This is a genomic window from Brevibacterium sp. CBA3109, assembly GCF_040256645.1.
GTDB lineage: Bacteria > Actinomycetota > Actinomycetes > Actinomycetales > Brevibacteriaceae > Brevibacterium > Brevibacterium koreense.
This window is the reverse complement of the sequence record NZ_CP158281.1, coordinates 113,032-169,755: the sequence shown is the minus strand read 5'-3', so window position 1 is coordinate 169,755 and position 56,724 is coordinate 113,032. Positions and strand designations below refer to the sequence as shown.

The following is a 56,724-nucleotide window of genomic DNA, read 5'->3' as shown; positions in this document are numbered from 1 at the left end:
GGAGAAGAAGAGCATGTAGAGCAGGAACAGCAGCGGCAGCAGCAGGTGCCCGCGTTCCTTCATCACGTCCATGACCGCCGGCAGATTCTCCCGGCTGATGCCGCGCAGACCCTGACTCGTCGCCCGCAGGTGGACCTGGATGAGGATGCCGAGGTAGTAGAGCACGGCCGGGATGATGGCGACGAGGACGATCTGGGTGTAGGGAACCCCGAGGGTCTCGGCCATGATGAAGGCGGCAGCACCCATGATCGGCGGCATGATCTGACCACCCACCGAGGCGGCCGATTCGACGGCTCCGGCGAAGTTGCGCTGGTAGCCCACCCGCTTCATCATCGGGATCGTGAAAGCACCGGTGGTGACGACGTTGGCGATCGCCGAACCGTTGATCGACCCGAGGAACCCCGAGGCGAGCACCGCGACCTTCGCCGGACCGCCGCGCGCCTGTCCGGCCAGGGCCATGGCGATGTCGTTGAAGAACTGACCCATTCCCGACTTCTGCAGGATGGCGCCGAAGAGGATGAATAGGAAGATGTAGGTCGAGGACACGCCGATGGCCGTGGAGAAGATGCCCTCGGTGGACTCGTACATGAAGGTGACGATCCGGTCGAGGTCATAGCCGCGGTGCCGGAAGAGGCCGGGCATCGACCGTCCGTAGTAGTCGTAGACGATGAAGAGCACGGCCAGGATCGGCAGCACGAGGCCGGTGACTCGCCGGGCCGCCTCGAGGACGAGGACGAGGCAGAGGACGGAGAAGACGACGTCGATGGCCTCGAACCGGCCGCCGCTGACGGTCAGCCGATCGAAGACGAGCGCGAGGTAGACGGCGATGGCCACGGAGCCGGCGATGGCCAGCCAGTCGAACCAGGGCGGGGTCGAACGGGTCTCGCGGAGGCGGAAGCGCTGGACGGCGAAGCAGAGGACGAGGATCGCGCCGACGTGGATGCCGCGGTGGACCAGGGTCGGCGGTCCGCCGAAGAGGGCGTAGTAGATCTGGTAGAGGGAGAGCCCGACGGCGAAGACCGTCAGCGGCAGCGCCCATTTCGTCGACCAGATGTCGCGTGTGCGCGATTCGCGGTCGTACTTCTCGACCGAGTCGATCGACTCCGGGCCCGGAGCCTCGGTGGGCAGTGCGTTCGTCATGGTCTTCAGTCTCCGATCACGATCATCTCGGCGTGGACGTGGTGGCCGATGGCCTGGGTCGGCAGCAGGAGCTCGCCGTTGACGTAGATCCGGTGGTGGACGCGGTGGGAGTGGATCCACCGCACGGCTCCAAAGTGCTCGTCGAGGCCGCAGAGCCTGACCATGTCACCGTCGAGTTCGGTCTGCGGTGCCTCGAACGGGGTGCCCGCTCCCATCAGCGACAGTTCCGTGCAGCCGAGGACGAGTTCGTCGCCGACGGCCCGGTAGTACTCCCACCAGGGGGTCTTGTCGACCGAGTGCATCCACGTCATCGCCACCTCGTCGTCGCCGTCGATCGGCACCGACCGGTACACCCGGTCACCCGGCGCCTGCTGTCGGATGACCAGCCGCCTCGGCGCGGGACCGGACACCGCCGTCGGGACGGCGATGCCCAGCCCCACCGTGGTGGCGAGCGTGAGAGCCGCCCTGCGGGTCAGGCTCGTGATGGCTCAGCCCTGTTCGTCGAAGTACTTCTTCGCTCCGGGGGCGAGTTCGCTCACGGGCACGTCCTGCGCATTGTCGACGGTGATGTCCTTGGCCGCGTTGTGCGAGCTCTGGACCTTGTCGATGTTGTCGAACAGGGTCTTCGTGATGTCGTAGACGGCGTCGTCGCTGAGCGAGGGGCTGACGACCAGCAGGTTGGGAATCGTCAGGGTCTCGGCCGCCTTGCTGTCGCCGTAGGTGCCGGCCGGGATCTCGCCTTCGCCGAAGTAGTCGTGCTCGGACAGCAGCTTCTCCCGTCCGTCCCCGGTGAACGGGACGACCTTGACGTCGTCGCTGGTCGCTAAGTCGGTGACCGCGGAGTTCGGCAGACCGCTGGTGACGAATGCGGCGTCGAGCTGACCGTTGCGCATCTGGTCGATCGCCTCGGCGTAGGGCAGGTAGTCGGCGCTGAAGTCGTCGTAGCTGAGCCCGTAGGCGTCGACGACGGTGCGGGCGTTGAGTTCGACGCCGGAGTTCTGATCGCCGACGGAGACCGATTTGCCCTTGATGTCCTCGATCGAGTCGATGCCCGAGCCTTCGATGGTCACAAGCTGGACGTACTGGTCGTAGAGGTTGGCGACGACGGGCAGGGAGTCGATCTGCTTGCCGTCGAAGGCTCCCTCGCCGGCCAGGGCCTGGTCGACCGCGTCGCCCTGGGTGAAGGCGAGTTCCGCTCCCCCGTCCTGGATGAGGGTGAGGTTCTCCACCGAGGCGCCCGTCGACTGCACGGAGGTGTCGGCGCCCAGTTCGTCGGCGAGGATCTCCGACATCGTGGCTCCGACCTGGTAGTACACGCCCGAGGAGCCGCCGGTGGCGATCGTGATGAAGTCGGCGCTCTGTTCGCCTTCCTCACCACCTCCACCTCCGCCGCCTCCGCCTCCGCAGGCGGTGGCGAGCAGTGTCAGGGCCGCGATTCCGGCGGCTGCGGCGAGGGTGCGGGGTCGGCGAAGAGTGCGCCTCATTGTGTTCTCCTTCGAAACCTGATGATCAGGTGAGTGTTGCGTGAGCAATACCTACGTACTGCATCCTAGAGGAACACCGTGATCATCGCCACAGTCGACCACTGCGCAGGACGGATTGTGATGAATCCGTTTTCCATCGCCGAGGCGGTCCGACGTTCGCTGCCCGACCGCCGGGATCCGCCGGCCGCGACGGATGCCGTCCCCCGCCGAGGCGGTTCCTCGCTCAGTCCCGCGGGATCCGTTTCCGCCACGGCCACCACACTCCGCGCCCGATGTCGTGGACGAGGGCCGGGACGACGAGCGAGCGCACGAGGATGGCGTCGAGCAGCACGCCGAAAGTGACGATGAAGGCGAGCTGGACGAGGAACATGATCGGGATGACCCCGAGTGCCGCGAAGGTCGCCGCAAGCACCACGCCCGCCGAGGTGATCACCCCACCCGTCGCCACGAGCCCCTTGAGCACGCCTGCCCTTGTGCCCACCTTGAGCGACTCCTCGCGCACCCTGGACATGAGGAAGATGTTGTAGTCGATGCCGAGCGCGACGAGGAAGACGAAGGCGTAGAGCGGCACCGAGGGATCGGCGCCCGGGAATCCGATGAGGTGGTTGAACACGAGCGCCGAGACTCCCAGCGCGGTGCCGAAGGACAGCACGGTCAGGACCACGAGCAGCAGCGGCGCGAACAGGGACCGCAACAGCAGGATGAGGATGACTGTGATGACAACCAGGATGATCGGGATCGCCAGGGTCCGGTCCGCCTCGGCGGTGTTGTTCGTGTCCAGGTCGACCGCAGTCTGCCCGCCCACCAGCGCATCGGGGTCGACGTCGTGGACGGCCTCGCGGATCTCCGTCACCGTCGTCTCGGCAGCCAGGGAGTCCGCCGCATCGGAGAGGGTGACTTCAAGGAGGACCTGACCGTCGACCTCGGTGGGATCGATCGCCGCCGAGCCGCCGGCAGCATCCGGTGCTCCGCTGGCCGGGCCACCCTGCGGGGGCTGGAGCTTTCCGTCCTCGTCGATCCCGATGGTTCCGCTCGGGGAATCCTCAGCGGCCACGGTCATCGAACCGACCCCGCCGAGGCGGCCGACCGCCTCGGCGGCAGTGCTCAGTTCGTTCGCGTCGAGCACGACCTGGGTCGGAGTTCCGGACCCACCTGGGAAATGCTCGGCCAGGACGTCCTGGCCGTCACGAGCCTCGGATTCGCCGAGCACGAACTCGCTCTGCGCGACCCCGGACGACTTGAACTGCGGCACCGCAATGAGCGGCAGAGCCAGCAGGATGACGAGTCCGATCCAGATCAGGCGCGGTCGGGCGGCGATCCCACCCGCGATCCGGGCCCACATTCCCTTCTTACGGAGCCCAACCTCGGCGGTCGTCACCTGGGGTCGGAACGGCCAGAACACGGCACGACCGATGATGATGAGCGCGGCGGGCAGGAAGGTCAGCGCCGCGAGCATGGCAACGACGATGCCGATGGCCGCGACCGGGCCGAGGGCGCGCGTCGACGCAAGGTCGGTGAACAGGAGGACCAGGAGGCCGGCGATGACGGTGCCTCCGGAGGCCGCGATCGGTTCGGTGACGCCCTTGAGCGCAGCGAGCCCGGCCCGAACACGATCCGGCTCGGTCTGCAGGGCATCGCGGAACCGGGCCACGACGAGGAGGGAATAGTCCGTGGTGGCGCCGACGACGAGGATGAAGAGGATGCCCTGGACCTGGCCGTTGATGAGCAGGATCCCGGCGTCGGCGAGATGCCAGATGACGAAGATCGACGCGGACAGCGCGGCGACCGAGGTGAAGAGGACGATGATCGGCAGCAGCGGAGAGCGGTAGACGATGACGAGGATGACGAAGACCGCGATGAGGGCGACGAGCAGGAGGATCCCGTCGATGCCGGCGAAGGCCTCGGTGAGGTCGGCGGCGAACCCGGCGGGGCCGGTGACGTAGACATCGGCAACCGTGGCCGGGGTGGCGACGTTGCCGGACTCATCCGGCGTCGCATCGGCGGCATTCGCGGTCGGGAAGGTGTTCGCGATGACGTCTCTGATCTTCTCGACGTCATCGGCGGTGGTGTCGGAGGAGACGGGGAGGATGAGTTGGAGGGCGTCGCCGTCGTCCGCGGGGATGACCGGTGAGGCGTCGGCGGCAAGCAGACCGTCGTCGTCGAGTTCCTTCGCCACGTCGTCGAGGGCCACGGAGTCGTCGTCGGTGAGGCCGTCCGTGTTCTCGAGAACGACGATGGCGGGGACATAGTCGTCGTCACTGAAGCGGTCGATGATCTCCTGTGCTCGGGTCGATTCGGCGGACTCGGGGAGGAATGAGGAACGATCGTTCGTGGCCACCTCGGAGATCTTGCCGAAGTAGGGTCCACCGACTCCGGCGACACCCACCCAGGCGACGAGCAGGATCGCGAAGAGGACGAGCAGTGCCCCGCGGCCTCGTAAGGGGCCCTTCGGGTGCTGTTTGAGCAAGGCAGACGTGTCGGCGCTGTTTACCTCGTCACCGGCGGGACCGCCTCGGGGAGGGTCGGGGGTCGGCGGCGTCGAGGTCAGAAGGTGACGGGGCATGCTCTCAGGTTACGCGTAGTCGGCCGAATCGAGACATTGCAGTGCGAGCACGATTTCGGCGGCGGTGCGAGGGTCGGTGATCCGAGAGCCGAGCGGTTTCTCGATGAGCCCGATCCGGTAGCGCACGGTGTTCTCGTGGACCTGGAGCCGCCGTGCCACCTCGGCGATGTTGCCGCCACAGTCCACATAGGTTCGCAGCGTCGTCTGCGCCTCGGGGCTGCTGATGAGCGGAGCGAGGAAGTGATCGACGAGTCGGCGGTCGAAACGTGAATTCATCCGGGCCTCTGCCCACTCGATCGGGCGCATGCGGTCGACGAAAGCGAACCTCGACTCCCCTGCCGAGGCAAGCGCCACGCCTGCCGTCTGCAGCATCTCCGGTACTTGGCTGAGTGCTGTGAAAAGTCCGGAGACCCCGACTCCGATGAGGCCGGAATCGTCGAGACTGCCCTCGATGTCGAAGTCGGCTGTGCAGAGCGCGGTTTGTTCGACCATCGAACTGACGTGTCCGGAATCCTTGATGACCAGGCCGCTCCCCGGGTTCGGGGTCGGTTTCCCGCGCCCCGGGTCGGAGGCGTCGATGCGGAGGCGCAAAGCCCGGATCGGCTCGTAGGCTGCAAAGCCGAAGGTCTCGAGGACCCGCCAGAGCGCTGGTTCGCGACCGGGAGAGACACCGGCTTCCAAGTCGCGCAGAACCCGCGACGATTCCTCTCGGCGATTGCTGATCGAAAAGGACTCGAATCCCTCGAAGGCGCGCAGGAGTTTGGACAGAACGTCGAGGATCACCTCGGCGGACGAGTGGGTGGTGTTCGTGCCGCTGCCAGCTCTACCCTCCCCAGTTCCACTTCGACGCTTGCTGCCGGCACTACCGGCTTCTTCGTCATCGGCGTGGACGGCGACGACGATGACATGGGCGCGGCTGCGTAGTCGCACGGTTCGAGCGTGCACATTCCAGCGACCGATCGCACCGGACGTCGACTCGGCCCAGCCCGCTGGTGTCGCCGGACCGACGACCTCCTCCTGAGTCCAGCGGGCGATGAGGTGGACTGGGGCGGAACCGACGGACCTGACGACCTCGCCGAATTCGTTGATGACGAGTCCTGCTCCCCTGCTCATCCGCGCCACCCGTGAGAGCGCCGATTCCAGCGGATCTGCAGAATTCATCGCGCTCAGAAGCTCATCGAAGATTCGCTCTCGCGCCAGGGCGTCTCGGTTCGAACTCATTGGATTCCACCTCTGCTCCCACTCGCCGGCTGCATCATTCAACGCCATCGGCACGGCTTTGTGATTCTTACAAATCTAGCCGTCTTTTCCTTCACCTGCTCCATTGACCGGCCCGATCATCGAAGGCCAGGCTATGAGGGAAACCACAATCGAAGGAGATGACCGTGGCAGATCTACGCGTCGCAGTTGACGTCGGCGGAACATTCACCGACATCTGTGTATTCGACGAATCCACCCAGACAATGCGAGTGACGAAAGTCCCGTCCACCCCGGACAACCCCATGGAAGCTGTCCTCAATGGAGTGAAGCGGGCGGACATCGACCTCAGCCAGGTCGAGCTCTTTTCACATGGCACGACGGTTGCCACCAACGCGCTCATCACTCGTAGATTCCCCGAATCAGCGATGGTGACGACCAAGGGCTTCCGCGATGTCATTGAGATCCGCGATGGCACGAAGGACGATCTGTGGGACGCCTATTCCGACGTCTCCGGCCCCTATATCCGTCGCCGTGACCGCTTCGAGGTCACCGAACGCGTCGACTACGCGGGCAACATCATCACCGAACTCGACGAAGACGAGGCCAGGAAGCTCGGTCGCCTGCTCAAGAAGCGCGGCGCCGACACCGTGGCCGTATGCTTCGTCAACTCCTATGCGAACGCCGCGAACGAGATCCGAATGCGCGAGATCCTCTCCGAGGAGCTCCCCGGAGCCAGCATCTCCACCTCGGCCGAGGTGCTTCCGGAGATCTTCGAACACAACCGGTTCAACACGACTGTCGCCAATGCCGTTCTTGGTCCGCTGGTATCCGGCTACGTCGAACAGCTCGACTCCAACCTCACCGAGGACGGCTATGCCGGAGAACTCCTTCTCCTACATTCGGGCGGTGGATCGATGACCTCGGAGATGGTCAAGCGGTTCCCGGTGCGACTCGCGGCCTCAGGAATCGCCGCCGGCGCAATCGCCGCTCAGCACGTGGCCGAGCAGTGCGGTCACGCCAATGCCGTCGGACTCGACATGGGCGGCACTTCGACGGACATCTCACTCATCGCAGACGGCGAACTGCGGGAGACGAACGAATGGGAAGTCGAATACGGCCACCCCATCGTCTTCCCGAGCATCGAAGTACTCACCAGCGGAGCCGGCGGTGGCTCTTTGGCCCACATCGACATCGCCGGCTCCCTGCGCAACGGGCCGCAGTCGGCCGGTGCCGCTCCCGGTCCGGTCTGCTATCGCCGCGGCGGCGACCAACCGACGAACACCGATGCGAACCTCGCCCTCAATCGTCTGGGCACCGACCTCGCCGACGGCGAGATGACGCTGGACCGTGAGAGCGCACGGGCAGCGATCAAAGAGAAGATCGCCGATCCGCTCAGCCTCGATGTCGACTCCGCGGCCGAATCCATCGCCCAGGTGGCCAACGCGAACATGGCCGATGCGGTCCGCCTCGTGTCCATCCGTCGCGGGCTCGACCCCCGGGACTTCGCACTCATCGCCTTCGGCGGTGCCGGTGCATTGCACGGGGCGGACGTCGCTCGCGAACTCAACATCCCCACTGTCATCGTCCCGCCCAGCCCGGGAGTCACCTCGGCGCTGGGGTGCCTCCTCGTCGACATCCAGCACGACCTGTCGCAGATGTTCACCGGCGTCGCGGACTCCGCAGACGCAGAAATGGTCGAACAGCACTTCCGCGAACTCGAACTCGAAGGTCGTGATCGACTGCGGCATGAGAAAGTCGCCGAGGAAGACTCGGTCTTCGAACGTGGCATCTCAATGCGTTACCACGGCCAGTGGCGGTCGCTGCAGGTGAAGATAGGCTCCGGCCCGAACGCGCTGCGCGAGGCCGTCCAACTCTTCCACGAGGAACACGAGAAACAGTACGCGTTCCGGCAGGACGACACCCCGGTCGAGATCTACCAACTCCACCTCAAGGCACTCGGGAAGACACCGAAGCCGACCTTCAAACCAACCCCTGTCAGCAGCAAAGATCCCGGTGAGCCGCTCGAGGTCCGCGACGTCTACTTCGACGGACAGTGGCATTCGACGCCGGTCTACCAGCGGGAGAACTTGCCCTCGGGAGCTGCGTTCATCGGACCGGCGATCCTCAACCAGATCGACTCGACCACCGTCATCCCGCCGAATTCGTCCGCGGTGATCGATGAGTGGTTCAACATCCGCATCACACTGACGGCCGAGACAACAGAGCCTGCGCTGTCAGCTGCGAACAATTCAACACAGAACGGCCTGTGAGGAGAGACCCATGACCACAGCAACGGAACAGTCGACGTCCACGCTCGACCCGGTGACTTTCGAAGTACTCAAGAACGCCTTCGCGACCAGCGTCGACCTCATGAGCGAACAGATCCTGCGGACCTGCTATTCGTTCGTCATCTATTCACGCGACTTCTCGTCGGCACTTTGTGACCGCGACGGCAACACTGTCATGCAAGGAAGTGCAGACATCGCCGTCCACGTCGGCACCCTGCATTTCCAGTGCAAGGCAGTTATGGAGGAGTTCGGCGACGACATCAACCCCGGTGACGTCTTCCTCATCAACGACCCCTATCGAGGCGGTACCCACTTCAACGACGTCAGCTTCATTCGTCCGATCTTCGCTGATGACGAGATCATCGGCTTCGCGCAGAACAAGGGCCACTGGGCCGATATCGGTGGGTCCGTCCCGGGCTCGTTCGATGTCTCTGCTAGTGAGCACTTCGGTGAGGGTCTGCGTATCACCCCGCTTCGGGTCTGGCACAAGGGCCGGTTCCTCCACGATGTGGCTCAGCTGCTCGTGTCGAATACGCGCGCTCCCGATCAGGCCCTCGGCGATCTCAACGCCCAAGCCGAGGCCACAGCCGTATGCGAACGCGAAGTGCTCCGCCTCGTCGACAAATATTCGAAGGACACGGTCCTCGATGCGATGCAGGAGACGCAGGACTATGTCTGCCGCACCGTGCTCGCCAGCCTCGGCGATCTGCCGAAGGGCGAGTGGGAGACGGTCGACTTCCTCGACGGCGATCCGGCCAAGGGTGAGGGCCTGGCTCCGATCCGGGTGAAGCTCACGCTCGATGGGTCGGGAATCCACTACGACCTCACGGGATCCGCCGAGGCGGTCTCAACGTTCCTCAACTCCGGCTACGGGACGACCTTCTCTGCTATCTACGCGGGCACGAAGACGTTCTTCCCCGAGGTTCCGCTCAATTCCGGGTTCTACCAGGCGGTGACCGCAGAGATCGGCGAGGAGGGCACCGTCGTCAACGCCGGCTGGCCGCATGCAGTGACCGGGTTCTGTTCGGGCCCGTACGAGAAGGTCATGAACGCGATCTTCGAACTGTGGTCCCACATCATGCCCGAACGCGCGATGGCGTGTGCATTCAACCTCGAGTATCTGCTTGTCGGTGGGCATGATGCCAGGACCGAGTCGAGCCCGTACTTCATGTGGTACGACTGGATGGCAGGTGGCTGGGGCGGCCGGTCGACGAAGGACGGCTCCTCCGCGACGTCTCCGGTCTTCGGTACTGGGCTTGCGGTCCAACCAGTTGAAGGTCAAGAGCGACTGACTCCCGTTGTCACCACTCAGCACTCGATCAACATCGATTCCGGAGGTCCCGGCAGGTTCCGCGGTGGTTGCGGCGTGAATAAAGGCGGCATCCTCACAGATGCGACCGGTGCGGTGATGAGCTACTGCTGCGACCGCGGGCGGTCGACGACGTGGGGCATCAATGGCGGACTGCCATCGATCCCACACGGAGTCTGGCTCAATCCTTCGTCAGAGAACCCGCGCTACTTGGGTGCCACGTTCTCGAATGTAGCCATCAACCCCGGTGACACGTTCGAACGACCAAGCGCCGGAGGTGGCGGCTTCGGTGACCCGCTGGAGCGTCCAACCGCTGAGGTCCTCGAGGATGTCATCGACGGCTACGTCTCCATCAATCGTGCGGCCAAGGACTACGGTGTCGTCGTCCATGAGATCGATGCGGAACTCGACGAGTACGAGATCGATGAAGGGGCGACAGCACGGGAGCGCGAAAAGATCCGCGCCGAGCGCGATTCCTGGTTGGACGCTGATGCCTCCGAGGTCGCACGTCGCTACCGTGACGGCGAGCTGTCTGTTCACGACGTCGTCCGACAACACGGCGTCGTCCTCGACTGGGGGACCGGTGAGCTGCTCGAAAAGTCGACCGCTCAGTTCCGCGACAGCATGCGATCGCGTTCAGCCTCCTACTGGAACTGACGATTGCGATCAGCGGAGGCGCTCGTCCTTTGACGGCGGGCGTCTCCGCAGTCGTGGGGTTGACCTTTCCCACCTCGCGGTCGAAGGTGAGACCAGGAAGTGTTCGGCAGAGCACATCGGCAGAGCGAGGAAGGTCAGCCATATGCCCACAGCAGCAGTCGTCCAAGCAGGGTCAGTTCCCTTCGACATCGACGCCTCCGTCGACAAGGCGATTCGCCTGATGACCGAGGCTCGCGACAACGGCGCCGAGATCGCCGTCTTCCCCGAGGCGTTCGTCGGCGGCTACCCGAAGGGCAGCACCTTCGGCGCCCCGGTGGGACTGCGCACGGACGACGGGCGCCGACAGTACGAGCGCTACAGCAACGGCGCGGTGACCCTCGACGGGCCGGATGTCGAACGACTGACTGAGGCTGCCGAAGAACTCGGACTCTTCGTCGTCATCGGGATCATCGAACGCCTCGGCAACACGCTCTACTGCACCGCACTCATGCTCGACCCCGAGGTCGGGATCGCCGGGGCGCACCGGAAGCTCATGCCCACCGGTTCGGAACGCCTCATTTGGGGCTTCGGCGACGGGTCGACGCTCGACACCATGGATACTCCGCTCGGACGCGTTGGGTCGGTCATCTGTTGGGAGAACTACATGCCTTTGCTGCGGCAGACGATGTATGCCAAGGGTGTGGAGCTCTACTGCGCTCCGACCGTCGACGACCGGCCGACGTGGGCTGCAACGATGACGCACATCGCGCTCGAGGGGCGCACGCATGTGCTTTCCGCTTGCCAGTTCATCACTACGGACGCGTATCCGGATGATCACCCGTTCGAAGTGGACCTGCCGTATGGCAGCACCGCCATCCGCGGCGGCAGCATCATCGTCGCGCCCACCGGAGAAGTGTTGGCCGGCCCTGTCTATGACGAGGAGACGATCCTCTATGCCGAGATCGATCCGACGGCGAAGACGCGTTCCCATCTCGACTTCGACGTCGTCGGCCACTACTCCCGCCCCGACGTCTTCGAACTCACGGTTCGCACCGAGCCAAGGAACTCGGTGAGCTTCGACTGATCGGCTGATCACCCCAACGGGACCGTGAGACCGACCTTTGCGGCGTCCATGACGACCTGGGTGCTGAAGCAGCGGATGTTGTCATTGCCGAAGAAGAGCTGTCTGGTCAGTTCGGTATATTCGGCCATGTCCTGGACCAGGAGGATGAGCACGAAGTCTCAATCGCCGGCCACGAGTGGCACTGTCGGAAGTGGCATTGTCGGCGGCGGCACGGCCCCGCTGCACAGCCGCGACTTCGACTTCAACGACGCGATCCTCGGCGCCGGAATCGAGTTCTTCACCGCTCTCGTCACCTCACGCCTGCCCGAAGGGAACCGCTCATGACCACGACAACCGCCGCATGGACCGCCAACGACCGTGATCACAATTGGTCGAGTCCCGACCAGGACGATGCAGCCCTGAACTTTCACCGCACACTGAACGGCTACGAGCCCACCGCGCTCACCCCGCTGCCGGAGCTCGCCCGCGAACTCGGGGTCGCCGCGGTCTTCGCCAAGGACGAGTCGACCAGGCTGGGCATGCCCGCGTTCAAGGCACTCGGTGCCTCGTGGGCCGTCCACCGTGCCCTTGAGGCGGCGCAGGCGGACACCGACGCCGAGGTGGTCACCGCCACGGATGGAAACCACGGTCGTGCCGTAGCCAGGTTCGCCCGGGAGGCTGGTCGTCCGGCTCGCATCTTCGTGCCGGCAGGCGGCATCCACCCGAGCGCTGTCGCCGCGATCCGCGGTGAAGGTGCTGAGGTCGTCGAGCTCGACGCCAACTACGACCAGTCCGTCGAAGCGGCCGCCGACTATGTGGCCGAACACGATGCTGTGCTCGTTCAGGACACCGCGTGGGACGGCTACGAGGAGGTTCCCGGTTGGATCGTCGACGGCTATTCGACGCTGTTTCGTGAGATCGACGCTCAGCTGAGCGAGGCCGGCCATCACGCACCGGACCTCATCACCGTGCCGACCGGAGTCGGGTCTCTGCTGCAGGCCGCGCTCGCTCACTACCGGCGGACGAGCGCCGGCGGCGATGCTTCCGGAACGGGAGCGTCCGGCGCCGCCGACACCGCAGTCGTGTCCGTCGAAACGGAAGCGGCGGCGTGCATGGGGCCGAGCCTCGATGCCGGGCATCCGGTGACCGTGGAGACCGGAAATACGATCATGTCCGGGCTCAACTGCGGAACCCCCTCGTCGCTGGCGTGGCCTTTGGTCCGTGACGGCCTCGATGCCGCGGTCACGGTCAGCGACGCTGCCGCGATCGATGCCGCGCATCGGCTCGCCGATCTCGGGGTGGCCGCGGGACCCTGCGGAGCCGCCTCGTTGGCGGGGGTCAGAGAGGCACTCGCCGGTGTGGACGCGGAGTCCCGGCGCCGGCACCTGGGCGTGGACTCAGGCAGCGTCATCGTCCTCACCGTCACCGAGGGCTCCGCAGCGAACCCGGTGCCCGACGCCTGAGGCTGGATGCCTAGGGCACGTCGGGCACCGGGGCTTCGCCGGGATCAGTCCGTCACTCGTTCTCGTCGTCGCGCCAAGACGCCGAGGGCCACATCGATGATGAGGAACACGACCAGGCTGATCCCCACCATCGGCAGGAATATTCCAATGCCGATTCCCGCGACGACGATGACGCCGGTTCCCCACCACGGCGCGTTCAGCAGTGCTCCACGGGGTGGCTTTACCCCACATCGTCTCGTCGGGTCGTGCTTCGGGCGGCGCTGCCACCACATGACGTAGCCCCAGACGACCATCGCCGCGATTCCGATGGCGAGGACGAAGAGCACGAACTGGTTGGCCAGACCGAACAGCGAGCCCATGTGCAGGTCGATGCCCCAGCGGGCGAGCCTCGCCGGAAGACCGTAGTCGGCGAAGTCAACGCGATCGGTGACCTCCATCGTCGTCGGATCGAAGGTGACGGCGTCGACCTTCGTGGGATAGCTGCGCTGGATCTCCTGGGCCACCCACGCCGAGTTCGTGTCCGTAGCCGGCAGAATTTCGACCGCCCCGGTGTCGATGTTGACCCCGTGTGCCATGTCCAGCATCATGTCGAAATCGGCCGGGTCGACGCCGAAGGTATCGGTCGTCGACCCTTGTCCTGTGCCGGCCTCGTCGCCGTTGTGCTCGGCGTGGGCGTCATGGCCTTCGTGTCCCTCGTGGCCTTCGTGTCCTTCGTGTCCTTCGTGTCCTTCGTGGCCGGAGTGGTCGCCGGCACCGCCTGCATCAGCCGACCCCGTGGCCGACTCTCCTGCCAGCTCTGTGGAGATCGCCGGTGTCTCCCAGCTCAGTGCCGCGCGAAGCTTCGTGACGTTCTCGCCGCCGAGCTGGGACCAAGTGCTTCCGGTGGCGGAGAGGAACAGCATCCAGGTGCGCAGCAGCAGGGCTCCCGATGTTCCGTACACGGTGAGGTCACCGACCACCTCGGCGGTGGATGGATCGACGAAGATAGCCCGGGATCCGCTCTCCCCCAGCTTGGGGTCGGAGTACATCACGCGCGTGGTGTCTCCGGGCTCGGGTGCCGGGCGCACTGCCGAGTGCGCGGCGCCGTCCCCGATCGTCGCGTTCGCCGCCTTGATCTGCGCGGCCAGCGGGAGCGGGTGGGCGGTCGGGGGAACGCTCAACTGTTCGGCGTAGACGAACTTTTCCAAAGTCGGACTGATCGCGTAGGCCGCCCCGCTGAGGGCTGCGACGAGGATGAACGGGCCGATGAGGATTCCGGCGTAGAAGTGGAGGCGCCGCAGGAACGGGCCGAACCAATGTCGGCCCGAGTTTTCGGGCACGGTTTCAGAGGAGGTTGTCATAATGATGCTTTCTGTCGGATCTGCGCCGAGGCACGCACAGTCGACCCGGGACAGGCATGGCTCAGCCAGGTCGACCGAGTGCGGTCAGCAGAGATCGCAACGGCTCATGGGAGCCGATGTACGGATGTGATGAGTGTCAGAAAGCTGGCTGTGGCGGTCCTCGCCGCAAGAATGTGACTCTTGAATCATGTAGTGAACCATAGGTACAGTACCAGTATGTCTACACTGCCGCAGATGTCATCGCCCGCCAACGTCCGCACACTCCTGCTCCCCTATGCGCTTGGCCTCATCATCGCCATGACCATTGTCCAGGTCGTCATCGCCGCCACTGGCGGAGAGGTCACCATCCTCGCCGGGATCCTCACCGCCGTCGTGGCTCTGGGCATCGCAGTATGGCTGTGGCGGAACCGGCGCGTACTCAAACGCGTGCGCTTCGGAGTCGTCATCGCTCATGTCATCGCGTTCGTCACGGTGAGCACGTCGTACAACTTGCACGCGATCGTTCGCCTCATGGCCGCGGGCGCTGTCGACAAGAGCGCTTCGGACATTGCTCAGGCCGCCCTCGGTGGCTCGTGGTTCGGGGTGACCATCGTCATGAGTGCCCTCTGGGGCTTCGGCCTGCTCATCCACCTCGTCGGCGCGGTCCTCGGCCGCGGCTGGGAGGACTGAGCGTGGCCGTGTCCCCCTCCCCGGAGGAGCAGGAGTGGATCGACCATCGAGTCGACTCCTGGGTTGAGACGTACAAGAAGTCGATGCTCACCCCGGTCACGCTCTCCCTCGTCGCCGAGCATCAACCGGCCGAGGTCTCAACCATCGCCGAGGCGGTCACCGCCGCCACCGGGTGGCAGATCACCGAGCGCGGCCTCTACCGTACGGTAAAACGTCTGCAGGATTCCGGCCTGCTGCAGAGCGCCGCCGTCGCCGCCCCGCGGACCGGGGCGAAACGCAAACTCCTGACTCTGACCCCGCTGGGGGCGAGCTTTCTCGACGGAATCAGGGGCAACCTCGTCGAGGTGCCGGGCGGCTGACGATTCTGACGAGGCTCACCCCTCCAACAGACCCTTGATGTCCGCGGCCGAGATCACCTCGCTGAATGCACTGCCGTCGTCCATGAGCGCGGTGAAGAGTTCGGCCTTCTTCGTCTGCAGCGCCAGCACCTTCTCCTCGATCGTGTTCTCGGCGACGAGTCGGTAGACCATGACCTGCCGGGTCTGACCGATGCGGTGCGTCCGGTCGACGGCCTGATTCTCTGCCGCAGGATTCCACCACGGGTCGAGCAGGAACACGTAGTCCGCCTCGGTGAGGGTGAGGCCGAATCCCCCAGCCTTGAGGCTGATGAGGAACACGGGAGCGTCGCCCTCCCGAAAGGTTTCGATGACCTTCGTGCGATCCTTGGTCGACCCGTCGAGGTAGACGTAGTCGATCCCGCTGTCCTCGAGTTCGGCCGCCACCGCACGCAGGTAGCTCGTGAACTGGCTGAACACGAGCGCCCGATGACCCTCATCCCGGACCTCGGCGAGGTGACTCATGAGCACACTGAGTTTGCTCGAGGCGATCCCGGAGTCCGCATACTCGGCGACGATCCCCGGATCGAGCGCGAGCATCCGCAGCAGCGTCAGTGACCGGAAGATCGCGAACCGGTTCTTCTCGAACTCCCCGAGGAGGCCGAGCACCTGCTTACGCTCGCGCTGCAGCACCGTGTCGTAGAGGCGCCGGTGCGCTGGCTCCAGCTCGACCCCGAGTATCTGCTCCTGCTTCTCCGGCAGGTCCGCGGCCACGAGATCCTTGGTCCGGCGCAGCATGAATGGCCGCAACCGCGACCTCAGCCGATCCATCCGCTCGGGAGACTCTCCCGATTCGATCGGGCGGACATAGTCCTCCCTGAAGCGCTTCGCGTTCGGAAACAGTCCCGGCGAGGTGATCGCGGCCAGCGACCACACATCGGTGAGCGAATTCTCCATCGGCGTGCCCGTGATCGCCAGCCGGAACGGGGCCTCGAGTCGCCTCGCCGCGCGGTGCGTCTTCGCCTGGTGATTCTTCATGAACTGGGCTTCGTCGTAGATGAGGCCTGCCCAGTCGAGGGCGGCGAATTCGTCGATGTCGAGACGCATCACCGCATACGAGGTGACGACGATGTCGGCACCGGCGACCGCCGCGGCGACGGAGCGCTTGCGCTTCTTCGCGGTCTCTCCCACCGCCGTCACGCTCAGGTGCGGGGTGAATTTGCGGGCTTCGAGCACCCAGTTCGCCACCACCGAGGTGGGGGCGACGACGAGGAATGGGGCCTGAGTCTCGGTCTCGCTTTCGGTGCGGTCGTGGTCGATGAGAGCGAGCGTCTGCAGGGTCTTGCCCAGACCCATATCGTCGGCGAGGATCCCGCCGAGGCGGTGCTGCCGGAGGAACGCCAACCAGCGGAACCCCTCCACCTGGTAGGGCCGCAGCTGCGCGTTCACGGTGTCGGGCACGGCCACCTCGGCGATCGTATCGAGGTCCCTCAGCCCGCCGATGAGTTCGATCCACTTCGGATCGTCGGCGATGTCGTCGGCGAGATCCTCGAGTTCGTCGTACAGGGCGGTCTGGTAGCGGCTGATCTGCGGGTTCTCCGGCGAGAAGCCATCGAGGGCATTCGCTTCGGTCAGCAGTTCACGCAGACGGCCGAAGGCGGGGTTGTCGAGGGAGAAGAACGATCCGTCGTCGAGGATGAGGTGGGTTTGCTCCCTCGCGAGCGCGGTGAAGAGTTCGACGAAGGGGATCTCGTGGTCATCGACCGTGATGTCGATGCCGAGGTCGAACCAGTCCGAGTCATCGGTCTCCTGCGTGCGGAGGCTGACCTGCGGGGTCGCGTCGAGTTCACGGAATTCCGGGGCGTTGTCGCTGTCGGCGAAGGTAACCGTGACGTCATCAAGTTCTTGGATTCGGGGCAGGATCCGGGTGCTGAAGGTGGCGGCGTCGATGCCGGTCAGGATGGTCGATTCCGTTCGGGCGGCGTCGGGGTCGATGGTGCGCAGGCGACGGAGGACGGCGTGCTCAAACTTCTGGTCGCGACCGCGCACCTGGTCGGACAGTTCGCTGCGATGGGGCACCAAGTGGAATGTCCGCTGTGGCGAGTAGTAGGTCCATGACCAGCTCAGACGCATCGTCGGGGTGGATCGGCCCGGGCCGCGGTCGCTCTTGTCTGCGCCGCCTCTGGCGGACCTGCGCTGGTCGGGGTTGTCGTAGCTGATGTGGAGGTTGAGGTGCGGGGACTTCTCGACGGGCAGGTCCACGGATCCGTCGCTGCTGATGACTCGGTCACCGGGACCGCTATTCGTGGCGCCGAGGTCGGACTTCTTCCCGGTCCCGACTCCCCGGATCCCGCCGCGCCTCTCGGGCGACTTCCGCAGCAGCGGGAGGACGCGGTCAACGAAATCTTCGTGCCCTTGTTCGGGGATCCTTGTGGCCGCGGGCCCTTCGAGAAGGGTGCGCTGTGCCTCGGTCATCGGCTCGGTCAGTGGCGCAAGTGTGACCACGGCTTTCGCCGTGCCCACCATGTCCAGGCGGTACACGCCGCCGAGTCCGATAGGACGGACTTCGTGAGCCTGCACCGGCTGATCGTCGATGACGACTGCGGACTTGAGCACGAGGTCGTCGTCGCTGCGCGTGACATCGAGCTGGAATTCGGCCCGTTGCCCCAGCCGGATTGCGATCTGCTTGTCGGCGCTGACAAGTGGAATGTCGAGGTCAGCAGCCTGACCGAGCAGCTCCCACAGGAAAGGGGAGCCGAAGTCGTCGAGCCGGATCGTTGCCGACGACTGTGCATGGCCGAATCGGCCGAGCCCGTCGTCGAGGGTGACCAGTCGGTAGAACCATTCGAATTGGTCGGCATCGAAGCGCGAGGCGTTGAGTCGTGAGGTGAACCAGTGCCAGCCGGCCTGCCCCTTGATCCAGTTGTTCTTCGCTCCAGGGATCAGCGGCCGGACGTGCAGCTGCGGTTCCGCCTCATCAGGGATTTCAGCGGCCTTGAGTCTCGATGGTGACCTATTGAAGTAGCTGCGCTGTGGGGCGCGGTGGAGTTCGAAGCCGAGTGCCACGGTCTCGGGCTGCGCGCTCGGCCGACGCGAGACCTCGATGATGCGGTCAAGCCGCTGTCTCCATTCCGGTACCCGAACCTGTCCGACTGTCGATCGCCCGCCACCGATGATCGCGCCGAAGTCGGAAGGGTCGACACCCCTGACGTGTTCAGTTTCGTCTTCTCCGATCGCGCGACGATAGTCGTCCATGATCGCGGAGGTCCGCTGTTCGAGCATCTGCTGATTGTTGACGATGACCACGGCCACGCAGTGCTTGCAGTCGTAGCCGACCGGACAGGTGCAGACGGTGTCGACGATCTCGCCGGGTCCGCCGTCGTCTAAATCATCAAAGGTGATCGTGGTCTGATACAACCCCGCGGAGCCGGCCACATCGGCGACGAGCTGCCGGTCGGATTCGTGCCAGAGGATCCGCAGCACCTGACCTTTGCGCGCATAATCGGTGCCCCGCGCGAAGGTTCCAGGGTCGACGAAGGCCTTCAGCTCGTCTTTCGGGACGATGGTCATTGCTCGATCCATGCCGCCAGTCTTCCATCTGCAGCTGACATGCGTGGCCAGCCGGCAGCAATGAGGCCCGGCCTCACATCTCTTCGTGCGTCAGGGGATCCCGGTCCTTCATCCGACCGCGCTCGAGCCCGGAGATCGCAGCCACCTCGGCGGGGGTGAGGGCGAAGTCGAAGACGGCGGCGTTGAGGCGCTGGCGTTCGGGGTTCGCCGACTTCGGGATCGGAATGGAACCGACTTCGATATGCCAGCGCAGGACCACCTGGGCGGGGGTGACATCGTGGGCGGCGGCCGCCTCGGCGATGGGGGTTTCGTCGAAGAGCCCCTGGTCACGGTAGAGCGGGGACCAGCTCTCGGTCTGCACGCCGATGGAGCGGTGGAAGGCGATGAGATCGGCCTGCGGGAAGTACGGGTGGAGCTCGACCTGGTTGACGGCGGGGGTGACCCCGGTTTCGTCGAAGAGTTCGGTGAGCATGTCCTCGGTGAAGTTCGAGACGCCGATGGACTTCACGAGCCCGCGCTCGCGCAGTTCGATGAGCCCGCGCCAGGTGTCGACGTACTTGCCCACGCTGGGATTGGGCCAGTGGATGAGGTGGAGGTCGAGGTAGTCGAGGCCGAGCCGGGCCAGGGACTCCTCGGTGCTCGCGATCGCCTCGTCGAAGCCGTGGTGGCGACCGGGGATCTTCGAGGTGACGAATAGGTCCTCGCGTGGGGTGACGGTGTTCGCGATGGCCTCACCGACCTCGCGCTCGTTCTCGTAGTTCACCGCGGTGTCGAGGAGTCGGTAGCCCGCGTTGTCGACGGCGTTCACGATCGCGTCGACGCCTTCCTCGCCTTTCATCGCGTAGATGCCGAGCCCGAGCTGTGGGATGGCGCGTCCGTCGTTGAGGTCGAGGGTGGGCATGATGGCTGGGGTGGTGTCGTCAAAGGAGTTGGCCATGGTTCCACCCTATGACCGCCGAGGTTGCGCTGGCCAGGGTGTTCACCGTGAGTTTGGACAGGGGATCGTGGGTGAACGCTCCCTGTGAGATCCCCCGCGAAGGCACTGCCGCGGGGTTTTCACAAAGCAGCTTGGGCTAGCGTGGTCGCATGGAGACCAATGCGCGAGCTACGGAGCGGAGATTCTTTCGCCGTATTCGCAGGCTTGCGCGCTGGCAGGTGGCCTTTCTGCTGCCGAGCGCCGGATTGGTGGTCGCCGCGCTCCTCCACGCCGCCCAGTGGGTGACCTCGGCGAGCTTCGAGGACTCCGGGGCCACCTCGGCGCTGTTCATGCTCTCATTGGCCATCGGCGCTCTGAGTGTCGCGGTGTTCCTCGGTGTGATGCTCACGTACGTGGCGACTCGGTTGGCCGAACTTTATCGATCGCCGTTCGCCGAACCCGGTCAAGATCGGTGGCCGCTGCGGCTCATCGCGGTCGGAGTCTTCGTACTGCCGCTCATGATGCTCGGCCAGTATTTTCAATGGTACGCGGCGTCTGATGGTTTTGAGATCTGCCCGGAATCCGTCGGCGGTGACGATGTGCTGGGATTCTCCGTCACCGCCGACTATCTCCCGCCGAGCCTGACCTGCTCAGGCGACACCGTCACCGGCCAGGAGTTCTCCGTGACACAGTACGGGTTCCCCTTCTACGGGTTCCTCGCCGGGCTGGTCCTGGCGGCGGTGGGGTTGGCCGTGCTCATCATCGTCAGGGTGCGGTCGCGGAGGCGTAAGTGCGCTGAGGTGTGAGGTCGGATGCGCTCAGACGATGAGCCCGGCCGGGTCTTTTCCGTCGAGCACATCGATGACGGCTTGGGCCGCGGCCAGGCCGGCACGTTCACGGGCCTCGACCGTCTGACCGGCCAGGTGTGAGGTGATCCAGACGTTGTCGAAGTTCCGCAACGGATTGTCTTTCGACATCGGTTCGGTCTCGAGGACGTCGAGGGCGGCACCGGCGATCTGACCGTGGTCGAGCGCGTCGACGAGAGCGGCCTCGTCGATGAGTGACCCGCGGGCGGTGTTGATGAGGTACGCGGTGTCCTTCATCGCCGCGAATCGGTCGGCGCCGATGATCGGGGTGCCGGTCGCTCGGGCGTGGAGGGTGAGGTAGTCGGCGGCCGCGACGACGGTGTCGACTTTGGCGAATTCGATGCTCGGGTCCGCCTTGGTATCCGGGTGGGAAGTGCCGACGATGACTTTCATGCCCAGAGCTGCACCGATTGCGGAGATTGCCTTGCCGCTGGGACCAAAGCCGATGACACCGAGGGTCTTGCCGCGCAGTTCCCTGCCGGCGGTGCGCGGCCATTGCCCGGACTTAGTGCCGGTGATGACGTCGTTGAGACGTTTGGCGCAGCTGAGCATGAGAGCGAGCGCAAGCTCGGCAACGGCGTCGTGGTTGACACCGGGGGTGTTGGCCACGTGAATGCCGAACTCTTCGGCCGCGGCGATGTCGACGGAGTCGTATCCGACTCCGCTGCGCGCGAGGGTCCGGAGGTCGGTCGCCTCGGAGAGCATGTCACGGGTGATCGGTTCGCTCGCAACGATGGCACCGACGGCACCTTTGAGGAGATTGCGCTGTTCATCCTCGGTGCGGGAACCGGCTGCCGGAGAGTAGACGGGGTCGAGTCCGTGATCCCGCAGCAGCCGGTCGACGCTGTCCCCGGGGCCCAGGTAATCGGTGGTGATGACGATGAGACGGCTCATGATGGTGAGCCTATCGCGTGCCTCACTTGAGTGCGCCGAGCACCTCGTTGAGCGCCTCGGTGGCGGAGGGGTGGGTGTAGATCGTGTCGCGCAGCTCGGTCGCGGTGACATTGTGGCGCATGGCGAGCGCGACGGTGTTGATGACCTCCTGCGAGTGCACGTGGACGAGGGCCGCGCCGAGGATGAGGTCCGTCTTCGCGTCGACGACGAACTTGACGATTCCGCGCGGGTCGCCTTCGATCTTCGCCCGCGGTGCCGCGGCGATATCGGCCTGCAGCTTCGCTCCGACCTTGATCTCATAGCCTTCGTCGCGAGCGGCCTTCTCGGTCAGGCCGACGCGGGCGACGGGCGGGGTGAGGAACATCGTGTACGGCACGGACCCGCGGTCCCTCGTCGACCGTTTGCCCTCGCCGAGAAGTTGGTCTGCGAGGATCCGGTTGTCATCGAGGGAGATGTAGGTGAACATCGGTCCGCCGTTGACGTCGCCGAACGCGTACACGCCCTCGGCGGAGCTGCGCAGGTACTCGTCGGTGACGATGAACCCGCGCTCGTCGGTGTCGATGCCGGCCTTCTCGAGGCCGAGGCCGGCTGTGGCGGGTTTGCGTCCGACGGCCAGGAGGACCGCCTCGGCGTCGATGGTCTTCGTTTCTCCGTCGACCTCATAGGTCACGGTCGCGGCGTCGGCGCCGTCGTTGACTGCGGTGACGGAGGCGTCGTTGACGATGGTGACTCCGTCGTCGGCGAGGGCTTGGGCGACCACCTCGGCGACGTCGTCGTCTTCGTTCGCTAGCGGGCGGGGTCCGCGGTCGAGGACGGTGACCTGCGAGCCGAAGTGGGCGAACATCGATCCGAACTCGAGTCCGATGTACCCGCCGCCGACGATGACGAGGCGTTTCGGGAACGGGTCGACGTGCTGCAGCGATTCGGAGTCGTGGATGCGGCCGCCGAGCTGGGCACCGTCGATGGGTGGGATGTTCGCGACGGATCCGGTGTTGACGATGACGGTATCGGCGGTGATCGTCATGGTGTCGGCGCCGCCGGTGACTCGGACTTCGCGTTCGCCGGTGAACTCCGCACGACCGGAGACCAAGAGGACCGAGTCGAGGTCGTCGAGCATGGAGAAGTTCTTCTTCCGCATCGCCCCGGTCAGAGTGTCGCGGCGCTTCACGGCCTTCGCGAAGTACTCGTCCATGTCATCGTCATCGCGCTTGTTCTCCGCGTCGTGGACAAGGATCTTCGTGGGGATGCAGGCGATGTTGATGCAGGATCCGCCGATCATGGCATCGGAGGCCTCGACGACGGCAACGCGCTTGCCGGCGCGGGCCATGGTGCCAGCCAGGGTCTTTCCGCCCTTGCCCCACCCGATGACGAGTAGGTCCACGTGCTCGTGCTGATCAACTGTGTTCTCGGCGATGATCGATGCCTTCCAGCAGATGATTCGGTTCCGCCAGCCTACTCCGGCCCAGTAAACCTCAAAACTCGCCGAGGCGGCTCGACGTCAGCGCCATCGAGCTGGGATTGCCCCGAGTGGAGTTCATCGTGAAGCTGGCCTTCCACGGGAGGTAGCGGTCGTCCGAGGACTCGATCAGCTCGCCGGTGCTCGTGAACGCGCGACGTCGAACCCGCAGCAGCGGAGTGCCGACCGGGACCTCGAGCAGAGCGGCGTCGTCCTCATTGGCTCCGATCGCATCGATGGTCCGTGAAGTTCGGCTGATGTCGACACCTTGGTCGATGAGCTCCTGGTAGATCGACCCGGAGTCGGTGTCGAAGGCGAGCACATGACGCCCGACTTCCAGCGGGTAGTTCAACCGCTCGACCATGGTGGGCACATCATCCATGAGGCGGAGCCTGAAGACTGAGACGATCGGGTCTCCGTCTGAGATCCTCAGGCTCGCGGCCAGTGACTTCTCAGCAGGCCTGCGGGTGACCCACTGGGTGCGCTGGCCTGGAACGATGTCAGCATTGTGGCACCACTGGGAGAAGGAAATGATGTCGTCGAAGGACTGGGTGGGCACATTGTCGAGGACGACCGTCCGACGCCCTCGCCCCGAGGAGATCAGCCCTTCGGTCCGTAGGGTCGACAGCGCTTGGCGAACTGGGCCGCGGGAGCTGGTGAACTTCCGGGTCAGCTCCGCTTCCGAGGGCAGTTCGTCTCCGGGCTGAAAATAGCCCTCACGGATCGCGGTTCGCAGGTAGTGGGCGATTTCGTCGTGCTGCTGTCGCGTGCGCTGCTGTGTCATGTGTACTGGTCTCGTCTGCGTCGGGGATGAGGACACGTGCTTCCAACTGTATTGCTGTGCTTACTTCCTATTCGTCTCGGATGAACCGGGAGTGCCGAATGGGAGGCGCGACGTCACGAGCAGGTGAACAATCGCCAAACTTGTACATACATGTACTCAGCCTACGGCAACAAGCGACCAGGATGGGGGAATGTCGAAAACTGATCTCATCATCGTCGGCTCCGGAATCCTGGGCCTGGCCACCGCATTCCTCGCACACCGACAGGGCCGCCGCGTCCGCGTCATCGACCGCTCCGCACGACCGGTCGGCTCCTCCATCCAGAATTTCGGGCATGCCTGCTTCACCGGGCAGGCCGATGAAATCCAAACCCTGGCCATGACGTCTCGCGCCGGCTGGCAGGAAGCCGCGGCAGCAACCGGGATCTGGGCCGCCGAAACCGGCACGTACGTCCCCGCCATGACCGAGCCCGAACTTCGCATCCTGCAGGAGTTCGCCGCTCACAGAGGCTCGGACCAGGCGCGAATGCTCGAGGCCAAGGAGGTCGCCGCGGCTATCGGCAATCCTGATCTCGGCGCCATAGGCGGAGCCCACCTGCCCCTGGACATGCGCGTGAACCCACGGGAGGCCGCACCGGCACTCGCGAGGTGGCTGGCCGACCAGGGGGTCGCGTTCAACTGGAACACAACCGTCACCGAGGTGGCCGGAGGCGCCGTATCCACCAACCGCGGCGACTTCCACGCCGATCAGATCGTCGCATGCCCGGGTCTTGGCCTGACCGCCCTGTTCCCCGCCATCGCCGATGCCAATCAGGTTCAGATCTGCACCCTGGTCATGTCACTCATCGAACGCCCACAGCACCTGCCCTCCGGGTTCGCGATGTTCACGGGCACCTCACTGGCCCGCTACGACGGCTTCGCAGCGATGCCAGGAGCTGCCGCCCTGCGTGAGGACCTCACCCAGCGCGAGCCGGAGCTCGTCGACGCGATCGCCAACCTCATGGTCACCGACATCCCGAGCGGACTGCTCATCGGGGACTCGCACGCCTATGACCTCAGCCCCGAGCCCTTCATCGACGAAGGCATCGCGAACCTCCTGCTGGACAGGGCCACCACCCTCATGGGCATCGAGGAACCGCTCGTCCTCCAGCGCTGGCTCGGGCAGTACACGAACAGCACCGACACCAACCTCATCCTCGAGCGCCCCGACAGCCAGACAACAGTCGCCGCGGTCACCTCGGGCGTCGGAATGACCCTGTCATTCGGAATCGCAGACCGCATCCTCAACGACTCTGCGCTCGACAGCGGAGCAGCCGCAGAATCCGACCTCTTCGCTGAGACCGGGGCCACATTCGCGACCGGCGCCCCAACCGCCGATGAAGTTGTCATGTCCGATCAATGAACAGGTCAGAATTGTATAGACATGTTGTTTCGGGTTGTCGAAGAATGAAACCAAGCGATCACCCCGACCATTCGAAAGGCAGGCCGCCCATGGCCCTGTTCCCACGCTTCCGTTCCCGTACAGCGCGATCTCACACTGCCCGTTCCCGCACCGTCCGCTCTCTCACCGCAGCTGCACTCGCTCTCCCCCTGCTCGCCGCCTGCGGGTCCTCCGGCAGCGATGACGAGCCCATCACCTTCGCCGCAGTCCCCGCCGAGTCGTCATCGACTCTGGAGTCGACATTCGAAAATGTCACTGCGCTGCTCGAGGAGGAGACCGGCAAGAAGGTCGAGTTCCAGAATGCCTCCGACTACGCCGCTGTGATCGAAGGAATGCGCGCTGGCCAGATCGATGCGGCCTCATTCGGACCCTTCGCCTATGTCATCGCCAAAGACTCCGGCATCGACATGGAACCGGCGGCGGCTCCGACCAGCGATCCGGAGAAGGTCCCGGCCTACACCTCTTTGGCCTACGTCAAGAAGGGCTCGGACATCAAGGGTCTGAAGGACCTCAAGGCAAGAACGTCTGCTTCGTCGACAAGGCCTCCACCTCGGGCTATCTCGTGCCGATGAAGGGGATCATGGACGAGGGTTTCGACATGGACAAGGACATGAAGCAGATTCTGACGGGCGGTCACGACGCCTCACTGCTGTCGCTGGACTCCGGAGAATGCGATGCGGCATTCGCCCACGACACCATGCTGGGAACCCTCGAGGAATCCGAACAGGTGAAGGCGGGCAGCCTGGAACAAGTGTGGGAATCCGATCCCATCACCGAGGACCCGATCGCGGTCAACAACGAGTCCCTGGACCCTGAGCTGGCCAAGAAGATCACGACCGCCCTGCGCGAAAAGGCCAACATCCCAGCCATGGTCGACGCCGGCGTCTGCTCTTCGAAGGACGGCTGTGTCCTGCCCGAAGAAATCGAATACGGATACAAGCCCGTCGACGACTCCGACTTCGACTCCATCCGCGACATCTGCGACGCCACCAAGGCAGACGCCTGCAAGAACGTCGGCTAGAAGAGGAACCCATGAGCATCCATCGAAATACCACCAGCACCACAACCACTGAACTCCAGCGAGAGATCGACGAAATCTACTCCGTTCAGCTCGACCACGTGACAAAGGGCTTCGGCGGCGGAGTCCTCGGACTCGATGACGTCAACATCGGGTTCCGCACCGGCAGGGTCACCGTTCTGCTCGGGCTCTCCGGTTCGGGTAAGTCGACGCTCCTGCGTCACATCAACGGCCTGCACACCCCCACCTCGGGCACGGTGCGCGTCCTGGGTCAGGACGTGAGCTCAGCTGGGAAACGAGAGCTGCGGGAGCTGCGCCGAAACATCGGCGTGATCTTCCAATCCTTCAACCTCGTCGGTCCGATGTCCGTGCTGGAAAACGTCTGCGCAGGGCAGCTCGGCTCGTTGAAGGGACCGCGCATCTCGCTGATGATGTACCCGAAGTCCGTGCGCCGAGAAGCCATCGAGAAGCTCGACCGTGTCGGCCTGGCCGAGCGTGCCTACCAGCGCGCGGACACACTGTCGGGAGGTCAGCAGCAGCGCGTGGCCATCGCCCGGGCGCTCATGCAGCATCCCACGGTGCTGCTGGCCGATGAGCCTGTGGCCTCGCTCGATCCGGTTTCCGCCCTCGACGTGATCAACCTGCTGCGCCAGATCGCCGAGGAGGACAATCTCACGGTCATCGCCTCACTCCACCAGGTTCAGCTCGCCATCGACTTCGCCGATCGGATCATCGGGCTGCGCGGCGGCCAGGCAGTCCTCGACCGCAAGACCGAGGGCCTGAGCGCCGAGGAGGCTTCGACGATCTATTCGAGTGTCTCGGGAATGGACCTCGCCGAGGCTGGGGTCGGCTCCCGAACAGAAGCCGAGTCCTCTTACGCTTCGTCGGACCCGACAATCGCATCACCCAGGGTCAGCGCCTCACGTCATGTCAGCGCATTACGCCCCGCGACCCCGACAGGTGTCACCCGTTGATGTCCACGCTCGTCGAGACCCCGCCCGAGGCTACGGCAGCACCGGCGCGTCCGCGTCCGACCGGGCGCGGCATCGCCGCATTCCTCGTGATGCTCGCCCTGGTCATCGGAGGCGTGTGGTCGATCGGTTCTCTCGGCATCGATCTGGGCACCATCGTCGACTCCGTCGACAATGCGGTGAACTTCTTCGCCCGCATGTTCCCTCTCGACTTCCCACCATTGGCAGAGACTCTCTCGTTGGTGTTCGAGACCTTGGCCATCGTCTTCCTCGCGACTCTGCTTTCAGTTGCCTTGTCCATTCCCGTTGCCCTGGCCGCCGCCCGACCGACTCGGTGGGGAGTTGCCTCACAGTGGGCCGCTCGTGCGCTGACGGTGCTGGCACGTGCGGTACCAGACCTTGTGCTCGCAATCATCTTCCTGCGTATGTTCGGCCTCGGAGCCACCGCCGGAATCATCGCCATGGGCATCCACTCGGTCGGAATGATCGCCAAGCTCTACGCTGACGCGATCGAGGAACTCGACGACGGTCCACGTGAGTCGGTGGAGTCTCTCGGCGGCAGCCGTGCTCAGCAGATCATGGCGGCCATCCCCCAGACTCTGATGCCCCAGCTCATCGCGACAGCACTGCACCGCTTCGATATCAATCTGCGCACCTCGGTGCTGTTGGGTTACGTCGGTGTCGGCGGCATCGGGCTGGCGATCGCCGATTCTCTGCGGACCCTGGATTATCAGCGTGGCATGGCTCTTGCTGTGCTCGTCCTGCTGCTGTGCATCGGCATCGAACTCGTCTCCGGCGCCATCCGCGCTGCGCTGATGAGATCGGCTGGGCAGAGGATCACCGGCGGCACCTGGGTCGATCGCCTGTTCAACCGCAGTCGTGAATCCGGTGTCAACGATCTCCACCTCACGCCACCGTGGAGTTCGGCGCGGTTCAAGCGCTTCCTCTCGATCGCGCTGATCGTGATCTTCACTGTGGCGGCCCTGTGGCGCGTGGATATGTCCTGGTCAGGGCTCATGCAGGGGCTTCTCGACCTGCCGAAGACCCTGGCGCTGTTCTTCCCACCATCGGCCGGTGGATCCATGTCCAACCTCTTCGAACAGCTGCTGGTCACCGTGCAGATCTCACTCGCGGCCACCCTCATCGGCGCAGTCCTCGCGATGCCGATCGGCATCCTCGCTGCCCGCAATGCCGTCGCTAATGCCTATGTGCACCAGACGTTCAGGGTGATCATCGTGATCGTGCGTGGCATCCCCGAGCTGATCCTCGCGATCATCTTCGTCGTCATCTCCGGTCTGGGTGAGGTCGCCGGAACCTTGGCGCTGTCGATCGGCGCAATCGGCCTGCACTCGAAGCTCATCGCCGACTCGCTGGAGGAGACGGACATTCAGGTGCAGGAAGCACTTCGGGCTACTGGGGCCAGTGACGCCCAGGTGTTCTTCTCGGCCACACTGCGCCAGGCGGCCCCGGCCTTCGCGGCCCACACGATGTACTTACTCGACAACAACATCCGCTCGGCCACGCTGCTCGGAGTCGTCGGCGCCGGCGGCATCGGATTCCTGCTGCTCAACGCCTCACGGGTCAACCAGTTCGAGGTGGTCACCATGGTGCTCATCCTCATGGTCGCCGTCGTCCTCGCCGTCGAAGCGCTGTCGATGTGGCTTCGCAGGGCCGTTCGCTGACGCCCACCCCTGTGCTGAAGTCCAACAGTTTTCACACACCTCGTTCCACACGTTCCGATCCCTCACACCCTGTTCCAGATAGAAGGAGAAACACCATGATTGAACTCGCCATCTTCGACATGGCCGGCACCACCATCGACGACCGAGACGAGGTCTACCGTGTTCTGCGCGAAGCCACGGAACGCGAAGGTGCGAATTACACGGACCAGGTGTTCCAGAAGTGGATGGGCACGGAAAAGAAGTGGGCGATCGAAAATCTGCTCCGCCTCGGCGGGGTCGACGTTGACGCTAAGCTCCATGAGAAGACCTGGGAATGGTTCCGACAGGAGCTGCGCCGCACCTATACCGACAATGCGCCGAAACCGCTGCCCGGGGTCGAAGAAGCACTGACGACCCTGCGCGAACAGGGCATCAAGGTGGCCCTGACGACTGGGTTCGCTCGGGAGATCGCCGATCTCATCTTCGCGTCCATGGGATGGGAACAGGGCGAGACCTTCGACGCTTCCTCGTGCGGCGACGAGGTCGCGGCAGGTCGGCCCGCACCCGACATGATCCAGACGGTCATGGCCGAACTCGGTGTCGAGGACAGGGCCGCGGTCGTCAGCGTCGGCGACACCTCGGCGGATGTGCAGTCGGCCCTGCGCGCCGGTGTCACCTCGGTGGGTGTGCTCACCGGCCACCTGAGCCGGAAGGACTTCGAAACCGAAGGTGCCCACCTCGTGCTCGATTCCGCTGCTGGGCTTCCCGATGCTCTGACCGACCTGCCAACTGCAGCCTCAGTTCAGGTGAAGCAGTGACGGCGCAGGTTCAGACGCGGGTTCAGCCACAGTCCCAGGATGAGGCTCCCCCGGCCGATACCTCGGCGGACACGAGAGTCTCGGCGGATGCTGAGCGCCCCGCGGACACGGCCCAGGCCGTCGTCTGGCTCGGTGGGGATCAGTTCGAGACTCAGTCCTTCGCCCTCCCGGAACTGGTCGAGGGTGAGAGCCTCATCCGGTTGACCACCGCTACCGTCTGCGGCTCGGACAGGCACACCGTGCGCGGGCGTCGCCCCGGAGCATGCCCCTCGGTGCTCGGCCACGAGGGTGTCGGCGTGGTCGAGGATTCACGGGGTGGGATCCCGCTCGGCCAGCGCGTGGTCTTCTCGGTCACCTCGGTGTGCGGGGAGTGTAAGAACTGCGGGCGTGGACTCAGCGCGAAATGTCAGTCGGTGGCCAAGGTCGGTCACGAATCCGCCGACAGCGGCTGGGCCTTGTCCGGTACTTACGCCTCACACATCCACCTGCTGGCCGGCGTGGCAATCGTCCCGGTGCCGGATTCGGTGCCCGACGCCGTGGCCGCGACGGCAGGGTGTGCCGTCGCGACCGTCATGGCGATGCTGGAGGCCGCGGGTGACTTGCGGGGTCGTCGAGTCTTCGTTAATGGACTCGGCATGCTGGGGCTCACCGCGGTGGCTGCAGCCCAGTCCCGCGGAGCCGCCGAGGTGCTCGCCTTCGATCCGACGCCACGGCGCCAGGACCTTGCTCTCTTCGCCGGAGCGAGCACGATCGTGGAGGACGAGATGCCTGCGGATGTCGATGTTGCTCTCGAGCTCTCCGGCACTACCTCCGGCGTACAGACCTGCCTGGCCAGCGTAGGCACCGGCGGCACCACCGTGCTGGCCGGCAGCGTCAGCCCGGGACCTGATGTCGCCATCAACCCCGAGCAGATCGTGCGCGGCTGGCGCACCATCACCGGTGTGCACAACTTCGAACCCCACCACCTGCAGGAGGCCGTCGACTTCCTGGCCGCTGACGGCGGAAACATGCCGTGGGAAAACATCCTCGGCGGCCCGATCGGACTGTCTGACCTGGCGCAGGAATTCGCAGAGCCGAGTCCGGGGCTGCGGACCGTGGTGAATATCGAGAGGTGACTAGCCCCGGGCCGCCGCCAAATCCTCTCGGAAAGCACGTCCTGCAGCGCCGATATCCCCCGCCGAGGTGATGAACCGGAACCCTTGTTCCTTGCGGGTCTTGGCTTCCGCACCATTACCGCAGTGGATGCCAGGGATGACGCCGGCTGCGTCAGCTGCCGTGCGGATCCGGGCGACGGCCTCGGCGTGGGCGTCATTGGGCTGACCAGGCAATGCATCGACAGCGAATGCGAGATCAGCAGGACCGACATAAACGCCGTCGATTCCGTGAACTTCGCAGATCTTCTCGACGTTCGCCAGGCCTTCCTTGTTCTCGATCATCACGAAGAGCAGAGGGCGCTCGTCACGGGTGTCCTGGACCGCGTTGTGCATGAGCTCGGCGGTCGGACCCCAGGAGCGGTCGCCGCCGCGGCTCGGGTAGTCGAGGGCGGAAACGGCAGCTTCGGCCTCGGCGACCGTGGAAACGAGCGGCACGATGACGGCTTCGACGCCGGCGTCGGCGAGCATGCCGATTTCGGTGAAGCGGTTCGCAGAGACTCGAGCCGTGACCAGGGCGGATCCGCTGGCCCGGATGGCATCGGTCAGGCGCAGAACGTCAGTCGGGCGGGTAAAGCCGTGTTGCATGTCCAGGCACACGTAGTCGTAGCCGGCGGCCGATCCGATCTTCGCGAGCTCCTGGCTCGTCGACATCATCCACAGCCCGTTGTAGATCTCTCCGGCGGCGAGGCGAGCGCGGTGCGTTTCCAGTGCTTCAGTCATATGTGCATCGAATCACACGCGGCTCACTGATGCCAGGGATGCCCGGCATCCGGATCAGTCCGGGCCACATCAGATTCTCGCCTGGCCCACGAGCTCGTCGAGGGCTTCGAGGATGTGGCGATAGTGCTTTCCAGTTGCCCGGGTCATCCCGATCTCACACGTCCTGTTCGTCGACGCGTGGATCGCTGCGCCGATTGACTCAACTTCGGCGGCCTCGTCCTTCGTCGCCGAGGCGGTGAGTTCGGGATGGAGCATGCCCCGGTCCCCGGCGAAGGCACAGCAGCCCCAGGAATCTGGCACGTTGGCCTCCTCGGCGATGGATCCGGCGAGCGCACTCAGGTCCTCGTTGAGCCCCAGTTGGGTCGACGAGCATGTCGGGTGGAGGGTGATCGACGGCAGACGATGCTCGGTCGAGAGCGCTCCCCGATCCTGCAGTGCAGGGAGCAGCGCCTGCGTGGCGAAGGCCACGGCGTCGATGATCTCGAATTCCTCCGCTGCGTCCTTGTCGGTCGCGTCGCCCCTGTCCGTCGCGTCGCCGAGGAGCACTCGCAGTCCCTCTGTGCAGGAGGACGCATCGCAGACGACGGGGATTCGTCCGCCGTCGGTGGCCGCCCACAACTCTATGCGCACGTACTTGCGCATCGTGGCATATCCCTCGGCCATCCCCTTCGACTTCCACGGGGTGCCGCAGCACAGAGAGGGAATGCCGCGCGGCGTGCGCAGAGAGACCCCGGCTCGTTCGCACAGGCGGCGGAAGGCACCGGCAACCCCGTCACCACTTCCACCATCTTCTAGTCCGAACATCGTGTTTGTGCAGCTGGAGAACCATACGACGTCAGGATTCTGCGCCGAGACAGCCACGCGCCTGGAACCCCCGACTGGAAGATCGTCGGAGTAGCCGGGCACTGTGTCATCACCCAGGATCTTGCGACCGATGGCTGTGGCCGCTGCTGGCAGCTGCGTGGGCATCACCTTCGCCGAGCTCAATGCCACTCCCCCGACCGAGCTGACCAGCCCCCATGCTTTGGCTGCAGTGTTCCAGCCAGTCTCTTCGATCTTGTTCGTGTTCTCCTGACGCAGCCTGCGCACTAGGTCCCCGGTGTTGATGAAGACCGGGCACGCCGTCTGGCACATGCCGTCGACGGCGCAGGTGTCGATGCCGTCGTAGTCGTACTCGCTGCGCAGGGTCCGGGTCAGCTCCTCATCCCCTGCCGCCTCGGCACGGGCGATCTCGCGTCGCAGAACGATGCGTTCTCGCGGAGTCAGGGTGAGGTCGCGGCTCGGACATACCGGTTCGCAGTATCCGCATTCGACACAGCGGTCGACCTCCGCCTCGGTGGTCGGTGTTGTCTTGAGATTGCGCAGATGGGCCTTCGGATCATCGCTGAGCAGGACGCCTGGGTTGAGCAGGGACTGCGGGTCGAGGAGTTCCTTGACCCGCAGCATCACGGCGTAGAGATCGTCACCGACCTGACGCCTGACGAATGGGGCCATGATCCGCCCGGTGCCGTGCTCGGCCTTGAGCGTTCCCCCACGGGAGAGGACGAGGTCGACCATCTTCTCGGTGAATGCTTCGTACCGGTCGAGGTCGAAGTCCTCGCCGTCGGTTCCACTCCCGAATTCCTCGGTGATCATGAAGTGGATGTTGCCGTCCTTCGCATGCCCGAAGATCACGGCATCGGAGTAGTCGTATTGGTCGAACAGCTCGCTCAGAGCAGTGCAGGTCTCGCCGAGGCGGTCGACCGGGACGGCGATGTCCTCGAGCAGTGCGGCTGTCCCCGAGGGACGGTTGCCGGCGACGGCTGTGAACAGGCCCTTGCGGGTGTGCCACAGCGCCGATCGCCGTCGCGGGTCGACCGTCAGCTCGGCTGGTCGGCTCAATGAGAATGCTTCGAGGATCGGGAGCGCCTCGGACACGACCTGGTCGAGGCCTTCTTCCGTCTCCTCCTGGAATTCGACGAGCAGGGCGCAGTGGGCGTCCACGTCGAGATCCCGGATCTCCTCCGGGCACTTCTCGTCGCGTTGGGCGACCCGCAGGCTCGTGGCGTCGAGGAGTTCGACGGTGGCAGCACCGGTGGCGATGATCTCCGGGAGCGCCGAGGTGGCCGCGGGCAGATCGTCGAAGACGAGCAGTCCGGTAGAGGCGTGTGCCAGCAGCGGGACCGTGCGGAAGGTCGCCTCCGCGACGAAGGCGAGAGTCCCCTCGCTGCCGATGACCAGATGCTCGAGGATGCGCACCGGTTCATCGTGGTCGAGGAACGAGTTGAGGCCGTAGCCCATGGTGTTCTTGATGGAGTGGAGCCGGGTGATCGTCTCGACCGCCTCGGCATCGGTCCGGATACGGTCTCGAAGTTCGAGCAGACCCGCATGGATAGCTGGCTCTCGTATCCGCAGCTGCTCGTCAGCGTCTGCCGCCGAGGTGTCGACAACGGTTCCACTGGGCAGGACGAGCACGGCCGAGTCGAGCGTCCGGTAGGTGTTCGCTTCGATCCCGCAGGCCATGCCCGAGGAGTTATTGGCGACGACTCCGCCGATGGTGCAGGCCACCTCGCTGGCCGGATCGGGACCGAGTTTGCGCCCGTGCCGCAGCAGTCGCGCATTCACGGCCCTGACCACGGCCCCGGGGCCGCAGCGAACCCGGGCACCGTCGTCGAGGACTTCGATATCCCTGAAATGCCTTCTCGTGTCGACGAGCACCCCATCCGAGACGGACTGCCCGGACAGGCTGGTCCCACCGGAACGGAAGGTCATCGGCACCCCGGACTTCTGTGACGCTGCGAACAGCGCCGCCACCTCGTCGCGGTTGTGCGGTTTCACCACGGCCTGCGGTGTCAGCAGGTAGTGGGACGCATCATGTGCGGCGGCCAGCCGGTCGCTGGCACGGGTGCCGACCTCATCGACTGCGGCCCGCAGATGGTCGGTGAGTCCCGTGTCGGCGGGAGAAAGCAGGGACATGTGGTTCCTTCCTAAAGCTGCTGAGTGCGCAGCTGTTCGGCGATGTATTCCGCCTGCCGGATCGCCAGTGCGACGATGGTCAGAGTCGGATTGGCGGCCGCGCTTGAGGTGAAGACCGAGCCGTCGGAGATGAAGAGGTTCTTCACATCATGGGTGCGACCCCATTTGTCGACCACGCCGTCCTCAGGCCGTTCGCTCATTCTCGCAGTGCCCAGATTGTGCGTCGACGGATATGGCGGTGTCCGATGAGAGGTCTGGGCACCGACCGCCTTATAGACGCTCTCACCTGCGGCGTAGCCGTGTTCGCGCATCGCCAGGTCATTCGCGTGATCGTCGTAGTGGACGTTCGGTACAGGAAGACCGTGCTGGTCCTTGACCGTGGTGTTCAGTGTGATCTGGTTGGATTCCTGCGGCAGGTCCTCTCCGACGATCCACATGCCCGCCGTGTTGAGGTAGCGGTCCATGAGTGCGGCGAAGTCAGGGCCCCAGGCGCCGGGTTCGACGAATGCCGACATGAAGGCCGGGCCCAGTGAGATCGTCTCCATGTAGTAGCCGCCTGCGAATCCTCGGTCGGGATCGTGGATCGACTCGTCGGCGATGACGCCTGCCATAGTCTCGCCGCGGTACATGCGAACGGGCTTGTCGAAGTGGCCCCACACTGTCCCGGTGAGGTGGCGCATATAGTTGCGTCCCACCTGGCCCGAGGAGTTCGCGAGCCCGTCGGGGAAGCTCGGCGTGCCCGAGAGGAGCAGCAGCCTGGGCGTTTCGATCGAGTTGCCGGCCACGCACACCAGTTTGGCGGCCTGCCGCTGCAGATTGCCGTCCCCGTCGAGGTAGAGGACCGCGTCGGCTTTTCCTTCTGAATCATGGGTGATCTGGACAGCCTGAGAATCGGGGCGGAGATCGAGCAGGCCCGTCTCCGCTGCTCGTGGGATCTCCCTGACCAGGGTCGACCATTTCGACTTGTTCTTGTCTCCCTGGAAGTTGAAGCCATCCTGGATCGAAGCGGGACGGCCGTCGTATTCCTCGGCATTGGTGGCATAGGGGCCAGTGGCGTAGTAGCGGTACCCGACCTCTTTCGCACCGTTGGCGAAGACCTTGTAGTTGTTGTTCGCCGGCAGCGGTGGTCGACCGTGGACGTGAGTCGACCCCATCGACTTCTCTGCCCGGTCGTAGTACGGAGCCATCTCTTCGAGGGTGATCGGCCAGTCGAGGAGGTTCGCACCCTCGATACGTCCGTAGGCGCTGCGGGCACGGAACTCATGATTCTTGAAACGCGGGGTGGCTCCGGACCAGTGGGTCGTCGTGCCTCCGACGGCTTTGACGATCCATGCCGGCAGGTTGGGGAAGTCCTGCGCGATTCGCCACGATCCGGTCGTCGTCCGCGGATCCAGCCAGGCCATCTGGTTGAACGCTTCCCATTCGTTGTTGACGTAATCGTCATGTCCCAGATGGGGACCTGCTTCGAGGACGACGACGGGGATTCCCTTGGCCGTCAGCTCATACGCGAGTGTGCCACCTCCGGCGCCTGACCCGATGATGACGACCGCCTCGTCGTTCTGGTCGATGCTGTAGCCGGTGACACTGCCACCGGACGCTGGTTTCGCTGCCATCATTTCTCCACCTCGCCCATTTCTGCCTGCTCAGCGCTGGGCTGATTCGTCGATGTGTCGGCCGCATTGACGATCTGCGGTCCCACGTGAGCGCCGGGACCCAGCTCCGGCAGCTCTTCTCCCTCCGGATAGAGGATGCGCGGTTCGGGCAACCAGTCGAGATCATTGAAGCCTCGATTGACGTAGCCGCCCTGGTCGAACGACGGTCCTTGGTAGCCCAGGATCTCCCACACCTCTTCATCGTCGTAGAGACCAAGCGCTGCGGTGCGGCGGACGAATCCGAAGAACTCCGTGCCTTCGACGCGGCGCAGCACCCGCAGTGCTTCATCGTCATCCAGTGAGCAGAAGCTCTTGTCGGAGAGCTGGTCAAGTGACTGCAGTCCTTGGATGAGTGCGACTCGAAACCAGGTCTCGGCGTCGGCTTCGACAAGGATCTTGTCGGCAGTGCGTTCGTACGGGCCATCGGGAAAATTCTCGTGTGGAAATGCCACGCGCAGCACTCTGACAAGAGTCTGTCGGGCCTCATCGGTCATCTCCATCGCGTTCAGCGACGGAAATTTGGCGGGGAATGCCATGTGGGTGCTCCTTTGCTCCTCTGCTGATGCCCCGGGGGTTCCGGGCACCATTGCCGAACCGGTCATAAGCAACCTATGTGATCTGGACCACCGGGCACTATCCTTATTCTCACGAGACGATAAACATGGGAGCACGAATGTCGAACAGCACCGTCATCAACCGAGTCTTCTCCGTGCTCGAGGCGGTGTCCTCCTCGGGCAGTGTCTCAGCGAAGGCCGTGGCCGACCGTCTCGAGATCCCTCTGCCCACCGTCTATCGCCTGCTCCACGAACTCGAAGACTGCAGCTACCTCGTCTACCTGAAGGAAGACAAGAGCTTCGAACTCGGACCGAAGTGCTTTGAACTCGGACTGTCATTCCAGCAGCGCCTCATAGCTCCTCAGCCCATTCGTCAGATCACCGATGAGCTGCATCGCAGCTTGGGCACGGCTGCCTATTTTGCGATCTACCGGGGGTCGGACGTCCTGCTGACCTACTCTTCCGACTGCGAGAAGCATCCCCGCCTCCGCCCGCTTCGCTTCGGCTTCAACGAGGCTGCACATGCCACCGCCTTCGGCAAGATCCTGCTCTCGGCCATGCCGGAGACGCAGCGCACCGCGTATCTCGATGCTCGCGGGATGCCCGTGCTCACGCCGCACACGATCGTACGCAGGGACCTGCTCGACACCCATCTCAACGAGGTGGCCACACGCGGCATCGCCTGGGAACACGACGAGTTCCTGCCGCGCCAGACCTGCGCCGCGGTGCCCGTCCACAACGGCACAGGCATGCAGATCGGAGCCATCGCGATCAGCACTCCTTCGAGCAAGGCGACGGGACGCGCGAAGACATTCGACACCGCACTGCGTGAGCACGCGGGATTGTGCTCGCGATATCTGCGCGGCGGTGCCCGCTGAGAAGCCGACTCCCCACCTCGGCGACCTAAGTTTCTCGCCACATGAGAAGGACCATATTCTCCAGGACTCGCTCGTGCACAAAATGATCGTGCTTACTCAACGACGAGACACGAAGGAGCACAACCATGAGCACGACCACCAGCGTCGCTGTCGTCACTGGATCAGCACGAGGAATCGGACAGGGCATCGCACAGCGCCTCGGCGCCGATGGACACCACGTCATCGTGGCCGACCTTCCCACAATGCAGGAGGGAGTACAGGAGACGGCAGCGACCATCGAAGCCGCCGGCGGCAAGGCCACCGGAGCCGAGGTCGACGTCACCGATCAGGCCTCGGTGGAAGCACTCGTGGCCACCGCCGTCGAGGTGGGCGGAAAGCTCGACGTCTTCGTGGCCAATGCCGGCATCGCTCAGGTCGAACCCCTCATCGACTACTCGAAAGAGGATTTCGAGAAGATCCTCAACGTCAATATCACCGGCGTGTTCCTGTCCTACCAGGCCGCTGCCAAGCAGATGATCGAACAGGGCAACGGCGGAAAGATCATCGGCGCCGCATCGATCGTCGCCTTCCGCCCGTTCGCACTGCTCTCACCCTATTCGGCCACCAAATGGGCTGTGCGCGGACTGACGCAGGGTGCCGCGATGGAATGGGCGAAACACGGGATCACCGTCAACGCCTACGGTCCCGGCATTGTGGGAACCTCGATGTGGGACCTCATCGATGAGAAGCTCGGAGAACAGGAGGGACTGGCCAAAGGGGAAGCAATCAAGAAGTACGCGGGAGACATCCTTCTCGGACGAGTATCGGTTCCCGAGGATGTCGCGAACCTCGTGTCGTTCCTATCCAGCGAGGACTCGGACTACATCACTGGCCAGACCATGCTCGTCGACGGCGGCATGCAGTTCTCCTGAGACACACCGCGCCTACACCAGCACCAGAGTTGGCGAAGACCCCGCCAACCCAATCAGTTACGAAAGGATCCAAATGATTTTCATCGTCGTCAAGTTCCAGGTCAAGCCCGAGAAGGCCGAGGAATGGCCGCAGATCACCAAGGAGTTCACCGAGGCGACGCGAGCCGAGCCGGGAAACAAATGGTTCGACTGGTCACGCAGCCTCGACGATCCCAATGAGTACGTGCTCGTCGAAGCCTTCGATGACGACGCTGCCGAAGCGCACGTGAAGTCCGACCACTTCCAGAAGGCGACCGCAGACGGCGGACCGATGAACAGTGCCCTCGTGTCCACTCCGAAGATCATCTCTCGCCAGATTGACGGTGAGGGCTGGGACGAGATGGGCGAACTCGACGTCAACTGACCTGCATCGCTGTCGGTGAGTGGGAGCAGATCCACCGAACCTGCTCCCACTCAGTCCCTGCGATAGGTGATGATCCCGTCGGAGACAGTCAGTCGCACCCGGCCCAGTCTCAGCTCCTCGGGTGCGACCGCTAAGGGGTCGACGTCGAGAACCGTGAACGTCGCCGGTTCTCCAACGGCAATGAATCCGCCCTCCTCACCGATCGCAGCGAACGGTTCAGTCGTGTACCCGGCCAGAGCCTCGGCGGGGCTCAGCCCCTGCTCTGGCAGCACCGGTGGGGTTTCGGCGTCCTCGACGGGATGGCGCAACTGGGCGTCCGCCATGATCGGCAGGGCTGCGAATGGGGCCACCGGATAGTCGGAGCCCAGCACCAGCACTCCACCGGCGTTGAGTTCGCCCACACGTGCGGCGTAGTCGCCGACGGTGCCCCAAGTCGAGGTCGTCGATTCTCCTTTTGCATCAGGAGCCTCGAGCCAGGCGGGCCCACCTTCGACTGTCCCGTCCATGAAGAGCTTCACTCCGCCGATGTGCCAGCGATCTCCGTGCCTGCCTTGTGATTCGATGAGTTTCGTCAGCTGCGCATCCGTCGTCGTCGGAGCGCACCATCGGAGCGCACCACGATGTCGGAGTCGTTCTGGTCGACGTTGAAGACGGAGTTCCATGACCGTCGGATGTGCGCGAGCAGGACGGCTGTTCGACGCGAGCTAGGTCGGTGGAGCGAAGAGATGTATAACCCTCGGCGGTTGCATTCTGCGTTGGATCAGGTGACCGGTGAAGTTCAGCAAGGACGATCACTGACCGACCTGTTCAGTGAAGAGGAAGTGCCTACGCAGGCTGTGTGAGGCAGAGCACGTGTCTACAAGTTGCGGGGGACGTTATGTGGACGAGTTTGCCTTTGCTGGGACTTCTTCTTTTCGACCCTTCGGGCGATCAACAGTCCCAGCGACCAGCCTAGAGGTACGAAGGCAACCGGCACGCAGACCAGCCAAACTATTATCACGGTCGCATATGCGCTCACCCATCCGTCCTCGACCGTCCCAGCCCAGAACCATACAAAGATGCAGAACGCGAGAAGAAGTAGGCAAAACGCCGCGACTAAAAAGTATGCGATTCGTCCAACTCTCGATTCAGGAATCAATTATTTTTCCCTTTTCCTTTGTAGCTGCTCTTTCCTCCAGCACGAACTCCGGCCTTGTAGATAGTCGCCATTCGAAGACACTGGCTCTGTTCTCCAATCGGCGTCTTCATACAGATCGTATTCATATCTTTTCCGAACTGATTGTCACAGTCCTTCCGGTTAGTGTTTGAATACGGCGCATAGCATGCATCATGCTTGTTGCAAACAGAGAGGAAAATATTATCGTATTTTTTTGTCAGTGCTTTGCTGGCTTTCGGCGTAGAGCAACCGTCACCACCCTGCACTTTCAGACCAGACTCTTGGCTTTCAATCTCTTTAATCAGTGCCTCTTCTGAAATGTCTCCGTCAATCGGGTCTCCGTGATCCCTGGCGTCTTGCAGCGCGTCATGTAGCTCTTTTACGCCTGCTTGATCAACGATGTCATCTTCACCTGCCGAAGCAGGTGTTACAGCCAATGTTGCGAGGAGCGCCAGTGTACACATGATCACGAACGGGGTGCTGAACGACCTTGCGACAATATTCATTTGGGCGCCTTTCACTCTGAGAGTTGTTGATCCTCAAGCGTCGCACGTAGCCAGCAATCGCACATCCCACGTACGAGGTAGATTTCGTCGCTCAAGCACGAAATATCACCGCCTCTCAAGGAGATGGGGATTTCTCGCACTTGACTTAGCTTGCTGTTTAACCTGCAAGCCGGCTTTGCCTGCCATTTGGATAGGTACTTTGCGCCTATTCGGAGCGCCTAGCGGTCGCCCCGGTCCGGGTCTCGAGATTTGTGGCGGGTCGGCGGGACGGGCCAGTGTCCGATAGACACGGCGATAGCCCGAACGAACGCGTACTGGGGTCAGCTCGTGGGTAGGGAGTGGCTTTTGCCAGGACGACCTGCTGTCTGCGGCCAGGGGTCTGGCTAACCGGAGTTGGGTGTAAGCGATGATGATCAGCAGGGTCCACCGGTCGGCGGCTTTGGGATCGCGTTACCTGGTATGGGTCCAGCCCAGGTGTTGCTTGATGAACCGGGACGTGTGCTTGGCGATTTCAAACGGTCGTAGCAACACCCGGTGATTGACCGTGTGCAGGCAACAGCTTATCGAGTACCCGCACAGAGTCAGGCCAGACCGACGAGACACAGCGGTTCATCCGCGCCACGCTCAGCTCCTGCCAGCCGCACTACGGTTTCTTCTTCGCCCCCAAGGCCAACCGTGCGATGTCTTTGAGCACAGAGAGTTCCTCGCTGTCCTCGAGCAGCGCTTTGAGCTCGACGGCGGCCTGGCCCAACAGCGTCCTATAGACACCGGCCACGTTGTCCGGTTCCCGGGTCAGCGGGTAGGACACGCACAGTGAGAGGATGGCTCCCCCGACGGTGAAGGCCACACTCGCCGAGGCGGTTCCCTTCACCCGTGCCTGTTTCGTTGCGTAGAATTCCTGTGGGTTGCCCGGCCCGCACAGCGCCAGTGCAGCAGAGCCGCCGTCGACGAGCGGGAGGACGGTGCCGACACTGCGGGAGACCCGGAGCTCATGGTCGGCCTCGACGTTGCGCACGCACACCCGGTCCTCGCCGACTCTGACCCAGAGCTGCACGGATTCGCAGGTCAGCGTCCGCAGGTGTTCGAGCACCGAGTTCGTTGTCGCGATGCTGCGCCGTCCGGGGAATGGCCCGAGCCGCAGCAGCCCGTTGCTGTCGCGGACGATGAACCGGTGGGTGCGCAGATCTGCCAGCAGCCGGTAGGTCGTTGACTTGGAGTACCCCAGCCGACGGCACACCTCGGCGGCCGTCAACGGAGTGTCCTGCAGTGCCGTGAGGATCGCGGCACTGCGGTCGATGACACCGATCTCCTTCGCCGAGGCGGCAGAGCCATCGGAGGTGCCAGAGACGCCAGCCACTCCAGAGGTGTCGGTCGTGCCAGTCAAGCCAGCCGTGTCAGTCATGGTGTTCACTTTCATGCAACGCTCACATCGGCCAGCAGGGCACGTCTGCGCACCCACCAGCGGAAGATGATGGGCCCGACGATGCCCAGGACCATCAGCAGAATGATCGACAATGACACGGGCCTGGTCAGCAGCGGCATGAACGATCCGCCCGAGATCTGGAGCATGCGGCGGAAGTTGTCTTCCAGCAGCGGGACTAGGACCAAAGCCAGGATGGACGGTGCCAGCGGGATACCGCCCTTCTCCATCAGGTAGCCGATGACGCCGAAGATGCCGAGCATCATCAGACCGAAGAGGCTGAACTCGATCGCGTAGGCGCCGATGACGACGAGTACGAGAATCGAGGAGAAGAGGATCTCCTTCGGCATCTTCAGCAGCTTCACGAAGACCCCGACCAACGGCAGGTTGAGGATGATCAGGGCGACGTTGCCGATGTACATGCTGGCGATGATCGTCCAGATCAGCCCCGAGTCGTCGCGGAAGATCAGCGGGCCCGGCTGGAGGCCATACATCGTGAAGACGAAGAGCAGCAGCGCCGTGGTCGCCGATCCCGGGATGCCGAGGCTGAAGAGCGGAATCATGGCTCCTCCCACACCAGCATTGTTCGCGGCTTCGGGCCCGGCGACGCCTTCGATGGCACCATGGCCGAACTCGTCCTTCCGCTTCGAGATCCGCTTCTCCATGATGTAGGACATGAACGAGGCCAGGGATGGTCCGACTCCAGGCAGGATGCCGATGATGAAGCCGAGCACCGAACCGCGCGCCCAGGGCATGGCCGAGCGCTGCCAGTCCTGTTTCGTCATCCACTTGTCCTCGCCGAAGCTCTGGATCTCCTCCTTCGCTCCACGTCCCAACGCGAGGTTGCGGATCGCCTCGGGAATGGCGAAGAGGGCCATGGCGAAGATCGTGAAGTCGACGCCGTCGGAGAGCAGGCTCATGCCGAAGGTCTGCCTGGGCAGGCCCGTCTGAAAGTCGAGTCCGATGAGGCCCACGGCCAGACCGATGAAGATCGAGATGAGTGCCTTGGCCCGGGAGCCAGACGACATCGTCGAAGCCAGCAACAGGGCCGTGGCCATGAGCAGGAAGTACTCGGTGGCACCGAAGACGTTCGCGAGTTTCACCAGCACAGGCGAGAGGAACGTCAGTCCGATGATCGCCAAAGTGCCGGCAAGGAAGGACCCGATTGCGGCGGTCGCGAGCGCCGCCTTGCCCCGACCTCGGCGAGCCATCGCATAGCCCTCGATGGCGGTCACCGCACTGGCGACCTCACCTGGAGTTTTGATGAGTGTGGCGGTGATCGACCCGCCGTACATGGAACCGTAGTAGATGCCGCAGAGCAGGATCAGCCCGTGCACCGGCTCCATCCCGAAGGAGACGGGGATGAGGATCGCGATGGCAGAGATCGGCCCGATTCCCGGCAGCACGCCGACGACGGTGCCCAGCAGCACGCCGAGGAGCGCGAACGCCAGGCTCAGTGGTTCGAGCGCCGAGGCGAAGCCGCCGCCCAGATCGATGAGTGTGTCCATGCCCGCCCCCTAGCCCAGGATTCCGACGGGCAGATACACGGCCAGCCCATAGACGAAGGCGATGTAGACGACGAGGGAGAAGAGCACCGAGAAGATGAGGTTGCGCACCCACCTGTGTGGGGCATAGATGCTGGTCATCGTCATCAGGAACGCTGCCGTGGAGAGCAGGAAGCCGACCGGGATGAGGATCGCAAGATAGACGAAGAAGAGTGCGAACTGGGCCACGACCTGCTTCGACTTCGGCTCCTCGGGAGCCTCGAGGACGACCCCCGCGGGCTCGTCCCCCACAACGCCACCCACCACATCGTCGGACGCCTCACCACTGGCACCGCCGCCCGCCGAGGCGGCCCCAGCGGGGACCACCTCGGCGAGTTTCCGGCTCCGGTACACGGCCTGACCGATGAGGAAGAGGCCGAGCACGATGAGCGCGATGCCCACGATCGCGGGGAAGGTCCGCGGGGTGACGATGTTCTTCGTCTCCTGGATCCAGAACGTCGCGATGTAGTAGACCGCGCCGACGAGAGTGACGGCGATGCCGGTGATGACATCACCTCTCAGCGCCGGAGTCAGCGTTCTCATTTGCTGTTGCCCAGATCGGTCTCTTTGACGCCCTCCTCAACGGTGGCTGCAGCGTCTTCGGCGTACTTCTTGGCCTCGTCGCCGGTGAGGAACTCGGGAGCCCACTGGTTCTTCTTCAGGGTGTCCTTCCAGGTATTCGTCTCGCTGACCTCTTCGAGTGTCTTGGCCCAGTAGTCGACGGCCTCCTGTGGCATTTCGGCCGGTCCGTAGACTCCGCGCCAGTTGCCCAGGGTCACGTCGTAGCCGGCATCCGCGGCGGTGGGGACCGAGTCGTAGGGGGCCTGCAGCGGTTCCTTTGCGAAGGTCACGAGCGGTTTGATGTCACCGGATTCCAGTACGGAGCGGAATTCGCTCAGGCCGGCGATGGCGACCTTCGCATCACCGTTGAGCATCGCTGTGGTCTGCTCGCCGCCGCCTTCGTAGTTGACGAAGTTGATGTCGGCCGGGTCAACTCCGGCTTCCTTGGCGAACAGGGCGAAGGGCAGAGTGTCATCGCCGGAGGCGGCCACAGTGACCTTCTGCGGGTCCTTCTTCAGCGCCTTGACCAGGTCTTCGACCGATTTGATGTCGCCCTTATCGGGGGTGACGACCATGAAGTCCTCGACGTACATGGTGGCGATGAGGGTGGTGTCCGCAGGACCGAATTCGCAGAGTCCGCGAGCCTTCATCGTCTGGCTGGCCAGCGAGGTGATCGCGATCTGGTCGTCCTTGCCCTTCTCCTGCTGCATCATCGACGTCATCCACATGCAGCCCGTGCCGCCGGGCTTGTTCTGGACCGGCAGCGGGGTGGAGACGATCTCCTCCTTCTGCAGGGCTTCGACGAGGGCACGCGCGGTGGTGTCCCAACCGGAGCCGGGTTCCGATGGGACGTTGACCGTGACCGGGCCCTTCGGGTAGTCGCTGCCCTCCCCCGGAGGCTGAGCCTTGTTGCCGCATCCCGTGGCTACGAGCGCCAGTGTTGCGAGCACCGCACCGACCTTGATGGCCGGTTTCAATGCCTTCCCCTTCTGCCTCGCCGAGGTGGCCCGTCCTTGTCCTGTGATCACCGTTGACCGCATTGCTTCTCCTTCGAATGCAACTGATATCTGCTGTGGTGGATGACTGTGGTGCTGCTGGGACTGCCTGTGCTGCTGGAACTGCCAGTGGTGTTACTGAGACTGCGTCTTCGACTCTTCGACATCGGTGTCCGTGGCGAATGGGTCAGTCTTCGCTGTCTGCCCGGAGCCGGAGTCCGTCGCCGAGGTGTCGGCTGGTCCGTCGCGGTAGCGGTTGTTGTGCTCACCGGGTGTGGGCACATCGCTGCGCAGTCCGAGTCGACGACCGCCGAAGGTCAGCGGCAGCAGCGGCACGTCGACCTGGTCGCCGCTGGGCAGGCCGGTGCTGGCCAGTGCCCCCGAGGCAACGAGGTGGGCGTCGGTGGTGAGGTCGGCCGGGGTGTTGACCGGGGCGACCGGCAGCCCGCGGCGGGTGCACTTCTCCTCGATCTCGGCGAGGTCGAGTCGGGACAATGCCGCCTGCAGTTCGCGGTGGATGCGATCACGCTGGTCGACACGTCCCTGGTTCGTCTCGAGCTCGGGATCGCCGGCAAGCTGGCTCAGATCGAACTCGTCGCAGAGATCATGCCATTGCCCGTCGCTGACGGCGGCGACGAAGATCTGGTCATCGTGCTTGTCGCGGAAGATGTCGTAGACGGCCCAGGTGGCCCGGCGAGTGGGCATCGGACGCAGCGGTTCCCCGCTGATCTGGGCCTGTGCCATGTGCGTGCCGACGAGGAAGGCGTTGTTCTCGAACAGGGCGGAGTTGATGACCTGCCCCTCACCGGTGCGTTCGCGCACACGCAGTGCAGAGAGCACGCCGATAACGCCGAACATGCCGCCCATGATGTCGTTGACGCTGGCTCCGGCGCGCAGCGGCTGTCCGGGTGGGCCGGTCATGTACGCCAGGCCGCCGAGCATCTGCACGACCTCGTCGAGGGCGGTGCGCTGGCCGTAGGGTCCGGACAGGAATCCCTTGAGGGAGCAGTAGATGAGGCGCGGATCGCGCTGCGCGAGCTCCTCGTAGCCGTAGCCCATGGATTCCATCTTCCCGACTCGGAAGTTCTCGAGGAGAACATCGGCGGAATCGATGAGGGACAGGGCGACGTCACGGTCGGCCGCCTCGGCGATGTCGAGCTGCACGGACTGTTTGTTGCGGTTGAAGGCGGGGAACAGCCCGGATCCTGAGCCGGGCAGGTAGCGGGTTTTGTCCCCGGCTCCGCGCGGTTCGACCTTGATCACCTCGGCGCCCAGGTCGGCGAGGATCATCCCGCAGCTGGGCCCCATGACCATGTGGGAGAACTCGATGACGCGGATGCCCGCCAGCGGCAGTTCCTCCGCGCCGACGGTCGAGGATTCGCCCTGCTCAAGCATGGTAGGCCGCCGGGACGGCGGGGATCGAGGAGAGGCTCGACGTCAGCTCGTGGCCTACTGCAGAGGTCAGAGGCTCCCGGATTACCGAGAGTGCCTCGACGTCGACTCCGGTGTTCACGCCTTCGCGGTGCAGGAGGTGGACGAGGTCATCGGTGCCGATGTTGCCGGCTGCGCCCGGGGCGAAGGGGCAGCCGCCGAGGCCGCCCATGGCCGCGTCGAAGTTCGAGATTCCGAGGTCGAGTGCGGCGATGACGTTGGCCATTCCGAAGTTGTAGGTGTCGTGCAGGTGCAGGTTGACCGGATTGCCCGGGAAGGCTTCGATGACCGCCGAGGTGTTCCTGGCCACCAGCGATGGGTTGGCGTTTCCGATGGTGTCGGCGACCCCGACCCCGTGTGCTCCTGCATCGACGAAGGGACGCAGGACCTCGACGAGGTGGTCGGCATCGGTGATGCCGTCGAGGGGGCAGATGAAGCTGACCGCGGTGGCGATGTCGAAGCGAACCCCGTTGTCTTTGGCGAAGTCAGCGGCCTCGAGGAGTCGTTGCGTGGCCTGGGCGATCGGGGCGTCGGAGTTCGCCTGCGAGTGACCTTCGGAGGCGGAGAGGACGAGTTTGATGTTCTTCGCCCCGGCATCGACGGCTCGCTGGGCACCCTTGAGGTTGAAGACGAGAGTGAAGAAGTCGACGCCTTCGGCCTCGTGGGACTGGAGACGCTGCAGGACCTCCCCGGTATCGGCCATCTGTGGGACCTTCTTCGGATTGACGAACGATCCGACCTCGATCTCCTTGAGACCTGCGGCGATGAGCTGCTCGCCGAGTGCGACCTTGGCGTCGGTGGGAACGATGGCGTCTTCGATCTGGAGACCGTCGCGCAGCGTTGTGTCGAGAATCGTGACCGATGTGGGCCGAACCATGGTGGGAGCTCCTTCGTTGACCTGCTTCTTTCCCGGACAGCGGGAAGAGATCGGCCTCACGCTCCCTTGCGTGCTGCCGCCTGCAAACAACATAGCTCTTCGCGGGTTCCCAGTGGTGAGCGCGGTCGCGATTTGTTCGCTATGTGAGAAGCGAACGTGAAGTGAAGACCGTCACTCCCGTTTAATGGGACTTCTGGTCTCGGCAGTTCAGAAGACCGTGCTTGGTCCTGGGCTGAGGCGTCGCCCAAGACTGTCGCAATTGCTCAGTGGACTGTCGTGATTGTTCAGTCGCGTTCGGGCAGTTTCCCGCCGAGTTGTTCGAGCACTTCGTCGGTGTGTTCGCCCAGATCCGGGCCGAGGTGGTCGATCGGGATCGATGAGCCGCCGATGACCGGGGTGATTCCCGGGAAGGCGACATCGCTGAGCATCTCTTCGCCGGTCGAGACGTCGAGGTGCTGGATCATGCCGCGCGCGGCCAGCTGCTCATCGGCCACGAGGTCTTCGGCGGTGTAGATCGGCCCGGCTGGAACGCCGGCGGCCTCCAGAGTCTCGACCACCTCGGCGACATCGCGCTTGGCACACCAGGCACCGATGGCCTCGTCGAGTTCCTCTCGTCGCTCCCACCGTCCGGCATTGGTCTGCAGATCGGGGTCTTCACCCAGGTCCGGGCGGTCGACGGCGTCCATGAGGCGTTTGTAGATTCCGTCGCCGTTGCCGGCGATGACCACGGACTTTCCGCCGGCGCAGAGGTAGCCGTTCGAGGGGGCGATGCCCTCCATCCGACCGCCGGTGCGCGTGCGCGTCTCACCGAAGGCGGAGTAGTCGGGGACGAGGGACTCCATGACGGAGAACATGGCTTCGTTCAGTGCGACGTCGACCGTGCGATCGGCCAGGGAACCCCGGCCTTCGAAGCTGTGATCCGAGCCGACGACAGCCTCGGCGGCACCGGCGATCTTCTGGCGCTGACGATCGAAGAGCATCATCACGGCACCGAAGGCGGCCTGCATGCCGGCGATGGAGTCGCCGATCGATATGCCCACGCGCACCGGGGGCCGGTCGGGGTCACCGACGAGCTCGCGGAAGCCGGAGTAGCCTTCGGCGACGGCGGCGAAACCGGGACGTTCGGACATGGGACCGGTCTGACCGAAGGCGGAGATGCGAACCAGGATGATGTCGGGATTGGCCTCTTCGAGGACCTCGGGCCCGAGCCCCCATTTCTCAATGGTTCCGGGACGGAAGTTCTCCAGCACGATATCGCTGCGGCGCACGAGTTCGAGGGCCGAGGCTTTGCCTTCCTCCGAGCGGAGGTCGAGGACAACGGACTTCTTATTGCGGTTGATGGTGCGATAGAGCATCGAGGTGGTGCCCTGCTTGAGGCGCCAGTTGCGGAGTTCGTCGCCGCTCTCGGGGCGTTCGATCTTGATGACCTCCGCGCCGAAGTCGGCAAGCATGCGCCCGGTGGTGGGTGCCGCGATGTAGTTGCCGAGTTCGAGGACTCGCACACCGCTGAGTGGAAGACGACGTGCTGTCATGTCGATGCTCCTGTTCGTCGATCGGGCTCGGGTCTGGCTGCCGGCCGGTGCCGGTTTCTGTCTTTCTGCAATAGTGCCAGGTCAGCACAATCAACGGCGACATTTCACCGTCCCGGGAGTCCTCGAGAGTGGTTGTCATGCAGAGGAGTGCGAGGCAGCCGCAGGCGAGCGGTGGTGAGCCTATCTTGTTGAAACGTCATTCACCGCGACTGTTTTCTCCGAGCTTGCTGTGAAGATCGGCAGGAAATGAACAGCCTCTAAGACTTGAGCCAATTTCACGCAACTTTCCTTGCTTCCCCTTGTATCAAGACTGTTGATGTCTAAGACTGGCAACCAAGCCGCAGGACGCGGCCGTATGTCATCAACCAAGGAGCAAAACATGTCGGAAAACTTTGGACAGGACAACGAGAACTTCGGCGGCGGCGACCAGGAGCAGCAGGGTGGCGGCTTCGGTGGCGGCCAGGAACAGCAGGGCGGCCAGCAGCAGGGTAACCAGCAGCAGAGCGGTGACCAGGGCGGCTTCGGCGGCGGCAACGACAACGATCAGCAGCGCGGCGGCCAGCAGTCCGAGCAGGGCGGCGGCTTCGGTGGCGGAGAAGACCGCAACGAAGGTGGCCAGCAGTCCAGCGGCCAGGAGTCCGGCGGATTCGGCGGCGGCGACAACGAGCGCGGCGGCCAGCAGTCCGAGCAGGGCGGCGGCTTCGGCGGCGGAAACGAAGGCAACCAGGGCGGACAGCAGTCCCAGGGTGGCCAGGAACAGGGCGGCTTCGACCAGCAGCGCTGATTCCCACAACTTTACGCAGTAATCGAAGTGGGGCGGTACTCCCGATCGGGAGTACCGCCCCACTTCTGTGACTCGACTCTGACTCTGTGACTCGATCTTGAGCCCGCAACCACCTCGGCGGTATTACGCTGCCGTCACTGTGTGACGGTCACGGCCTGGCGGTGTCGACCGAGGCTCTCGATCTCCATCTCGACGACATCATCGGCAGCCAAGTATGGGAACTTCCCCGACATTGCCACGCCCTGCGGCGTTCCTGTGAGGATCACGTCCCCGGGCTCGAAGGGCATCGTCTGGCTGAGCAGATAGATGATCTGCCCGACATCGAAGATCAGGTCACGCGTCGACGAATCCTGGCGCACATCGCCATTGACCCAACTGCGCAGTCGCAGGGATCCGGGATCCACCTCGGCGGCGGGCCTGATCCACGGACCCAGAGGCGTGAAGCCGGGGAGGTTCTTCCCCTTCGACCACTGTCCGCCGGACTCCTCGATCTGGAACCTGCGTTCGGACAGGTCGTTGGCCAGCATGTACCCGGCCACATGTGAGTATGCGTCCTCCGCCGAGGCGACTCTGAAGGCTCGGCTGCCGATGACCAGTCCCAGCTCGACCTCCCAGTCGGCCTTCGTAGCGTAGGGCGGCAACTCGAGCGCATCGTAGGGGCCGGCGATCGTCGATGGCATCTTGAAGAAGACGACGGGAGCCGCGGGCGGCTCTGCGCCAGCTTCTCGAGCATGCGCCGCGTAGTTCATGCCCACGCACACCACTGCCGAGGGGCGAGCAACCGGCGCTCCGATGCGCAGATCCTCCGCTCCTTCGAGGGGCACGAGGCTGCCTTCGTCCAGTGCGGTGCGGACTCGTCCGATGCCGTCGTCGGCAAAGAACTCTGGGGTGATGTCGGTGGTCAGGGGGCGCAGATCGTAGTAGACGTCGTTGTCACGCACGACCGGGATCTCGTGGCCGATGGGGCCCAAACGCAGCAATTCCATACGGTTCCTTCCTTGTTCACCAGGCTCCCGCATCCGGCCGTCGTTGGACGGACGCGCTGTGTGAGCCTGTGGGCCCACGCTAGCGGCGTCTCACATCCTAAGTTGGAATCGTTCAAGTATTGGACACTTGTTTTGTGGGACCCACACAGTGCGGGCGCGCGAACACGCCGGTCTGGCCTCCTACTCCCCCGCAGCATCGACGGCCGAAGCCGCGTAGTCGGACCTCGCCCGCCTGGGTACGACGACGATGGGCACCGGTGAGTGCTGCAGAATCCGCATCGCGTGGCTGCCCAATGACACCCGCTTGAGCGCCCCGAGGCCGGAGGAGCCGAGCATCATGATCTCGGGATCCTCCCATTGGACCGCAGAGAGCGCACTCTCCCAGTCCGGCCCTGTCCCGATGGCGACATCGGTCTCGCCGGGCTTGATCTGAAGGCGATCGATCGAACATAGGATCTCGTCGGTGTCGCGTCGAATCACGTTGGCCCACTCATCGATCACGCTGGATTCGACATCGAGTCCCACACCTGCCGCCGAAATCACCCGCGACCGGGGAGCGAAGGAGGCGATGCGGAAGGGCACACCGGACTCTGCAGAGACCACGGCGGCCCCGAGGATAAGGCCCGCCGAGGTGGACGATCCGCTGTATGCGGCAGTGAGCCTGCGGAGGCGAGCCTCAGGGGCAACCCGGTATCCGACCGGGGCAAGTGCCACGGGCAGGCTGGCGCTGTGCAGCAGTCCGGTGGAGACGGAGCCCAAGGCGATCCGCCCCGGCTTCCCGTCAGCGGCGGGTCCCACGACGAGGCGGAAAGCATTCTCCTTCTGGCACATCTCGAGCAGTCCCCGACGCGATGAACGGGCACTGTGAACGAGGCATTCGGACTCGATGTCATCGGGAAGGAGCGCCCGCACCTCGTCCAGGGCAGCCTCGGCGACGTTGCGCAGCTTCTTCTGGTATTCGCTGTCGAAGAGCACGGGGCTCATCGGCCAGGCGGCGGAATCGATAGCCGCCGCGACGAGCCGGTGCCCATAGGACCGCGCGAGCACGATCCCCAACTCAACTGCCGGTCGATTGTCCTGACCTGGTGCGATGCCGACGACGATGCTCATTTCTTCCCTCCTGCGGAACCAGTTCCGTCAATGCTGTCATGTGCTGCTCGCTGCTTGCCCAGCACCGAGGATCTGCGGCCGAAGATGAGGTACAGGCCGAGGACGACCGAGGTCCAGATGAGGAAGACGACGATCGTGATGATCTGCAGGTTGCTGATGATCCACAGGCAGCCGATGATCGCGAGCACCGGCAGGACCGGATAGAAGGGCACCTTGAAGCCGCGTTCGAGGTCGGGTTCGCGCACACGCAGGATGATGACGGCCAGGGACACGACGATGAAGGCGACGAGAGTGCCGATGCTCGTCATCTCGGCGAGGAAATTCAGCGGGATGAACCCGGCCAGGATGGCGATGACCACGGTCACGATGATCGTGCCCTTGACCGGGGTCAATGTGCGTGGATTGACCTCGCCGAAGAGCTTGGGCATCATTCCGTCGCGTGACATGGTGAACAGGATGCGGGTCTGGCCGTAGATGGAGACGAGGGTGACGGAGAAGATCGAGATCACGGCGCCGGCAGCGACGATGGTGCCTGGCCACTGAGCGCCGACGATGTTCTCGAGGATCGCCGACAGGCCGGCAGTCTGCCCGTCGAATTCCTGCCACGGCTGAGCCGACAGCGCCGCGATCGCCACGAGAACGTAGACCGTGGTGACGATGATGAGGGCCGAGATGAGTGCCCGGGGCATGGTCTTCTTCGGGTTCTTCGTCTCATCACCGGCGGTGGCCACAGCGTCCATGCCGACGTAGCTGAAGAAGATCAGGCCCGAGCCTGCCACCACTCCGGAGAAGCCGAAGGGCGCGAAGTCGGCGAAGTTGTCGACGTTCCAGCCGGTGACTCCGACAAGTACGAAGAAGAGGAGAACGCCGATCTTCGTGCACACCATGACGGTGTTGATGACGACCGATTCGCCCGTGCCGCGGACCAGCAGGAAGCAGCACATGGCCAGCAGTGCGATCGCCGGCAGGTTGACGATCCCGCCCTCCTCCGGGGCATAGGCCAAGGCGTGCGGGATCTCGAACCCGAAGAGGTTGAACAGCAGCTGGTTGACATACTGCGACCAGCCCACGGCGACCGCGGCTCCTGCAACGCCGTATTCGAGGAGAAGACAGGCCGCGACCCCCATCGCCGGCAGCTCCCCGAGCGTCGCATAGGCATAGGAGTAGGAGGAGCCGGAGACGGGCACGCTGCCGGCCAGCTCCGCATAGCAGATGACCGCGAGGCCCGCGACGAGACCGGCGATGACGAAGGACCAGATGACCGCCGGCCCAGCGACGGGCACGGATTCGGAGAGGATGAAGAAGATGCCGGTGCCGATGGTCGAGCCGACGCCGATCATGGTCAGCGAGAACAGGCCGATAGTGCGCTTGAGATCGCTGCCCGTTTCCTCGCCCTGCTGCGGGACTGGTTTCACTCGGAACAGCTGCTGTCGCAAAGTTGGCATCATCATTCCCCAGACATCGTCGTCTTTCCTGCGTATGGGTGCCGACACCGTCAATCATCGACCATGGCAGTGAGCCCTGACCCCACACTGTCGCTACAGCGACCATACGACAGTCTCACCTCGCCGAGGCGGTGCTCGGCGGAATTCGCGACTGCGAAATCGGTTGCCCCACACTGTCCACATCACAAACGGGAGACATCAGCACTGGCCAGGTGGCGTGCTTGAGGCCTGCGAAAAACTTATTCAATGAAATGGTTGATTACATATTCACATCACTCTACAGTGGTATCCAACCAATGAGTTGAATACGGATCGGAGGTCCAGTGACAGACCAGCTGACAAAGGTGTTCGCCGCCCTGGCCGACCCCACACGCAGAGACATGGTGGCCCGACTGTCCGTCGCCGACGCCACGGTCAATGAACTCGCCGCACCCTATGAGGTCAGCGTTCAGGCCGTGTCGAAGCACCTCAAGGTGCTCGAAGATTCGGGACTGGTCACTCGCACCCGGGAGGCTCAGCGCAGACCGGTCCACCTCGAAGACAACGTGTTCGATCTGATGACCAAATGGATCGAGAGATACAGGCAGCAGGCCGAAGAGCGCTATCACCGCCTCGACGCAGTCCTGGACACCATGGACACCGACTCTTCAGCCGCCCCTGCAACAGATTCCCCAGAAAACTCACGCACAGGAGCATGACATGACCACCACAGACGACACCGACTATTCGACCCTGCACCTCGACGTCCCGGAAGGGGCTCAGACCGTCTCGATCACCCGCGACTTCGCCGCCACTCCGGACAAGGTGTTCCGTGCCCACACGGATCCGGAGCTCTTCGTCAAATGGTGCGGACCGGACACGATCACGAGCACGATCCGCGAATGGGACGCACAGACAGGTGGACGCTGGAGCTACGTATCAGCCGATGATTCCGGCGAATACGGCTTCTTCGGTTCATTCCACGAGGTGAGGGAGAACGAACGCATCGTCCAGACGTTCGCATTCGAGAGCTTCCCGGATGCGGTGAGCCTGGAGATCCTCACGCTGAGCGACCTCGGCGATGGGCGCACCCGCCTGAGCTCGACGTCGATCTTCGACTCGTTGGAATCCCGCGACGGCATGGTTGCTTCGGGCATGGAGCAGGGAATCGTCGAAGGCTATGACAAGCTCGACAGGCTGCTTGCGGAAGGACGGTGATCGCCAGCAGCGGGCTTGTCCCATAAGCTCGTGGGCATGACGGACACACATGATCGCTCACCCGCTGCTGCCGAAGAGGACATCGACCGCTACGATCCGGAGGCTCGCCGCTGGCTGTCGGGCGCGATCAGAGCCGTGCAGTCGGATGCCAAGAGATCGTCGGATACGCATCTGCTCCATGTTCCGCTGCCGGCCGAGTGGGGGATCGATCTCTACCTCAAGGACGAATCCAGCCATCCCACCGGGTCACTCAAGCACCGGCTGGCTCGGTCACTGTTCCTCCATGCGCTGTGCAATGGCTGGATTCGTCCCGGTCGCCCGGTCGTGGAGGCCTCCAGCGGATCGACCGCGGTCTCCGAGGCGTATTTCGCTCAGCTCATCGGCGTCCCGTTCATCGCAGTCATGGCTCGCTCCACGAGTGCCCAGAAGATCTCCCTCATCGAGTTCTATGGCGGCACCTGCCATTTCGTTGACAACGCCAATGAGGTCTACGAGGTCGCTGCACAGCTGGCTGCGGAGTCCGGCGGTCACTACATGGACCAGTTCACGTATGCCGAACGGGCCACGGATTGGCGTGGCAACAACAACATCGCCGAGTCGATCTTTGACCAGATGTCGAACGAACAGCACCCCGAACCGGCCTGGATCGTCGCCACCGCCGGAACGGGCGGCACCTCGGCAACCCTGGCCAGGTATGTTCGCTACACCGGTCGCGCCACAGGCATCTGCGTGGCCGATCCGGACAATTCAGCGTTCTTCGCCGGATGGCGCGACCACAATCCGGCCGCGGCGACCGACACCGGCTCCCGGATCGAGGGCATCGGACGCCAGCGGGTCGAGGCGAGCTTCATCCCCTCGAGCATCGACCGGATGATGCATGTCCCCGATGCGGCCTCGATCGCGTCGATTCAACTGCTCGAAAAGCTCATCGGGCGTCGTGCCGGAGCCTCGACGGGCACCGGCCTGTGGGCCGCGTTCCGCATCGTGTCGCAGATGAAGGCTGCCGGACAGTCAGGCAGTCTGGTGTCCCTGATCTGTGATCCTGGCGAGCGCTACCTCGACAAGTACTATTCGCAGAACTGGCTGGCAGAGGCCGGACTCGACACCACCGGCTACCGTGCCCGCCTCGACGAATTCATGGCCACCGGCCACCTGGACTGACCGAGACTGGCTATCTCCGGCGAAGCGAAATCAGCTGGACTGTTCGGGCTGGGCCGCCATCATGGCGAAGTAGGAGTCGCGACTGCGGCGAACGTGGCGGGCCATCACCTCGGCGGCCTTCGACTGCTGTCCGGCGTCGATGGCTGCGATGATGTCGCGGTGCTCGGGCCAGGCCTGCGGCCCGCGGCGGGTCACGTTCAGCGAGTACAGCCACTCGATCTTGCCTGAGATCTGACGCAGGAGACTGACGAAGGACAGGCTGCCGCTGAGTTCTGCGATGGCGAAGTGGAAACGCATATTGAGCACTGCCAGGTCCTCGTAGTGCTCCTGGCCGATGACGATATCGCCGGCGTCGAGGATCTCGTTGATCTCCTTGCGGATCGCCCGCCACCGATCGTCCGGTGCCTCACCGCTGCTCTGCTGCGCAGCGCGCTTCGCCGCCCGCTTGGCGGTCGCGGATTCTAAGACGATGCGGATCTCGAACAGATCCTCGGCGTCTTCGGTCGGTGAGGGCGCGACCATGCTGCCGCTGTAGGCCCGGGACTCGACAAGCCCCTCGGCTTCAAGCGCCCGCAGCGCTTCCCGGATCGGGATCCGCGAGACCTCGTATTGTTTTGCCAGGGCCGCTTCCCGCAGCTTGCCGCCCGGCGGGTGCACACCATGGATGATGTCCTGGCGAATCTGTGCGCCGACGCTCACGCTGCTGGACTCAGCTTTTGCAGTCATCATCTGCCTGCCGCGTAACCCTGCGCACCGCGCGGGTTCGCCCCAGCGGTGACTCGTCCCGTGGCCGGATCACGGGTCACGCAGGAGAGCCGACCGAGTTCCCAGTCGCCGGCCCTGGTCACGACGTGACCGCGGCTGATGAGTCCGTTGATGACGTCCTCGCCGAGGCGGTCCTCGACGATCA

At 64.1% G+C, this 56,724-nt stretch carries 52 protein-coding genes and 1 pseudogene (2 of these 53 cut by a window edge); 21 read left to right on the top strand and 32 right to left on the bottom strand.

What is annotated here, in order from left to right; genetic code table 11:
- From AAFP32_RS00780 to AAFP32_RS00755, 6 genes are all read right to left on the bottom strand, one after another.
- On the bottom strand, nucleotides 1-1,140 hold the 5' portion of the coding sequence (locus tag AAFP32_RS00780) for a TRAP transporter permease (protein ID WP_350270206.1). It extends 822 nt beyond the left edge of the window; only the first 1,140 of its 1,962 coding nucleotides appear in the window; the start codon lies at nucleotides 1,138-1,140; the stop codon falls past the left edge of the window.
- A gap of 5 nt (nucleotides 1,141-1,145) precedes the next feature.
- Nucleotides 1,146-1,580, bottom strand: a complete 435-nt coding sequence (locus AAFP32_RS00775; protein ID WP_350270205.1) for a DUF1850 domain-containing protein — start codon at nucleotides 1,578-1,580, stop codon at nucleotides 1,146-1,148.
- A 48-nt stretch (nucleotides 1,581-1,628) separates the two neighbouring features.
- Nucleotides 1,629-2,624, bottom strand: coding sequence for a TAXI family TRAP transporter solute-binding subunit (locus AAFP32_RS00770; protein ID WP_350270204.1), 996 nt, complete (start codon nucleotides 2,622-2,624; stop codon nucleotides 1,629-1,631).
- 65 nt (nucleotides 2,625-2,689) lie between these two features.
- On the bottom strand, nucleotides 2,690-2,875 hold the full coding sequence (locus tag AAFP32_RS00765) for a hypothetical protein (RefSeq protein ID WP_350270203.1): 186 nt from the start codon (nucleotides 2,873-2,875) through the stop codon (nucleotides 2,690-2,692).
- Complete coding sequence (locus AAFP32_RS00760) at nucleotides 2,848-5,187, bottom strand: MMPL family transporter (protein WP_350270202.1); 2,340 nt, start codon at nucleotides 5,185-5,187, stop codon at nucleotides 2,848-2,850. Before AAFP32_RS00760 ends, AAFP32_RS00765 begins: the two co-directional genes overlap by 28 nt.
- A 9-nt stretch (nucleotides 5,188-5,196) precedes the next feature.
- On the bottom strand, nucleotides 5,197-6,408 hold the full coding sequence (locus tag AAFP32_RS00755) for a helix-turn-helix domain-containing protein (protein WP_350270201.1): 1,212 nt from the start codon (nucleotides 6,406-6,408) through the stop codon (nucleotides 5,197-5,199).
- A 164-nt stretch (nucleotides 6,409-6,572) separates the two neighbouring features.
- Here AAFP32_RS00755 and AAFP32_RS00750 point away from each other — a divergent pair, with 164 nt between their 5' ends.
- From AAFP32_RS00750 to AAFP32_RS00740, 3 genes are all read left to right on the top strand, one after another.
- A complete protein-coding gene (locus tag AAFP32_RS00750) occupies nucleotides 6,573-8,657 on the top strand; it encodes a hydantoinase/oxoprolinase family protein (RefSeq protein ID WP_350270200.1) in 2,085 nt (694 codons plus the stop codon).
- Between the two features lie 10 nt (nucleotides 8,658-8,667).
- Nucleotides 8,668-10,641, top strand: coding sequence for a hydantoinase B/oxoprolinase family protein (locus AAFP32_RS00745; protein ID WP_350270199.1), 1,974 nt, complete (start codon nucleotides 8,668-8,670; stop codon nucleotides 10,639-10,641).
- 142 nt (nucleotides 10,642-10,783) lie between these two features.
- Entirely contained in the window at nucleotides 10,784-11,704 is a 921-nt protein-coding gene (locus tag AAFP32_RS00740; protein WP_350270198.1) for a carbon-nitrogen hydrolase family protein, read from the top strand.
- An 8-nt stretch (nucleotides 11,705-11,712) separates the two neighbouring features.
- On the opposite strand, the gene AAFP32_RS00735 is transcribed toward AAFP32_RS00740, so the two are convergent.
- On the bottom strand, nucleotides 11,713-11,856 hold the full coding sequence (locus AAFP32_RS00735; RefSeq protein WP_350270197.1) for a hypothetical protein: 144 nt from the start codon (nucleotides 11,854-11,856) through the stop codon (nucleotides 11,713-11,715).
- Between AAFP32_RS00735 and AAFP32_RS00730 the strand changes: the two genes are divergently transcribed.
- Both AAFP32_RS00730 and AAFP32_RS00725 read left to right on the top strand, forming a co-directional pair.
- On the top strand, nucleotides 11,849-12,028 hold the full coding sequence (locus AAFP32_RS00730; RefSeq protein ID WP_350270196.1) for a hypothetical protein: 180 nt from the start codon (nucleotides 11,849-11,851) through the stop codon (nucleotides 12,026-12,028). The two genes, AAFP32_RS00735 and AAFP32_RS00730, sit on opposite strands and share 8 nt — an antisense overlap.
- The gene (locus AAFP32_RS00725) at nucleotides 12,025-13,146 is read left to right on the top strand and encodes a pyridoxal-phosphate dependent enzyme (RefSeq protein WP_350270195.1); all 1,122 of its coding nucleotides are present in this window, start codon (nucleotides 12,025-12,027) and stop codon (nucleotides 13,144-13,146) included. The genes AAFP32_RS00730 and AAFP32_RS00725 overlap by 4 nt, the downstream gene beginning before the upstream one ends.
- Nucleotides 13,147-13,190: 44 nt before the next feature.
- Here the strand turns inward: AAFP32_RS00725 and AAFP32_RS00720 are convergent, their stop codons facing one another.
- Nucleotides 13,191-14,486: a PepSY-associated TM helix domain-containing protein gene (locus tag AAFP32_RS00720; RefSeq protein WP_350270194.1), complete on the bottom strand. Its 1,296-nt coding sequence runs from the start codon at nucleotides 14,484-14,486 to the stop codon at nucleotides 13,191-13,193.
- Nucleotides 14,487-14,702: 216 nt separating this feature from the next.
- Between AAFP32_RS00720 and AAFP32_RS00715 the strand changes: the two genes are divergently transcribed.
- Nucleotides 14,703-15,155, top strand: coding sequence for a hypothetical protein (locus tag AAFP32_RS00715; protein ID WP_350270193.1), 453 nt, complete (start codon nucleotides 14,703-14,705; stop codon nucleotides 15,153-15,155).
- Nucleotides 15,156-15,157: 2 nt separating this feature from the next.
- Entirely contained in the window at nucleotides 15,158-15,514 is a 357-nt protein-coding gene (locus tag AAFP32_RS00710) for a helix-turn-helix transcriptional regulator (protein ID WP_165770348.1), read from the top strand.
- Between the two features lie 15 nt (nucleotides 15,515-15,529).
- Here AAFP32_RS00710 and AAFP32_RS00705 read toward each other — a convergent pair whose 3' ends face one another.
- Both AAFP32_RS00705 and AAFP32_RS00700 read right to left on the bottom strand, forming a co-directional pair.
- Nucleotides 15,530-19,072, bottom strand: coding sequence for a DEAD/DEAH box helicase (locus tag AAFP32_RS00705; protein ID WP_350270192.1), 3,543 nt, complete (start codon nucleotides 19,070-19,072; stop codon nucleotides 15,530-15,532).
- A 61-nt stretch (nucleotides 19,073-19,133) separates the two neighbouring features.
- Entirely contained in the window at nucleotides 19,134-19,997 is an 864-nt protein-coding gene (locus tag AAFP32_RS00700; RefSeq protein WP_350270191.1) for an aldo/keto reductase, read from the bottom strand.
- 149 nt (nucleotides 19,998-20,146) lie between these two features.
- Between AAFP32_RS00700 and AAFP32_RS00695 the strand changes: the two genes are divergently transcribed.
- Nucleotides 20,147-20,782: a hypothetical protein gene (locus AAFP32_RS00695; RefSeq protein ID WP_350270190.1), complete on the top strand. Its 636-nt coding sequence runs from the start codon at nucleotides 20,147-20,149 to the stop codon at nucleotides 20,780-20,782.
- A 12-nt stretch (nucleotides 20,783-20,794) separates the two neighbouring features.
- Here AAFP32_RS00695 and AAFP32_RS00690 read toward each other — a convergent pair whose 3' ends face one another.
- From AAFP32_RS00690 to AAFP32_RS00680, 3 genes are all read right to left on the bottom strand, one after another.
- Complete coding sequence (locus AAFP32_RS00690) at nucleotides 20,795-21,736, bottom strand: phosphoglycerate dehydrogenase (RefSeq protein WP_350270189.1); 942 nt, start codon at nucleotides 21,734-21,736, stop codon at nucleotides 20,795-20,797.
- Nucleotides 21,737-21,758: 22 nt separating this feature from the next.
- Nucleotides 21,759-23,117: a dihydrolipoyl dehydrogenase family protein gene (locus AAFP32_RS00685; RefSeq protein ID WP_350270188.1), complete on the bottom strand. Its 1,359-nt coding sequence runs from the start codon at nucleotides 23,115-23,117 to the stop codon at nucleotides 21,759-21,761.
- Between the two features lie 91 nt (nucleotides 23,118-23,208).
- A complete protein-coding gene (locus tag AAFP32_RS00680) occupies nucleotides 23,209-23,976 on the bottom strand; it encodes a GntR family transcriptional regulator (RefSeq protein WP_350270187.1) in 768 nt (255 codons plus the stop codon).
- Between the two features lie 190 nt (nucleotides 23,977-24,166).
- On the opposite strand from AAFP32_RS00680, the gene AAFP32_RS00675 reads away from it, so the two are divergent.
- From AAFP32_RS00675 to AAFP32_RS00650, 6 genes and pseudogenes are all read left to right on the top strand, one after another.
- Nucleotides 24,167-25,375: a TIGR03364 family FAD-dependent oxidoreductase gene (locus AAFP32_RS00675; protein ID WP_350270186.1), complete on the top strand. Its 1,209-nt coding sequence runs from the start codon at nucleotides 24,167-24,169 to the stop codon at nucleotides 25,373-25,375.
- A pseudogene (locus AAFP32_RS00670) lies at nucleotides 25,372-26,435 on the top strand (phosphate/phosphite/phosphonate ABC transporter substrate-binding protein). Before AAFP32_RS00675 ends, AAFP32_RS00670 begins: the two are co-directional and overlap by 4 nt.
- 11 nt (nucleotides 26,436-26,446) lie before the next feature.
- Nucleotides 26,447-27,406, top strand: coding sequence for a phosphonate ABC transporter ATP-binding protein (gene phnC, locus AAFP32_RS00665; RefSeq protein ID WP_350270185.1), 960 nt, complete (start codon nucleotides 26,447-26,449; stop codon nucleotides 27,404-27,406).
- On the top strand, nucleotides 27,406-29,085 hold the full coding sequence (gene phnE, locus AAFP32_RS00660) for a phosphonate ABC transporter, permease protein PhnE (protein ID WP_350270184.1): 1,680 nt from the start codon (nucleotides 27,406-27,408) through the stop codon (nucleotides 29,083-29,085). Before phnC ends, phnE begins: the two co-directional genes overlap by 1 nt.
- A gap of 95 nt (nucleotides 29,086-29,180) precedes the next feature.
- Nucleotides 29,181-29,882, top strand: a complete 702-nt coding sequence (locus AAFP32_RS00655; protein ID WP_350270183.1) for a phosphonatase-like hydrolase — start codon at nucleotides 29,181-29,183, stop codon at nucleotides 29,880-29,882.
- Nucleotides 29,879-30,997: an alcohol dehydrogenase catalytic domain-containing protein gene (locus tag AAFP32_RS00650; protein ID WP_350270182.1), complete on the top strand. Its 1,119-nt coding sequence runs from the start codon at nucleotides 29,879-29,881 to the stop codon at nucleotides 30,995-30,997. Before AAFP32_RS00655 ends, AAFP32_RS00650 begins: the two co-directional genes overlap by 4 nt.
- Here the strand turns inward: AAFP32_RS00650 and AAFP32_RS00645 are convergent, their stop codons facing one another.
- From AAFP32_RS00645 to AAFP32_RS00630, 4 genes are all read right to left on the bottom strand, one after another.
- On the bottom strand, nucleotides 30,998-31,756 hold the full coding sequence (locus AAFP32_RS00645) for an HpcH/HpaI aldolase family protein (RefSeq protein WP_350270181.1): 759 nt from the start codon (nucleotides 31,754-31,756) through the stop codon (nucleotides 30,998-31,000).
- Nucleotides 31,757-31,825: 69 nt separating this feature from the next.
- Nucleotides 31,826-34,711, bottom strand: coding sequence for an FAD-binding and (Fe-S)-binding domain-containing protein (locus AAFP32_RS00640; protein ID WP_350270180.1), 2,886 nt, complete (start codon nucleotides 34,709-34,711; stop codon nucleotides 31,826-31,828).
- Between the two features lie 11 nt (nucleotides 34,712-34,722).
- Nucleotides 34,723-36,324 carry a GMC family oxidoreductase gene (locus tag AAFP32_RS00635; RefSeq protein ID WP_350271515.1) on the bottom strand — a complete coding sequence of 534 codons (1,602 nt, stop codon included), beginning with the start codon at nucleotides 36,322-36,324 and terminating at the stop codon, nucleotides 34,723-34,725.
- Nucleotides 36,324-36,899: a hypothetical protein gene (locus tag AAFP32_RS00630; protein WP_350270179.1), complete on the bottom strand. Its 576-nt coding sequence runs from the start codon at nucleotides 36,897-36,899 to the stop codon at nucleotides 36,324-36,326. Before AAFP32_RS00630 ends, AAFP32_RS00635 begins: the two co-directional genes overlap by 1 nt.
- Before the next feature lie 137 nt (nucleotides 36,900-37,036).
- Here AAFP32_RS00630 and AAFP32_RS00625 point away from each other — a divergent pair, with 137 nt between their 5' ends.
- The 3 genes from AAFP32_RS00625 to AAFP32_RS00615 all read left to right on the top strand — a co-directional run bounded on the left by AAFP32_RS00625 (nucleotide 37,037) and on the right by AAFP32_RS00615 (nucleotide 39,109).
- A complete protein-coding gene (locus AAFP32_RS00625) occupies nucleotides 37,037-37,795 on the top strand; it encodes an IclR family transcriptional regulator (RefSeq protein WP_350270178.1) in 759 nt (252 codons plus the stop codon).
- Nucleotides 37,796-37,920: 125 nt separating this feature from the next.
- A complete protein-coding gene (locus AAFP32_RS00620) occupies nucleotides 37,921-38,706 on the top strand; it encodes an acetoin reductase (protein ID WP_350270177.1) in 786 nt (261 codons plus the stop codon).
- A gap of 73 nt (nucleotides 38,707-38,779) precedes the next feature.
- Nucleotides 38,780-39,109, top strand: coding sequence for a putative quinol monooxygenase (locus tag AAFP32_RS00615; protein WP_350270176.1), 330 nt, complete (start codon nucleotides 38,780-38,782; stop codon nucleotides 39,107-39,109).
- A gap of 50 nt (nucleotides 39,110-39,159) precedes the next feature.
- On the opposite strand, the gene AAFP32_RS00610 is transcribed toward AAFP32_RS00615, so the two are convergent.
- Nucleotides 39,160-39,771 carry an amidohydrolase family protein gene (locus tag AAFP32_RS00610; RefSeq protein WP_350270175.1) on the bottom strand — a complete coding sequence of 204 codons (612 nt, stop codon included), beginning with the start codon at nucleotides 39,769-39,771 and terminating at the stop codon, nucleotides 39,160-39,162.
- Between AAFP32_RS00610 and AAFP32_RS00605 the strand changes: the two genes are divergently transcribed.
- Nucleotides 39,730-39,951 carry an integrase core domain-containing protein gene (locus tag AAFP32_RS00605; protein ID WP_350270174.1) on the top strand — a complete coding sequence of 74 codons (222 nt, stop codon included), beginning with the start codon at nucleotides 39,730-39,732 and terminating at the stop codon, nucleotides 39,949-39,951. The two genes, AAFP32_RS00610 and AAFP32_RS00605, sit on opposite strands and share 42 nt — an antisense overlap.
- Before the next feature lie 292 nt (nucleotides 39,952-40,243).
- Here AAFP32_RS00605 and AAFP32_RS00600 read toward each other — a convergent pair whose 3' ends face one another.
- From AAFP32_RS00600 to AAFP32_RS00545, 12 genes are all read right to left on the bottom strand, one after another.
- A complete protein-coding gene (locus AAFP32_RS00600; protein WP_350270173.1) occupies nucleotides 40,244-40,771 on the bottom strand; it encodes a phospholipase A2 in 528 nt (175 codons plus the stop codon).
- Nucleotides 40,772-41,414: 643 nt separating this feature from the next.
- On the bottom strand, nucleotides 41,415-42,173 hold the full coding sequence (locus AAFP32_RS00595) for a helix-turn-helix domain-containing protein (protein WP_350270172.1): 759 nt from the start codon (nucleotides 42,171-42,173) through the stop codon (nucleotides 41,415-41,417).
- Nucleotides 42,174-42,184: 11 nt separating this feature from the next.
- Nucleotides 42,185-43,699: a tripartite tricarboxylate transporter permease gene (locus AAFP32_RS00590; protein ID WP_350270171.1), complete on the bottom strand. Its 1,515-nt coding sequence runs from the start codon at nucleotides 43,697-43,699 to the stop codon at nucleotides 42,185-42,187.
- Nucleotides 43,700-43,708: 9 nt separating this feature from the next.
- Nucleotides 43,709-44,278, bottom strand: coding sequence for a tripartite tricarboxylate transporter TctB family protein (locus tag AAFP32_RS00585; protein ID WP_350270170.1), 570 nt, complete (start codon nucleotides 44,276-44,278; stop codon nucleotides 43,709-43,711).
- Nucleotides 44,275-45,336 (bottom strand): Bug family tripartite tricarboxylate transporter substrate binding protein, encoded by a 1,062-nt coding sequence (locus tag AAFP32_RS00580; RefSeq protein WP_350270169.1) that lies wholly within the window; start codon nucleotides 45,334-45,336, stop codon nucleotides 44,275-44,277. Before AAFP32_RS00580 ends, AAFP32_RS00585 begins: the two co-directional genes overlap by 4 nt.
- 90 nt (nucleotides 45,337-45,426) lie before the next feature.
- The gene (locus AAFP32_RS00575) at nucleotides 45,427-46,686 is read right to left on the bottom strand and encodes a CoA transferase (protein ID WP_350270168.1); all 1,260 of its coding nucleotides are present in this window, start codon (nucleotides 46,684-46,686) and stop codon (nucleotides 45,427-45,429) included.
- On the bottom strand, nucleotides 46,679-47,599 hold the full coding sequence (locus tag AAFP32_RS00570) for a hydroxymethylglutaryl-CoA lyase (RefSeq protein ID WP_350270167.1): 921 nt from the start codon (nucleotides 47,597-47,599) through the stop codon (nucleotides 46,679-46,681). The genes AAFP32_RS00575 and AAFP32_RS00570 overlap by 8 nt, the downstream gene beginning before the upstream one ends.
- A 284-nt stretch (nucleotides 47,600-47,883) precedes the next feature.
- Nucleotides 47,884-49,131, bottom strand: coding sequence for a CaiB/BaiF CoA transferase family protein (locus tag AAFP32_RS00565; protein WP_096145757.1), 1,248 nt, complete (start codon nucleotides 49,129-49,131; stop codon nucleotides 47,884-47,886).
- Nucleotides 49,132-49,492: 361 nt separating this feature from the next.
- On the bottom strand, nucleotides 49,493-49,924 hold the full coding sequence (locus AAFP32_RS00560) for a hypothetical protein (RefSeq protein WP_350270166.1): 432 nt from the start codon (nucleotides 49,922-49,924) through the stop codon (nucleotides 49,493-49,495).
- Nucleotides 49,925-50,049: 125 nt separating this feature from the next.
- On the bottom strand, nucleotides 50,050-50,901 hold the full coding sequence (locus AAFP32_RS00555; RefSeq protein ID WP_069599224.1) for a fumarylacetoacetate hydrolase family protein: 852 nt from the start codon (nucleotides 50,899-50,901) through the stop codon (nucleotides 50,050-50,052).
- Nucleotides 50,902-51,081: 180 nt separating this feature from the next.
- Entirely contained in the window at nucleotides 51,082-52,011 is a 930-nt protein-coding gene (locus AAFP32_RS00550) for a universal stress protein (protein WP_350270165.1), read from the bottom strand.
- Nucleotides 52,008-53,456, bottom strand: a complete 1,449-nt coding sequence (locus AAFP32_RS00545) for an APC family permease (protein WP_350270164.1) — start codon at nucleotides 53,454-53,456, stop codon at nucleotides 52,008-52,010. The genes AAFP32_RS00550 and AAFP32_RS00545 overlap by 4 nt, the downstream gene beginning before the upstream one ends.
- A 323-nt stretch (nucleotides 53,457-53,779) precedes the next feature.
- On the opposite strand from AAFP32_RS00545, the gene AAFP32_RS00540 reads away from it, so the two are divergent.
- Genes AAFP32_RS00540 through AAFP32_RS00530 form a run of 3 tightly spaced genes read left to right on the top strand, consistent with a single transcriptional unit; the run spans nucleotide 53,780 to nucleotide 55,814 of the window.
- A complete protein-coding gene (locus tag AAFP32_RS00540; protein WP_350270163.1) occupies nucleotides 53,780-54,154 on the top strand; it encodes a metalloregulator ArsR/SmtB family transcription factor in 375 nt (124 codons plus the stop codon).
- A gap of 1 nt (nucleotide 54,155) precedes the next feature.
- A complete protein-coding gene (locus AAFP32_RS00535) occupies nucleotides 54,156-54,653 on the top strand; it encodes an SRPBCC family protein (protein ID WP_350270162.1) in 498 nt (165 codons plus the stop codon).
- A gap of 36 nt (nucleotides 54,654-54,689) precedes the next feature.
- Complete coding sequence (locus AAFP32_RS00530; protein WP_350270161.1) at nucleotides 54,690-55,814, top strand: PLP-dependent cysteine synthase family protein; 1,125 nt, start codon at nucleotides 54,690-54,692, stop codon at nucleotides 55,812-55,814.
- A 30-nt stretch (nucleotides 55,815-55,844) separates the two neighbouring features.
- Here the strand turns inward: AAFP32_RS00530 and AAFP32_RS00525 are convergent, their stop codons facing one another.
- Entirely contained in the window at nucleotides 55,845-56,540 is a 696-nt protein-coding gene (locus AAFP32_RS00525) for a GntR family transcriptional regulator (RefSeq protein ID WP_350270160.1), read from the bottom strand.
- Nucleotides 56,540-56,724 carry the final stretch of a gamma-glutamyltransferase family protein gene (locus tag AAFP32_RS00520; RefSeq protein WP_350270159.1) on the bottom strand. It continues 1,621 nt past the right edge of the window, so the window shows 185 of its 1,806 coding nt (coding positions 1,622-1,806); its start codon lies beyond the right edge, outside the window — the gene reads right to left on this strand; its stop codon occupies nucleotides 56,540-56,542. Before AAFP32_RS00520 ends, AAFP32_RS00525 begins: the two co-directional genes overlap by 1 nt.

Coding starts and splice junctions, on each gene's coding strand:
- AAFP32_RS00770 (WP_350270204.1), bottom strand. CDS start 2,624: ATGAGGCGCACTCTTCGCCGACCCCGCACCCTCGCCGCAGCCGCCGGA.
- AAFP32_RS00760 (WP_350270202.1), bottom strand. CDS start 5,187: ATGCCCCGTCACCTTCTGACCTCGACGCCGCCGACCCCCGACCCTCCC.
- AAFP32_RS00755 (WP_350270201.1), bottom strand. CDS start 6,408: ATGAGTTCGAACCGAGACGCCCTGGCGCGAGAGCGAATCTTCGATGAG.
- AAFP32_RS00745 (WP_350270199.1), top strand. CDS start 8,668: ATGACCACAGCAACGGAACAGTCGACGTCCACGCTCGACCCGGTGACT.
- AAFP32_RS00740 (WP_350270198.1), top strand. CDS start 10,784: ATGCCCACAGCAGCAGTCGTCCAAGCAGGGTCAGTTCCCTTCGACATC.
- AAFP32_RS00730 (WP_350270196.1), top strand. CDS start 11,849: ATGAGCACGAAGTCTCAATCGCCGGCCACGAGTGGCACTGTCGGAAGT.
- AAFP32_RS00725 (WP_350270195.1), top strand. CDS start 12,025: ATGACCACGACAACCGCCGCATGGACCGCCAACGACCGTGATCACAAT.
- AAFP32_RS00720 (WP_350270194.1), bottom strand. CDS start 14,486: ATGACAACCTCCTCTGAAACCGTGCCCGAAAACTCGGGCCGACATTGG.
- AAFP32_RS00715 (WP_350270193.1), top strand. CDS start 14,703: ATGTCTACACTGCCGCAGATGTCATCGCCCGCCAACGTCCGCACACTC.
- AAFP32_RS00705 (WP_350270192.1), bottom strand. CDS start 19,072: ATGGATCGAGCAATGACCATCGTCCCGAAAGACGAGCTGAAGGCCTTC.
- AAFP32_RS00700 (WP_350270191.1), bottom strand. CDS start 19,997: ATGGCCAACTCCTTTGACGACACCACCCCAGCCATCATGCCCACCCTC.
- AAFP32_RS00695 (WP_350270190.1), top strand. CDS start 20,147: ATGGAGACCAATGCGCGAGCTACGGAGCGGAGATTCTTTCGCCGTATT.
- AAFP32_RS00690 (WP_350270189.1), bottom strand. CDS start 21,736: ATGAGCCGTCTCATCGTCATCACCACCGATTACCTGGGCCCCGGGGAC.
- AAFP32_RS00680 (WP_350270187.1), bottom strand. CDS start 23,976: ATGACACAGCAGCGCACGCGACAGCAGCACGACGAAATCGCCCACTAC.
- AAFP32_RS00675 (WP_350270186.1), top strand. CDS start 24,167: ATGTCGAAAACTGATCTCATCATCGTCGGCTCCGGAATCCTGGGCCTG.
- phnC (WP_350270185.1), top strand. CDS start 26,447: ATGAGCATCCATCGAAATACCACCAGCACCACAACCACTGAACTCCAG.
- phnE (WP_350270184.1), top strand. CDS start 27,406: ATGTCCACGCTCGTCGAGACCCCGCCCGAGGCTACGGCAGCACCGGCG.
- AAFP32_RS00655 (WP_350270183.1), top strand. CDS start 29,181: ATGATTGAACTCGCCATCTTCGACATGGCCGGCACCACCATCGACGAC.
- AAFP32_RS00645 (WP_350270181.1), bottom strand. CDS start 31,756: ATGACTGAAGCACTGGAAACGCACCGCGCTCGCCTCGCCGCCGGAGAG.
- AAFP32_RS00640 (WP_350270180.1), bottom strand. CDS start 34,711: ATGTCCCTGCTTTCTCCCGCCGACACGGGACTCACCGACCATCTGCGG.
- AAFP32_RS00635 (WP_350271515.1), bottom strand. CDS start 36,324: ATGGCAGCGAAACCAGCGTCCGGTGGCAGTGTCACCGGCTACAGCATC.
- AAFP32_RS00630 (WP_350270179.1), bottom strand. CDS start 36,899: ATGGCATTCCCCGCCAAATTTCCGTCGCTGAACGCGATGGAGATGACC.
- AAFP32_RS00625 (WP_350270178.1), top strand. CDS start 37,037: ATGTCGAACAGCACCGTCATCAACCGAGTCTTCTCCGTGCTCGAGGCG.
- AAFP32_RS00620 (WP_350270177.1), top strand. CDS start 37,921: ATGAGCACGACCACCAGCGTCGCTGTCGTCACTGGATCAGCACGAGGA.
- AAFP32_RS00615 (WP_350270176.1), top strand. CDS start 38,780: ATGATTTTCATCGTCGTCAAGTTCCAGGTCAAGCCCGAGAAGGCCGAG.
- AAFP32_RS00605 (WP_350270174.1), top strand. CDS start 39,730: ATGTCGGAGTCGTTCTGGTCGACGTTGAAGACGGAGTTCCATGACCGT.
- AAFP32_RS00610 (WP_350270175.1), bottom strand. CDS start 39,771: ATGGAACTCCGTCTTCAACGTCGACCAGAACGACTCCGACATCGTGGT.
- AAFP32_RS00600 (WP_350270173.1), bottom strand. CDS start 40,771: ATGAATATTGTCGCAAGGTCGTTCAGCACCCCGTTCGTGATCATGTGT.
- AAFP32_RS00595 (WP_350270172.1), bottom strand. CDS start 42,173: ATGACTGACACGGCTGGCTTGACTGGCACGACCGACACCTCTGGAGTG.
- AAFP32_RS00590 (WP_350270171.1), bottom strand. CDS start 43,699: ATGGACACACTCATCGATCTGGGCGGCGGCTTCGCCTCGGCGCTCGAA.
- AAFP32_RS00585 (WP_350270170.1), bottom strand. CDS start 44,278: ATGAGAACGCTGACTCCGGCGCTGAGAGGTGATGTCATCACCGGCATC.
- AAFP32_RS00580 (WP_350270169.1), bottom strand. CDS start 45,336: ATGCGGTCAACGGTGATCACAGGACAAGGACGGGCCACCTCGGCGAGG.
- AAFP32_RS00575 (WP_350270168.1), bottom strand. CDS start 46,686: ATGCTTGAGCAGGGCGAATCCTCGACCGTCGGCGCGGAGGAACTGCCG.
- AAFP32_RS00570 (WP_350270167.1), bottom strand. CDS start 47,599: ATGGTTCGGCCCACATCGGTCACGATTCTCGACACAACGCTGCGCGAC.
- AAFP32_RS00565 (WP_096145757.1), bottom strand. CDS start 49,131: ATGACAGCACGTCGTCTTCCACTCAGCGGTGTGCGAGTCCTCGAACTC.
- AAFP32_RS00555 (WP_069599224.1), bottom strand. CDS start 50,901: ATGGAATTGCTGCGTTTGGGCCCCATCGGCCACGAGATCCCGGTCGTG.
- AAFP32_RS00550 (WP_350270165.1), bottom strand. CDS start 52,011: ATGAGCATCGTCGTCGGCATCGCACCAGGTCAGGACAATCGACCGGCA.
- AAFP32_RS00545 (WP_350270164.1), bottom strand. CDS start 53,456: ATGCCAACTTTGCGACAGCAGCTGTTCCGAGTGAAACCAGTCCCGCAG.
- AAFP32_RS00535 (WP_350270162.1), top strand. CDS start 54,156: ATGACCACCACAGACGACACCGACTATTCGACCCTGCACCTCGACGTC.
- AAFP32_RS00530 (WP_350270161.1), top strand. CDS start 54,690: ATGACGGACACACATGATCGCTCACCCGCTGCTGCCGAAGAGGACATC.
- AAFP32_RS00525 (WP_350270160.1), bottom strand. CDS start 56,540: ATGACTGCAAAAGCTGAGTCCAGCAGCGTGAGCGTCGGCGCACAGATT.